Annotated in this window: 54 protein-coding genes and 1 tRNA gene; 26 read left to right on the forward strand and 29 right to left on the reverse strand. The window is 66.6% G+C overall.

Annotated features, from left to right (window positions below):
• Window positions 1–2090, forward strand: a 2090-nt coding sequence (locus ACODRX_RS20570) for an NfrA family protein (RefSeq protein ID WP_488873400.1), incomplete at its 5' end; no start/stop codon positions are given.
• 13 nt (window positions 2091–2103) lie between these two features.
• Here ACODRX_RS20570 and sbcB read toward each other — a convergent pair.
• The 7 genes from sbcB to dnaE all read right to left on the reverse strand — a co-directional run bounded on the left by sbcB (window position 2104) and on the right by dnaE (window position 12129).
• Entirely contained in the window at window positions 2104–3549 is a 1446-nt protein-coding gene (sbcB, locus tag ACODRX_RS20575; protein WP_488873401.1) for an exodeoxyribonuclease I, read from the reverse strand.
• A 61-nt stretch (window positions 3550–3610) separates the two neighbouring features.
• The gene (locus ACODRX_RS20580) at window positions 3611–3904 is read right to left on the reverse strand and encodes a HepT-like ribonuclease domain-containing protein (protein ID WP_488873402.1); all 294 of its coding nucleotides are present in this window, start codon (window positions 3902–3904) and stop codon (window positions 3611–3613) included.
• Entirely contained in the window at window positions 3801–4091 is a 291-nt protein-coding gene (locus tag ACODRX_RS20585) for a nucleotidyltransferase family protein (protein WP_488873403.1), read from the reverse strand. The genes ACODRX_RS20580 and ACODRX_RS20585 overlap by 104 nt, the downstream gene beginning before the upstream one ends.
• Window positions 4092–4169: 78 nt before the next feature.
• Window positions 4170–5627, reverse strand: a complete 1458-nt coding sequence (gene cls / locus ACODRX_RS20590) for a cardiolipin synthase (protein ID WP_488873404.1) — start codon at window positions 5625–5627, stop codon at window positions 4170–4172.
• A 104-nt stretch (window positions 5628–5731) separates the two neighbouring features.
• Window positions 5732–8074, reverse strand: a complete 2343-nt coding sequence (gene clpA / locus ACODRX_RS20595) for an ATP-dependent Clp protease ATP-binding subunit ClpA (protein WP_488873405.1) — start codon at window positions 8072–8074, stop codon at window positions 5732–5734.
• A gap of 62 nt (window positions 8075–8136) precedes the next feature.
• On the reverse strand, window positions 8137–8493 hold the full coding sequence (clpS, locus tag ACODRX_RS20600) for an ATP-dependent Clp protease adapter ClpS (RefSeq protein WP_488873406.1): 357 nt from the start codon (window positions 8491–8493) through the stop codon (window positions 8137–8139).
• 78 nt (window positions 8494–8571) lie between these two features.
• Window positions 8572–12129, reverse strand: coding sequence for a DNA polymerase III subunit alpha (gene dnaE / locus ACODRX_RS20605; RefSeq protein WP_488873407.1), 3558 nt, complete (start codon window positions 12127–12129; stop codon window positions 8572–8574).
• A gap of 100 nt (window positions 12130–12229) precedes the next feature.
• Here dnaE and ACODRX_RS20610 point away from each other — a divergent pair, with 100 nt between their 5' ends.
• Window positions 12230–13057: an outer membrane protein assembly factor BamD gene (locus ACODRX_RS20610; protein WP_488873408.1), complete on the forward strand. Its 828-nt coding sequence runs from the start codon at window positions 12230–12232 to the stop codon at window positions 13055–13057.
• A 108-nt stretch (window positions 13058–13165) separates the two neighbouring features.
• On the opposite strand, the gene ACODRX_RS20615 is transcribed toward ACODRX_RS20610, so the two are convergent.
• The 3 genes from ACODRX_RS20615 to ACODRX_RS20625 form a co-directional block, all read right to left on the reverse strand.
• Window positions 13166–15118 carry an ATP-dependent DNA helicase gene (locus ACODRX_RS20615; RefSeq protein WP_488873409.1) on the reverse strand — a complete coding sequence of 651 codons (1953 nt, stop codon included), beginning with the start codon at window positions 15116–15118 and terminating at the stop codon, window positions 13166–13168.
• Window positions 15119–15156: 38 nt separating this feature from the next.
• The gene (locus ACODRX_RS20620; RefSeq protein WP_488873410.1) at window positions 15157–15966 is read right to left on the reverse strand and encodes a MetQ/NlpA family ABC transporter substrate-binding protein; all 810 of its coding nucleotides are present in this window, start codon (window positions 15964–15966) and stop codon (window positions 15157–15159) included.
• A gap of 99 nt (window positions 15967–16065) precedes the next feature.
• On the reverse strand, window positions 16066–16389 hold the full coding sequence (locus ACODRX_RS20625) for a tetratricopeptide repeat protein (protein WP_488873411.1): 324 nt from the start codon (window positions 16387–16389) through the stop codon (window positions 16066–16068).
• A 248-nt stretch (window positions 16390–16637) separates the two neighbouring features.
• Here ACODRX_RS20625 and ACODRX_RS20630 point away from each other — a divergent pair, with 248 nt between their 5' ends.
• On the forward strand, window positions 16638–17840 hold the full coding sequence (locus tag ACODRX_RS20630) for a multidrug effflux MFS transporter (RefSeq protein ID WP_488873412.1): 1203 nt from the start codon (window positions 16638–16640) through the stop codon (window positions 17838–17840).
• Here ACODRX_RS20630 and ACODRX_RS20635 read toward each other — a convergent pair.
• The 3 genes from ACODRX_RS20635 to ACODRX_RS20645 are packed head-to-tail and all read right to left on the reverse strand — an operon-like array spanning window position 17837 to window position 20854.
• Complete coding sequence (locus ACODRX_RS20635) at window positions 17837–18658, reverse strand: sulfite exporter TauE/SafE family protein (protein ID WP_488873413.1); 822 nt, start codon at window positions 18656–18658, stop codon at window positions 17837–17839. The two genes, ACODRX_RS20630 and ACODRX_RS20635, sit on opposite strands and share 4 nt — an antisense overlap.
• Window positions 18655–20040, reverse strand: coding sequence for an NAD(P)/FAD-dependent oxidoreductase (locus ACODRX_RS20640; protein WP_488873451.1), 1386 nt, complete (start codon window positions 20038–20040; stop codon window positions 18655–18657). The genes ACODRX_RS20635 and ACODRX_RS20640 overlap by 4 nt, the downstream gene beginning before the upstream one ends.
• Entirely contained in the window at window positions 19979–20854 is an 876-nt protein-coding gene (locus ACODRX_RS20645) for an MBL fold metallo-hydrolase (RefSeq protein ID WP_488873414.1), read from the reverse strand. The genes ACODRX_RS20640 and ACODRX_RS20645 overlap by 62 nt, the downstream gene beginning before the upstream one ends.
• A gap of 198 nt (window positions 20855–21052) precedes the next feature.
• On the opposite strand from ACODRX_RS20645, the gene ACODRX_RS20650 reads away from it, so the two are divergent.
• The 5 genes from ACODRX_RS20650 to ACODRX_RS20670 all read left to right on the forward strand — a co-directional run bounded on the left by ACODRX_RS20650 (window position 21053) and on the right by ACODRX_RS20670 (window position 25579).
• Window positions 21053–22405, forward strand: coding sequence for a sigma-54 interaction domain-containing protein (locus tag ACODRX_RS20650; protein WP_488873415.1), 1353 nt, complete (start codon window positions 21053–21055; stop codon window positions 22403–22405).
• 519 nt (window positions 22406–22924) lie between these two features.
• On the forward strand, window positions 22925–23473 hold the full coding sequence (locus ACODRX_RS20655) for a DUF2325 domain-containing protein (protein WP_488873416.1): 549 nt from the start codon (window positions 22925–22927) through the stop codon (window positions 23471–23473).
• Window positions 23470–23934 carry a DUF2753 family protein gene (locus ACODRX_RS20660; RefSeq protein WP_488873417.1) on the forward strand — a complete coding sequence of 155 codons (465 nt, stop codon included), beginning with the start codon at window positions 23470–23472 and terminating at the stop codon, window positions 23932–23934. Before ACODRX_RS20655 ends, ACODRX_RS20660 begins: the two co-directional genes overlap by 4 nt.
• A 47-nt stretch (window positions 23935–23981) precedes the next feature.
• Window positions 23982–24605: a superoxide dismutase gene (locus ACODRX_RS20665; protein ID WP_488873418.1), complete on the forward strand. Its 624-nt coding sequence runs from the start codon at window positions 23982–23984 to the stop codon at window positions 24603–24605.
• Between the two features lie 50 nt (window positions 24606–24655).
• Complete coding sequence (locus ACODRX_RS20670) at window positions 24656–25579, forward strand: ZIP family metal transporter (RefSeq protein ID WP_488873419.1); 924 nt, start codon at window positions 24656–24658, stop codon at window positions 25577–25579.
• 69 nt (window positions 25580–25648) lie between these two features.
• Here ACODRX_RS20670 and ACODRX_RS20675 read toward each other — a convergent pair whose 3' ends face one another.
• The 4 genes from ACODRX_RS20675 to yghU all read right to left on the reverse strand — a co-directional run bounded on the left by ACODRX_RS20675 (window position 25649) and on the right by yghU (window position 29571).
• A complete protein-coding gene (locus tag ACODRX_RS20675; protein ID WP_488873420.1) occupies window positions 25649–26539 on the reverse strand; it encodes a transporter substrate-binding domain-containing protein in 891 nt (296 codons plus the stop codon).
• 40 nt (window positions 26540–26579) lie between these two features.
• Window positions 26580–27599 (reverse strand): D-cysteine desulfhydrase family protein, encoded by a 1020-nt coding sequence (locus ACODRX_RS20680; protein WP_488873421.1) that lies wholly within the window; start codon window positions 27597–27599, stop codon window positions 26580–26582.
• 142 nt (window positions 27600–27741) lie between these two features.
• On the reverse strand, window positions 27742–28641 hold the full coding sequence (locus tag ACODRX_RS20685; RefSeq protein WP_488873452.1) for a LysR substrate-binding domain-containing protein: 900 nt from the start codon (window positions 28639–28641) through the stop codon (window positions 27742–27744).
• Window positions 28642–28689: 48 nt separating this feature from the next.
• A complete protein-coding gene (gene yghU, locus ACODRX_RS20690; protein ID WP_488873422.1) occupies window positions 28690–29571 on the reverse strand; it encodes a glutathione-dependent disulfide-bond oxidoreductase in 882 nt (293 codons plus the stop codon).
• Window positions 29572–29597: 26 nt separating this feature from the next.
• Here yghU and ACODRX_RS20695 point away from each other — a divergent pair, with 26 nt between their 5' ends.
• Window positions 29598–30230 carry a glutathione S-transferase family protein gene (locus ACODRX_RS20695; RefSeq protein ID WP_488873423.1) on the forward strand — a complete coding sequence of 211 codons (633 nt, stop codon included), beginning with the start codon at window positions 29598–29600 and terminating at the stop codon, window positions 30228–30230.
• A gap of 6 nt (window positions 30231–30236) precedes the next feature.
• Here the strand turns inward: ACODRX_RS20695 and ACODRX_RS20700 are convergent, their stop codons facing one another.
• The gene (locus tag ACODRX_RS20700; protein ID WP_488873424.1) at window positions 30237–31151 is read right to left on the reverse strand and encodes a LysR family transcriptional regulator; all 915 of its coding nucleotides are present in this window, start codon (window positions 31149–31151) and stop codon (window positions 30237–30239) included.
• A gap of 173 nt (window positions 31152–31324) precedes the next feature.
• On the opposite strand from ACODRX_RS20700, the gene ACODRX_RS20705 reads away from it, so the two are divergent.
• The 5 genes from ACODRX_RS20705 (at window position 31325) to ACODRX_RS20725 (ending at window position 36372) form a co-directional block, all read left to right on the forward strand.
• Window positions 31325–32509 carry a CaiB/BaiF CoA transferase family protein gene (locus tag ACODRX_RS20705; protein WP_488873425.1) on the forward strand — a complete coding sequence of 395 codons (1185 nt, stop codon included), beginning with the start codon at window positions 31325–31327 and terminating at the stop codon, window positions 32507–32509.
• Window positions 32510–32537: 28 nt separating this feature from the next.
• The gene (locus ACODRX_RS20710) at window positions 32538–33554 is read left to right on the forward strand and encodes an NADPH:quinone oxidoreductase family protein (protein WP_488873426.1); all 1017 of its coding nucleotides are present in this window, start codon (window positions 32538–32540) and stop codon (window positions 33552–33554) included.
• Window positions 33551–34567 (forward strand): Bug family tripartite tricarboxylate transporter substrate binding protein, encoded by a 1017-nt coding sequence (locus ACODRX_RS20715; protein ID WP_488873427.1) that lies wholly within the window; start codon window positions 33551–33553, stop codon window positions 34565–34567. The genes ACODRX_RS20710 and ACODRX_RS20715 overlap by 4 nt, the downstream gene beginning before the upstream one ends.
• 124 nt (window positions 34568–34691) lie before the next feature.
• Complete coding sequence (locus tag ACODRX_RS20720) at window positions 34692–35177, forward strand: VOC family protein (protein ID WP_488873428.1); 486 nt, start codon at window positions 34692–34694, stop codon at window positions 35175–35177.
• Between the two features lie 322 nt (window positions 35178–35499).
• Window positions 35500–36372, forward strand: a complete 873-nt coding sequence (locus ACODRX_RS20725; protein ID WP_488873453.1) for a hypothetical protein — start codon at window positions 35500–35502, stop codon at window positions 36370–36372.
• Window positions 36373–36461: 89 nt separating this feature from the next.
• Here ACODRX_RS20725 and ACODRX_RS20730 read toward each other — a convergent pair whose 3' ends face one another.
• Together ACODRX_RS20730 and ACODRX_RS20735 are read right to left on the reverse strand one after the other, a co-directional pair.
• Entirely contained in the window at window positions 36462–37442 is a 981-nt protein-coding gene (locus ACODRX_RS20730) for a tripartite tricarboxylate transporter substrate binding protein (protein ID WP_488873429.1), read from the reverse strand.
• A 61-nt stretch (window positions 37443–37503) separates the two neighbouring features.
• Entirely contained in the window at window positions 37504–38571 is a 1068-nt protein-coding gene (locus ACODRX_RS20735) for a threonine aldolase family protein (RefSeq protein ID WP_488873430.1), read from the reverse strand.
• 51 nt (window positions 38572–38622) lie between these two features.
• On the opposite strand from ACODRX_RS20735, the gene ACODRX_RS20740 reads away from it, so the two are divergent.
• A complete protein-coding gene (locus tag ACODRX_RS20740) occupies window positions 38623–39573 on the forward strand; it encodes a LysR substrate-binding domain-containing protein (protein ID WP_488873431.1) in 951 nt (316 codons plus the stop codon).
• 372 nt (window positions 39574–39945) lie between these two features.
• Here ACODRX_RS20740 and ACODRX_RS20745 read toward each other — a convergent pair whose 3' ends face one another.
• The gene (locus tag ACODRX_RS20745; protein ID WP_488873432.1) at window positions 39946–40683 is read right to left on the reverse strand and encodes a TrmB family transcriptional regulator; all 738 of its coding nucleotides are present in this window, start codon (window positions 40681–40683) and stop codon (window positions 39946–39948) included.
• A gap of 363 nt (window positions 40684–41046) precedes the next feature.
• On the opposite strand from ACODRX_RS20745, the gene ACODRX_RS20750 reads away from it, so the two are divergent.
• Genes ACODRX_RS20750 through ACODRX_RS20775 form a run of 6 tightly spaced genes read left to right on the forward strand, consistent with a single transcriptional unit; the run spans window position 41047 to window position 46537 of the window.
• Window positions 41047–42330 (forward strand): ABC transporter substrate-binding protein, encoded by a 1284-nt coding sequence (locus tag ACODRX_RS20750; protein ID WP_488873433.1) that lies wholly within the window; start codon window positions 41047–41049, stop codon window positions 42328–42330.
• A gap of 11 nt (window positions 42331–42341) precedes the next feature.
• Window positions 42342–43241 (forward strand): branched-chain amino acid ABC transporter permease, encoded by a 900-nt coding sequence (locus ACODRX_RS20755; protein ID WP_488873434.1) that lies wholly within the window; start codon window positions 42342–42344, stop codon window positions 43239–43241.
• A gap of 2 nt (window positions 43242–43243) precedes the next feature.
• Window positions 43244–44194, forward strand: a complete 951-nt coding sequence (locus ACODRX_RS20760; protein WP_488873435.1) for a branched-chain amino acid ABC transporter permease — start codon at window positions 43244–43246, stop codon at window positions 44192–44194.
• Window positions 44191–44940, forward strand: a complete 750-nt coding sequence (locus tag ACODRX_RS20765) for an ABC transporter ATP-binding protein (RefSeq protein ID WP_488873436.1) — start codon at window positions 44191–44193, stop codon at window positions 44938–44940. The genes ACODRX_RS20760 and ACODRX_RS20765 overlap by 4 nt, the downstream gene beginning before the upstream one ends.
• On the forward strand, window positions 44937–45608 hold the full coding sequence (locus tag ACODRX_RS20770; protein ID WP_488873437.1) for an ABC transporter ATP-binding protein: 672 nt from the start codon (window positions 44937–44939) through the stop codon (window positions 45606–45608). The genes ACODRX_RS20765 and ACODRX_RS20770 overlap by 4 nt, the downstream gene beginning before the upstream one ends.
• Window positions 45605–46537, forward strand: coding sequence for a carbon-nitrogen hydrolase family protein (locus ACODRX_RS20775; RefSeq protein ID WP_488873438.1), 933 nt, complete (start codon window positions 45605–45607; stop codon window positions 46535–46537). Before ACODRX_RS20770 ends, ACODRX_RS20775 begins: the two co-directional genes overlap by 4 nt.
• Before the next feature lie 274 nt (window positions 46538–46811).
• Here ACODRX_RS20775 and ACODRX_RS20780 read toward each other — a convergent pair.
• Together ACODRX_RS20780 and infA are read right to left on the reverse strand one after the other, a co-directional pair.
• Window positions 46812–46888: transfer RNA gene (locus ACODRX_RS20780), tRNA-Pro, on the reverse strand.
• Between the two features lie 98 nt (window positions 46889–46986).
• On the reverse strand, window positions 46987–47238 hold the full coding sequence (gene infA, locus ACODRX_RS20785) for a translation initiation factor IF-1 (protein WP_488873439.1): 252 nt from the start codon (window positions 47236–47238) through the stop codon (window positions 46987–46989).
• A gap of 351 nt (window positions 47239–47589) precedes the next feature.
• Between infA and ACODRX_RS20790 the strand changes: the two genes are divergently transcribed.
• The 4 genes from ACODRX_RS20790 (at window position 47590) to ACODRX_RS20805 (ending at window position 49197) form a co-directional block, all read left to right on the forward strand.
• A complete protein-coding gene (locus tag ACODRX_RS20790; RefSeq protein ID WP_488873440.1) occupies window positions 47590–48075 on the forward strand; it encodes an EVE domain-containing protein in 486 nt (161 codons plus the stop codon).
• A gap of 75 nt (window positions 48076–48150) precedes the next feature.
• Window positions 48151–48471 (forward strand): DUF2322 family protein, encoded by a 321-nt coding sequence (locus ACODRX_RS20795; RefSeq protein ID WP_488873441.1) that lies wholly within the window; start codon window positions 48151–48153, stop codon window positions 48469–48471.
• Window positions 48472–48473: 2 nt separating this feature from the next.
• Window positions 48474–48749, forward strand: a complete 276-nt coding sequence (locus tag ACODRX_RS20800; RefSeq protein WP_488873442.1) for a DUF2164 domain-containing protein — start codon at window positions 48474–48476, stop codon at window positions 48747–48749.
• Window positions 48750–48912: 163 nt separating this feature from the next.
• Window positions 48913–49197, forward strand: coding sequence for a hypothetical protein (locus ACODRX_RS20805; protein WP_488873443.1), 285 nt, complete (start codon window positions 48913–48915; stop codon window positions 49195–49197).
• On the opposite strand, the gene mnmH is transcribed toward ACODRX_RS20805, so the two are convergent.
• The 5 genes from mnmH to ACODRX_RS20830 form a co-directional block, all read right to left on the reverse strand.
• Window positions 49146–50255, reverse strand: coding sequence for a tRNA 2-selenouridine(34) synthase MnmH (gene mnmH, locus ACODRX_RS20810; protein WP_488873444.1), 1110 nt, complete (start codon window positions 50253–50255; stop codon window positions 49146–49148). The genes ACODRX_RS20805 and mnmH overlap by 52 nt on opposite strands.
• Window positions 50256–50285: 30 nt before the next feature.
• On the reverse strand, window positions 50286–51050 hold the full coding sequence (gene loiP, locus ACODRX_RS20815) for a metalloprotease LoiP (RefSeq protein ID WP_488873445.1): 765 nt from the start codon (window positions 51048–51050) through the stop codon (window positions 50286–50288).
• Between the two features lie 84 nt (window positions 51051–51134).
• A complete protein-coding gene (locus ACODRX_RS20820) occupies window positions 51135–52064 on the reverse strand; it encodes a CysB family HTH-type transcriptional regulator (RefSeq protein ID WP_488873446.1) in 930 nt (309 codons plus the stop codon).
• A gap of 45 nt (window positions 52065–52109) precedes the next feature.
• Window positions 52110–52505, reverse strand: coding sequence for a VOC family protein (locus tag ACODRX_RS20825; RefSeq protein ID WP_488873447.1), 396 nt, complete (start codon window positions 52503–52505; stop codon window positions 52110–52112).
• A 67-nt stretch (window positions 52506–52572) separates the two neighbouring features.
• Window positions 52573–53613 (reverse strand): sulfate ABC transporter substrate-binding protein, encoded by a 1041-nt coding sequence (locus ACODRX_RS20830; RefSeq protein ID WP_488873448.1) that lies wholly within the window; start codon window positions 53611–53613, stop codon window positions 52573–52575.
• Window positions 53614–53772: 159 nt separating this feature from the next.
• Here ACODRX_RS20830 and ACODRX_RS20835 point away from each other — a divergent pair, with 159 nt between their 5' ends.
• Window positions 53773–54045, forward strand: a complete 273-nt coding sequence (locus ACODRX_RS20835; protein WP_488873449.1) for an oxidative damage protection protein — start codon at window positions 53773–53775, stop codon at window positions 54043–54045.
• A gap of 72 nt (window positions 54046–54117) precedes the next feature.
• On the opposite strand, the gene ACODRX_RS20840 is transcribed toward ACODRX_RS20835, so the two are convergent.
• Window positions 54118–54441: M20/M25/M40 family metallo-hydrolase (locus ACODRX_RS20840; protein WP_488873450.1), on the reverse strand; the 324-nt coding region annotated here is incomplete at its 5' end.

Genomic DNA, 54441 nt, shown 5'->3' on the forward strand with positions numbered 1-54441 from the left:
ATGCACCCAGGCCCCGGCGGGCGGCGGCCGGCGCGCCGCCGGCCCGGCAAGCCGCCGGGCCGCAAGCCCAGGCCGACTGGCCGGCGCTGCGCCAGCAGCTGCGCGAAAACAGCGCGCTGGAGCACTTCGAGCAGGCGCAGCAGGCCCGCGAACGGGGCGATCTGGCGCTGGCGCTGCAGCTCGCGCAGACCGGCACCGGGCTGGCCCCCGCCACCCTGGCCTACCGCCTGCAATGGCTGGGGCTGCTGCTGCAGCAGCGCCAGTATGCGCAAGCGCAGCAGGTGGCCGAGCAAGGCCTGGCCCTGGCCAGCGACGACCCATCGCTGCAGCTGCTGCTGGCCGCCGCGCTGCAGGCCCAGGGCCGCAGCGATGCGGCGGCCCGCTACTTCGATGCAGCCGTCGCCGCCCCCGGGCTGAGCGCGCTGCAGCGCCAGAACTACCGCGGCATCGCGGCCGACGCCGCCCTCGCCGCCGGCCAGCCCCGGCGCGCACGGGCGCTGCTGCAGGGCAGCGACGGCTTGGCCGAAACCGGCGGTGGCCTGGCCGCGCGGCGCGCCGAGGCCGAGGCGGCGCTGGGCCGCGCGCTCTGGCCCGCGGCTACCTATCCGGCCGCGCTGCGCATGCCGGTGGTCAACTGCTACGCCTCACCGGCCGCCGCCGGCTGCGATATCTGGCCCGGGCAGGATGCCCCCGATCCCGCCAGCGGCCTGGCCCGGCAGGCCTACGAGGCCTATGCGGCCGGCCGCCATGCCGAGGCCGCGCAGCTCGCCCGGCAGGCCATGGAGCTGAGCCCGCAGCGCCCGCCCTACCGGCTGCTGCGCCTGCAGGCGCTGGCCGCCAGCGGCGCGCGGCAGCAGGCCTTGCAGGAAGCGGATGCAGCGCTGCAGGCGCGCCCCGGCGACGCCGAGCTGCTGGCCCAGCGCAGCCGCATACAACATGCCCTGGGCCACGGCCAGCAGGCGGCGGCCGATGCCCAGGCGGCGCTGCTGGCGCCGCGGCTGTCCTTGTCCAGTGAGGTCGAGCTGCTGCTGCAGCTGGGCCAGCCCGAGGCCGCCCGCCAACGTTTTGCCGCGGCCATGGCCGAGCCCGCGCTGCAGGCCAGCACCGACCCGGACCTGGGCTACCTCGCCATCCGGGCTGGCGACGACGGCGCCGCGCTGGCCATCTTCGGCCGGGCACGCCAGGCCGGCAGCCTGCCCGCCGGCGCGCTGCGCGACGGCGCCTACACCGCCAGCCGCCAGGGCGAGAACCAGGCCGCGGTCGGCTACTTCGAGCAGGCGCTCGATGCCAACGCCGCCGGCCAGCTGGCGCTGACGCCGCAGCAGCAATTCGAGACCCGGCGCGAGGTGGAAAGCCGCGCGCGCGACTGGGGCGTGAACGCGCTGCTGGGCTACCGCGGCATGCCGCCGGGCGCCGCAGCGGCCCAGCCCACGCCCTACGGCGATGCGGCGCAAATGGTGGCCGAGGCCTACTGGCGCCCCTCGGGCTTTGGCGACGGCCGTTTCTGGGAGCTGTATGGCGGCCTGGCCCAGTCCATCTACAGCCGCAATGGCGACGCCACCGGCACCGATACCGCGCAGGCGGCGCTGGGCCTGCGGCTCAAGCCGCTGGCCAGCCAGAACCTGGTGTTCGCGGCGGAGCGGCGCCTGCGCGTGGGTTCGCTGTCCAGCAACGACTGGCTGCTGCGGCTGGGCTACTCCGGCGGCACCGGCACCGACCTGCGCCTGGACGTGCCCGATTGGACCACGGTGAACGTCTACGCCGAGGCCGGCCGCTTCTTCAGCCAGAAGCAGAGCTATGGCACCGCCGAGGCGCAGGCCGGGCGCAGCTTTCGCCTCGGCGATGCCGATGCGCGCACGGTGCTGTTCCCGCACGCGGTGCTGGGCTGGGACTACAACTCGCGGCCCGCGCCTTCGGGCCAGCGCAGCGCGGCCGGCGCCGGCCTGGGCCTGGCGCTGCGCCACTGGTTCCGCGAAGACGCCTACAACGCGCCGCGCTCCTATCTCGACCTGTCGGTGCAGTACCGCGCCCGCCTCGCCGGGGACGAACGCGGCCGCGGCTGGTTCGTGCGCGCGGCGCTGCACTATTGATCCTGGCGGACGCTCAGACTTCGGGCACGATGGCCTCGGCCCAGTCGTAGAGCGCGCCCAGGATGGCCTCGCCGCGCTCGTTAGCGCTCTCGGACAGCGCATCGATCTCGGCGAACATCTGCTCGGCGGTGCGCGCGCCGCCCTGACCTGCGATCAGCCTGGCGGCGCAGTGCTCGCGCCAGCGCTGCTGCTCCCGGGCATCGAGCGTCTGCGGGAAATTGCGCGCCCGGTAGCGCCACAGCAGCTCGGGCAGGCGCTCGTCGTCAAAGCCCGGGCGCGCCAGCGCCAGCTCCTGCGGGTGCAGTGCCGCCAGCTGCAGCAGGAGGCGGCGGTCGGCCTGGCCGATGAAGCCGCCATACAGATCCTGCTCCACATCCACCTCCTGCGCCGCCGGCCGCTGGTGGACGGCGGCCCATTGCGCGCTCATATCGGGCAACGCCTGCGCCGCCTGGGCGTGGCGCAGGCACCGCTCCATGTCTATGCCCCAGCGCGCGGCCTGCGCGTCGCTGAGCGTGCGCAGATTGCCCACCACCATCGGCGACTTGTTCAGGTGCACGCTCTTGACGGGCAGGCGCTGCACGCCCTCGGGCAGCTCGGCCGCGCTGGTGAAGAGGCGCTGGCGCAGCTCGTCGGCGGGCAGCGAATCCAGGCCGCTCGGGTCGTGCGCCAGGTCCCAAGCGATGATCTCGTTCTTGTTGCTGGGGTGCTGCGCCAGCGGCCACATCACCGCCAGGCAGCCACGCTCCACCGGGAACATGCCCGAGACATGCAGGAAGGGCCGCGCGTTGGCCGCCGTGGCAGGCAGGCGCAGCTCTTGCATCACGCGATCCTTCTTGTGCAGGCTGAGGGCGAACTCGAACAGCCGCGGCTGCAGCCGCTTGATGAGCCGGGCCAGTGCGATGGTGGCGCGCACGTCGCTCAGCGCATCGTGCGCCTGCGCATGCTGCAGGCCGTTGGCGCGCGCCAGGTCTTCGAGCTTGAAGCTCACGCTGCCGTCGGCCTTCTTCGGCCACTCGATGCCCTCGGGCCGCAGCGCATAGACCATGCGCACCACGTCCAGCAGATCCCAGCGGCCGCAGCCGTTCTGCCATTCGCGCGCATAGGGGTCGCGCAGGTTGCGCCACAGCAGGTAGCGGGTCACCTCGTCGTCGAAGCGGATGGTGTTGTAGCCCACGCCTATGGTGCCGGGCTGGCCCAGCTGCTGCTCGACCGCGGCGGCGAACGCATGCTCGGCCACGCCCTGCTCCTGGCATTGCTGCGGCGTGATGCCGGTGATCAGGCAGGCCTCGGGGCTGGGCAGGTAGTCGGGCGACTGCTGGCAGTACAGCATGGCCGGCGCGCCGATCTCGTTGAGATCCATGTCGGTGCGGATGCCGGCGAACTGCGCCGGCCGGTCGCGCCGGGGCACCGCGCCAAAGGTTTCGTAGTCGTGCCAGAAAAAGGTATTGAGCTCAGCCATGGGGCGCTAGTATGCCTGCTCCGGCACCATGGTCTGCGGCGCACCAGCCTGCGGGTACCGATCAGGATGCATCATCGGCATCGGCGCGCACAGCAGACAGCTGTCGAATCAAATGCGGCAGCGCTGTCTGTATGGTGTCCCAGACCACGTCAAGATCGATATCGAAATAACCGTGCGCGATGCGGTTGCGCATACCTCGCATGCTGCGCCACGGAATCCCGGGATGCGCCTGCGCAAACTCACCATGGTGCTCATACCGGCTGCGCCTCTGCGAGTACCTTGGCCCGGAATTTCTGCGGCAGGTCGCCGGGTGTGCGTACATCGACATCAATGCCGAGCAGCGACGAAAGTTCATCCTGCAGCCCGCCCAAGTCGAACAGCGTCGCGCCGGGCAAGGCGTCCACCAGCAGGTCAAGGTCGCTGCCATCCCGGTCGGTGCCGTGCAGCACCGAGCCGAAGATGCGCGGGTTCGCGGTGCGAAAACGGCCGACCGCTTCACGCACCGCGCTTCGATTCATGTCAAGCACCACCGATGGTCGCATAGGCATCCTTTCTTGTCGCAGCTCATTGCGATGATATGCAATCCGCATCCGGGCTGCCCGCAGCGAAAACCCCAGCGGCTACAACAGCGGCGAACACAGCCGCGCCACCGAGTCGCCGAGCCGCAGCCCAAAGCGCTGCGGGCGCTGGTGGTCGACGCGCCGAGCCTTGTCCAGGTCCTTGAGGAACTGGGCCTCGATGCGCCCGGCCAGCAGAGGGCCGTAGGCCACGGCGCAGACCTCGTAGTTGAGCCGAAAGCTGCGGTTGTCGAAGTTGGCGGTGCCGACGATGGCCAGGTCGTCATCCACCAGCATGGTCTTGGAGTGCAGCATGCGCGCCTGGTATTCGTAGATCTTGACGCCGGTGGCGATCAGGTCGTCGAAGTACGAGCGCGCGGCCGCGGTCACGAAGATGGAGTCGGATTTTTCGGGCACCAGCAGGCGCACGTCCAGCCCGCGCAGCGCGGCGCCGGTGAGCGCGTAGATCGCGGCCTCGGTGGGCACGAAGTACGGCGTGGTCAGCCACACCCGCTCGGTGGCGGTGTGGATGGCGGCCAGGTGCACGCGGTGGATGGCTTCGAGCGGGTTGTCCGGCCCCGAGGTCATGAGCTGCACCAGGTGGCCGCCGTTGGGCAGCTCGGGCAGCAGGTCGTCGAGGTCGGCCGGCGCCTCCTGCGGCAGCTTGTCGAGCGCATAGGCCCAGTCTTCGAGGAAGGCGGTCTGCAGCCAGTTGACGATGGGGCCCTCCAGGCGCAGGTGGGCGTCGTGGTAGGCCTCGGCGCAGATGCGCACGTCTTCCTCGTCGGTGATATTGACGCCGCCGGTGTAGCCGATGCGCCCGTCCACCACCAGGATCTTGCGGTGGGTGCGGAAGTTGATCACCGGGCGCAGCCGCCGCCCGATGCGGGTGGGATGAAAGAAGGCGAACTCGCCGCCCGCAGCCACCAGCGGCTGCCAGAAGCTGCGGCCCATGGCCTTGGAGCCGAGCGCATCCACCAGCAGGCGCACCTGCACCCCGGCGCGGGCGCGCTCGATCAGCAGGTCGCGCAGCCGGGTGCCGGTGGCATCGGGCTCGTAGATGTAGTACTCGAGGTGCACATGCCGCTCGGCGCCGGCCACCGCTTCGAGGATGCTGTCGAAGGTGGCGGCGCCGCCGCTCAGGAAGTCGATGCGTGTGGCGGTGCTGATCGGAAAGCCGCTGGCCACTTGCACCAGCTTGGCCAGTTGCAGCAGCTTGGGCGGCGGGTTGGGCTGCACCTCGCGGATGCGCCGCACCGTCTCCTGCACCTGCGAGCGGCTGCGCGCGCGCAGCCGCTTGATGCGCTGGCGCTTGAAGCGCTGTGGTCCCAGGAAGTAGTACACCACCAGGCCCACGACCGGCAGCGCGGCCATGGACAGCAGCCAGCTCATGGTGGCCACCGGCGCGCGGCGCTGCATCAAAATCCACATCGAGACCACGACCACGTACACCGACCAGACCACGGACAGAGTGGCCTTGAGGTGCTCGTGCGAGATCAGGTGCTGCCAACTCCAGTCCACGCCTGCCGACTCCTTGCAATGCTGCTACGCCGAGAGTGTATCGGCGCGGCGTGGCTAAAAGAAAACAGCCGCTGTCGCGGCTGTTTTCTGCGTACCACACGGCCTCAGTCGGCCGCCAGTTCCTCTTCGGGTTCGGCCGGCTCCTGCCGGGCGCGTTCCTTCTTGGGCAGCGGCTGGATGTCGAGCTTGACCTCGGGCTTGGCGGCATCGCTGTCATCCCAGTCCACCGTCAGCCGGCCGCCATCGGTGAGCCGGCCAAACAGCAGCTCGTCGGCCAGCGAGCGCCGGATCGTGTCCTGGATGAGGCGCTGCATCGGCCGCGCACCCATCAGCGGATCGAAGCCGGTCTTGGCCAGGTGCTTGCGCAGCTTGTCGGTGAAGGTGACTTCCACCTTCTTCTCGGCCAGCTGCTGCTCCAGCTGCAGCAGGAACTTGTCGACCACGCGCAGGATGATCTGCTCGTCGAGCGCGCGGAAGCTGACGATGGCGTCCAGCCGATTGCGGAACTCGGGCGTGAACAAACGCTTGATGTCGCCCATCTCGTCGCCGGCCTGGCGCGGGTTGGTGAAGCCGATGGTGGCCTTGTTCATGGTCTCGGCGCCCGCGTTCGTCGTCATGATGATGATGACGTTGCGGAAGTCGGCCTTGCGCCCGTTGTTGTCGGTCAGCGTGCCATGGTCCATCACCTGCAGCAGCACGTTGAAGATGTCGGGGTGCGCCTTCTCGATCTCGTCGAGCAGCAGCACCGCGTGCGGCTTCTTGGTGATGGCCTCGGTCAGCAGGCCGCCCTGATCGAACCCCACGTAGCCCGGAGGCGCGCCGATCAGCCGGCTGACCGCATGGCGCTCCATGTACTCCGACATGTCGAAGCGGATCAGGTCGATGCCGAGGATGTAGGCGAGCTGCTTGGCGGCCTCGGTCTTGCCGACGCCGGTGGGGCCGCTGAACAGGAACGAGCCGATGGGCTTGTCCACCTTGCCCAAGCCCGAGCGCGACATCTTCACCGCCGAGGCCAGCACCTCCAGCGCCTTGTCCTGGCCGAAGACCACGCTCTTCAAGTCGCGCTCCAGCGTCTGCAGCTTGCTGCGGTCGTCGTTGCTGACGTTGGCGGGCGGGATGCGGGCGATCTTGGCGACGATCTCCTCGATCTCGGCCTTGCCGATGGTCTTCTTGCGCTTGCTCACCGGCACGATGCGCTGCGCGGCGCCGGCCTCGTCGATCACGTCGATGGCCTTGTCGGGCAAGTGGCGGTCGTTGATGAACTTGGCCGACAGCTCGGCCGCGGCCACCAGCGCCGCGGTGGCGTACTTGACGCTGTGGTGCTCCTCGAAGCGGCTCTTGAGGCCCTTGAGGATGTCCACCGTCTCGGGCACCGAGGGCTCGACCACGTCGATCTTCTGGAAGCGCCGCGACAGCGCCGCATCCTTCTCGAAGATGCCGCGGTATTCGGTGAACGTGGTCGCGCCGATGCACTTGAGCTGGCCGCTGGACAGCGCCGGCTTGAGCAGGTTGGACGCATCGAGCGTGCCGCCCGAGGCGGCGCCCGCGCCGATCAGCGTGTGGATCTCGTCGATGAACAGGATGGCGTTGGGCTTGTCCTTGAGCGCCTTGAGCACGCCCTTCAAGCGCTGCTCGAAGTCGCCGCGGTACTTGGTGCCCGCCAGCAGCGCGCCCATGTCGAGCGAGTACACCATGGCTTCGGCCAGCACCTCGGGCACGTCGCTTTGCGTGATGCGCCAGGCCAGGCCCTCGGCGATCGCGGTCTTGCCCACTCCGGCCTCGCCGACCAGCAGCGGGTTGTTCTTGCGCCGGCGGCACAGGATCTGGATGGTACGCTCCACCTCGTACTGGCGGCCGATCAGCGGATCGATCTTGCCTTCCTTGGCGGCCTGGTTCAGGTTGAGCGTGAACTGCTCCAGCGGCGAGGCCTTCTCGCTGCGCTCGCCGCCCTGCCCGGCGCCCTCTTCGGACTCCTGCGGCGCCTCGGACTTGGCGGGCTCCTGCGCGTCCGACTTCTTGATGCCGTGGGCGATGTAGTTCACCACGTCCAGGCGGGTCACGCCCTGCTGGTGCAGGTAGTACACCGCATGCGAATCCTTCTCGCCGAAGATGGCCACGAGCACGTTGGCGCCGGTGACTTCCTTCTTGCCGTTGCCGGTGGACTGCACATGCATGATGGCGCGCTGGATCACGCGCTGGAAGCCCAGCGTGGGCTGGGTGTCCACTTCGTCCTCGCCGGCCACCTGCGGCGCGTTGTCCTTGATGAAATTGGTCAGCGACACCCGCAGGTCGTCGATGTTCGCGGAGCATGCGCGCAGCACCTCCGACGCGCTGGGGTTGTCCAGCAATGCGAGCAGCAGGTGCTCCACGGTGATGAACTCGTGGCGCTGCTGCCGCGCCTCGACAAAGGCCATGTGCAAGCTGACTTCCAGTTCCTGAGCAATCATTTGAAACTCCTTTAATGCCTGCCAAATACTTTCACTGCACCCTAGATCAGGACGGAATCCGTTTATTCAACGGGCTCCGTCACCGCCTGCAGCGGATGCCCGGCTTGCTTCGCGGCATCCATCACCAACGCTACCTTCGTCTCGGCCACCTCGAATGGGTACACGCCACACACTCCTCTCCCGTCCAGATGGATCTTCAGCATGATCTGCGTCGCCGTCTCCCTGTCCTTGCCGAAAAAGTGCTGCAGCACGTCGATCACGAACTCCATGGGCGTGAAGTCGTCGTTGAGCATCAGCACCTGGTGCAGGCGCGGCGGCTCGACGCGCTGCGTGACGCGCTCCACCACCAGCGCGCCGCCGCCGTCCTCGGGCGGCGTCTTGGGTTGGATCGGTGCGGGAGGGAGAGGTTTCGTGGCCATTGGAAATCATTCTATCGGGCTTGCCGGCTGCTCTTCACAAGGTGCTGCCGCAATCACCTATTTCAAGCATAGCCATGCTCAGATCGCGCTTTCGTAAACAATACGCATGGCTTCGTGGCCGACCTCGCCGCTCCAGGCGCTCATGGCAGCGTCGCTGGGGTAGAAGCGCCAGCTGTCGCCCAGGTTGATCTCCACCGCGGCCTGCTCCACGGGCTGCGGCTGCGGCGCCTGGCAGACCAGCCCGAAGCGCAGCTTCAGGCCGTGGCGCAGCACACCCTGCTCGGTTTGCTCTTCGCGCGCGGGAAACTCGCGCAGCAGCCGGGCCACGTCGGGCTGGCGCTGCTGCACCTGCACGTACAGGTAGCGGCCGAAGCGGCTGCGCGCGGCGGCCAGATCCCACACATGCTGCACCTTGGCGCGCAGCCCGCCGCTGAAATGGTCGTTCTGCACCCGGGCGCTGACCACGATGAACTCGTCATCCTTGAGCAGCTCGCGGTGGCGATTGAGCATGGCCTCGTCGAGCGAGGCCTCGATCACGCCGGACTTGTCGTCGAGCTTGAACAGCGCCAGCTTGCCGCGCTGGCCGTTGATGATGCGCAGCTCGCTGATGATGCCGGCCACGGTCTGGGTCTCGCGGCTGTCCTTGAGGTTGCCGATGGGCGTGCGCACGAACTGGCGCACCTCGTGCTGCACCTCGTCGAACAAGTGGCCCGACAGGTAAAAGCCCACTGCGGTCTTCTCCAGCACCAGGCGCTCCTTGACGCTCCAGGGCAGCACGTTGGCCAGCTCGGGCTCCTGCGTGCTGGAGCCGTGGGCGTCCTCGCCCATCATGTCGAACAGGCCGCCCTGGTTGGCATTGGCGTGCACCGAACTGGCGAACTCGAAGGCGGTGTCCAGCGATTCGAGCAGCGCGCGGCGGTTGAGCTGCAGGCTGTCGAAGGCGCCGGCCTTGATCAGCGCCTCGACGGTGCGCTTGTTGATGCGCTGGCGGTCCACCCGCACGCAGAAGTCGAACAGGCTCTTGAACGGGCCCTTCACATGGCCCTGCGGCCCGCTGCCCTCGCCATTGCGGGCGGCGACGATGGCCTCGATCGCGGCCTGGCCCGTGCCCTTGACCGCACCCAGTCCGTAGCGCACCACCTTGTCGGTGACCGGCTCGAAGCGGTAGGTACCGCGGTTGACGTCGGGCGGCTCGAAGCTGATGCCCATCTTCAGCGCATCCTCGTACAGCACCTTGAGCTTGTCGGTGTTGTCCATTTCCACGGTCATGTTGCCGCAGTAGAACTCGGCCGTGTAGTGCACCTTGAGCCAGGCGGTGTGGTAGGCCAGCAGCGAGTAGGCGGCCGCGTGCGATTTGTTGAAGCCATAGCCGGCGAACTTCTCCATCAAATCGAAGACTTCGTCGGCCTTGGCTTCGTCGAGCCCGTTCTTGGCCGCGCCCTCACGGAAGATCAGCCGGTGCTTGGCCATTTCCTCGGGCTTTTTCTTGCCCATGGCGCGGCGCAGCAGGTCGGCGCCGCCCAGCGAGTAGCCGCCCAGCACCTGGGCGGTCTGCATCACCTGCTCCTGGTAGACCATGATGCCGTAGGTCTCGGCCAGCACGGCCTCGACCATGGGGTGGGGGTACTCCACCTTCTCGCGGCCGTGCTTGCGCTCCACGAAGCTGGGAATCAGGTCCATGGGGCCGGGGCGATACAGCGCGTTCAGCGCGATCAGGTCCTCCAGCCGCGAAGGCTTGGCCTCGCGCAGCATGCCCTGCATGCCGCGGCTTTCAAACTGGAACACGGCTTCGGTCTTGCCATCGGAGAAGAGCTTGTAGGTCGGGTAGTCGTCGAGCGGGATGTTCTCGAAGGCGAAGTTCTCCTGGCCCTTGTGGCGCTTCATGATGAATTCGCGCGCGATCTCGAGGATGGTGAGCGTGGCCAGCCCCAGGAAGTCGAACTTCACCAGGCCCACGGCCTCGACGTCGTCCTTGTCGTACATGGCCACCGCCGAGGTGCTGCCCGGCTGCTGGTACAGCGGGCAGAAGTCGGTAAGCTTGCCCGGCGCGATCACCACGCCGCCGGCGTGCATGCCGATGTTGCGGGTCATGCCCTCGAGCCGCTGCGCCATCTCGATCAGGGTCTTGACGTCTTCCTCCTTCTCGATGCGCTCGGCCAGCACCGGCTCTTCCTTGATGGCGTAGGTGTACTTGTCGCCTTCCTTGGGCGGATTGGGCGGGTACTTGAGCGTGACGTGCAGCCCCGGCTTGTTGGGGATGAGCTTGGAGATGCCGTCGCAGAAGGTGTAGCTCATGTCCAGCACCCGGCCCACGTCGCGGATGGCGGCGCGCGAGGCCATGGTGCCGAAGGTGGCGATCTGGCTCACCGCGTTCTTGCCGTAGCGCTCCTTCACATAGTCGATCACCCGGTCGCGGTTGCTCTGGCAGAAGTCCACGTCGAAGTCGGGCATGGACACGCGCTCGGGGTTCAGAAAGCGCTCGAACAGCAGGTTGTATTCCAGCGGGTCGAGGTCGGTGATCTTCAGCACATAGGCCACCAGCGAGCCCGCGCCCGAGCCCCGGCCCGGCCCCACCGGGCAGCCGTTGCTCTTGGCCCAGTTGATGAAGTCCGCCACGATCAGGAAGTAGCCCGGAAAGCCCATCTTCAGGATGGTGGCCAGCTCGAACTCCAGCCGCTCGATATAGCGCGGGCGCTCGGCCGCGCGCTTTTTCTCGTCGGGGTAGAGCAGCACCAGGCGCTCTTCCAGGCCCTTGAAGGATTCGGCGCGGAAGAAATCCGCGATCGGCATGTTGCCCGGCGTCGGAAAGTCGGGCAGCCGCGGCACGCCCAGCGTGAGCGTGAGGCTGCAGCGGCGCGCAATCTCCAGCGTGTTGGCGATGGCGGACGGCACATCGGCGAACAGCGCCTGCATCTCGGCGCTGCTCTTGAGGTACTGGTCGCGGGTGAAGCGCTTGATGCGCTTGTTGTTGCCCAGGGTCTCGCCCTCGGCGATGCACACCCGCGCCTCGTGCGCCTCGAACTCCTCGGGCTTGCCGAACTGCACCGGGTGCGTGGCCACCACCGGCAGCTTCAGCTGCGCGGCCAGCGCCACCGCGGCGCCGACATGGGTTTCGTCGTCGCCGCGCCCGGCGCGCTGCAACTCGATGTAAAAGCGGTGCGGAAACAGCGCCGCCAGCCGCAGCGCCGACGCGCGCGCGCCCGCCTCGTCGCCGCGCAGCAGCGCCTGGCCCACCGGCCCGGCCTGCGCGCCGGACAGCACGATCAGGCCACCCGACAGCTCGCTCAGCCAGGCCCAGGTGCACATCACCTGGCCCTTGATGCTGTCCGCGGTCCACATGCGGGCCAGAATCTCGGACAGGTTCAGATAGCCCTGCTCGTTCTGGATCAGCACGATGATGCGCGACGGGCTGCCGCCCGCGGCCTCGGGCTCCATCGCCAGCTCGGCGCCGAGCACGGGCTTGACGCCCTTGTCGCGGCCGCTCCTGTAGAACTTGACGCCGCCGAACAGGTTGTTCAGGTCGGTGATGGCCATGGCCGGCTGGCCGTCGCCCGCCGCATGCTTGATCAAATCGCCAATGCGGTTGGTGCCGTCGACGATGGAAAACTCGGTGTGGATGCGCAGATGGACAAACATATCCTCCCGATTGTAGAAACGCTGGGTAACAGCCGCGGCCAATCAGGGCAAAAACGGGCTTGTACAATGCGCGGCAGTTCAACGTATCTGTGGTCCCTCCATGCATCTCTCGTCGAAAATCCGGTTTACGCAGAATCCATCGGCGCTGACAGCTATTGTTCTTGCAGCAGCTGCAGCCCTGCTTGCCGGTTGCTCCACCTCCGAGGTGGACAAGACCGCGAACTGGAGCCCGAACAAGATCTATGCCGAGGCGCGCGACGAGTCTTCGTCCGGCGCCTGGGACAAGTCGGTGCCGCTGTACGAAAAGCTCGAAGGCCGCGCCGCCGGCACCGCGCTGGCCCAGCAGGCCCAGATCGAGAAGGCCTACGCGCAGTACAAGAGCGGCGAAAAGGCCCAGGCCATCGCCACGCTCGACCGCTTCATGAAGCTGCACCCCGCCAGCGAAGCCTACGACTACGCGCTGTACCTCAAGGGCCTGGTGAACTTCAACGAAAACCTGGGCCTGTTCTCGTTCATCTCGCGCCAGGACCTGTCCGAACGCGACCAGAAGGCGGCCAAGGATTCGTACGAGTCCTTCCGCGAGCTGGTGACGCGCTTTCCCGACTCCAAGTACACGCCCGATGCGCTCAAGCGCATGCAGTACATCGTGAACTCGCTGGCGCAGTACGAGGTACATGTGGCACGCTACTACTACGAGCGCGGCGCCTACGTGGCCGCCATCAGCCGCGCGCAAAGCGCCATTGCCGACTACAAGGAAGTGCCGGCGCAGGAAGACGCGCTGTACCTGCTGGTGCTGTCGTATGACAAGCTGGGCATGCCCGAGATGCGCGACGACGCCCAGCGCGTGCTGCTCGCCACCTACCCCAACACCACCTTGCTCAAGAACGGCTTCCAGCGCCAGGAGTCGCCGTGGTGGAAACTATGGTGATGGCCGCAAGCATAAAAATGTGAGCTATTAGCGCTTGCCAGCCAATGTTTTACGATAGTTTTATATCGCAAAATCAAGCCAGACAATCGCTAGCAGCTATTATTTTTACTACTCCGCCAGGCGCTCCACCGCCGCCATCCATTCCTCGTCGTCCAGCCAACGCATAGCCGGCAGCGCCGCCAGCATGGCGCTGCCGTAGGGCCGGGTGAGCAGCCGCTCGTCGGCCACCACCGCCAGGCCGCGGTCGCTGCCCGAGCGTATCAGCCGCCCCAGGCCCTGGCGCAGCAGCATCGCCGCATGGGGCACGGTGTAGCTGCTGAAGCCATCACCGCCCGCCGCATCCACCGCCGCCGCGCGCGCCGCATGCAGCGCCTCGTGCGGCGCGGGAAACGGCAGCTTGTCGATCACCAGCAGCTGCAGCGCAGCGCCCGGCAGGTCCACGCCCTCCCACAGCCCCAGAGTGCCGACCAGCACCCGCGCCTGCCCGGCCTCGCGCATGCGTGCCAGCTGCCAGGGCCTGGGCTGCTCGCCCTGCACCATCACCTGCACCCCGGGCGCCAGCAGCCGGCGCAGCGCCGTGCCGCTCAGCTCCATGGCCTGCAGCGAGGTGCACAGCACCAGGCAGCGCCCGCCCAGCGCACGGATCGCGGGCGCCAGCCAGTCGGCGAGCGCCTGCGCGCGCTGGGCCGCGTCCAGGTGTTCGCGCCGCAGCCCGGCGGGCACCAGCAGGCCGGCCTGCGCGGCCCAGTCGAAAGGGCTGGGCAGGCGCACCGTGGGCAGCGCCGCCGGCGTGCGGGCCCAGCCGTCCTGCGCCGCATCCGCGGCCAGCGTGGCCGAGGTGAAGATCCAGGTCTTCACCTCGCCCGGCGCGTCCGCTTCATCCACCATAGGCAGCCAGCTGGCGGCGCGCGCCGCCGGCCCCAGGCGCTGCAGCGCCTGCCACAGCCACAGCGGCGATTCGCGCGGGCCGGCGCGGCCCTGGCCGCCCCCGCCTCCACCCGCCTCCCACCAGCGCACCAGGCCGGGCGCGGCGGGCCGGGCCCATTGCCGCAGCGCCTGCAGCAGCGGCAGGCCGGATTGCGCCTGGGCCTTCAGGTCGGCCGCGCTCTCGGCCACCGACTGCAGGGCCGCCACCAGGGCCGACAGCGCATTGTGCAGCTGCACCAGCTCGGCGCCAGCCGGCGCGCTGGCGCCGTCGGCCTGCGCCCAGCGCTCAAGGGCGCGCAGCACCGCGGCCTGCAGCGCATCCCACGGCGCCCAGCCGCGCGCATGGTGCTGCCCCAGGCGCTGCGAACGGGCGGCGAACTGCGCCACATCGGCCAGCGAAAAGCCCTGCGCCAGGACGGCCAGGCCTATGGGCTGCAGCCGGTGGGCTTCGTCGAAGACCACCAGCGGCGCCATCGCCAGCACGCCCTGCCCGCCAGCGCCGATCTGCCGCAGCTTGAGCTCGCTGAAATACAAATGGTGGTTGATCACCAGCACCTCGGCCGCCGCGGCCCGGGCCCGCGCCCGGTTGGCAAAGCAGCGTTCGGCATGGCGGCAGGCCGGGCCCAGGCATTGCTCCTGCGTGGCGCTGACCAGCGGGCGCAGCCGCTCGGGCTGCGCCAGGCCCGGCAGGCGGCTCAGGTCGCCATCGGGCGTGGACTGCGCCCAGCGCTCCACCACGGCCAGATCAGCGGCCAAAGCCCGGTCGGTGCCAGATATGCCCGATACGCCGGATATGCCGGATATGCCCTGACGCTGCTGGGCCAGAAAATGCAGGCACAGGTAGTTCTCGCGGCCCTTGAGCACGGCCACCCGCCGCGCCAGCCCCAGGTGGCGCAGCACCGCGGGCAGGTCCTTGTCCACCAGCTGGTCTTGCAGCGCCCGGGTGGCGGTGCTGACCATGAAGCGCTCGCCGCTTTCCAGCGCGGCGATCAGGTAGGCATAGGTCTTGCCCACGCCGGTGGGCGCCTCGACCGCGATCGCGCCGCCGGCGCGCACCACCGGCCGCAGCGCATCGAGCATGGCCTGCTGCGCGGGCCGCAGCTGCAAGCCGGCTGGCGGGGAGTCGGAGTCCATGGCGGTGGCGCCAGTCAGGGGCCAAAGCCCGTCGAGGCTCAGAAACCGGGCATCACCGAGCCCTGGAACTGGGTATCGATGAAGCGGCGCACCGCGTCGCTGCGGTAGGCCTTCACCAGCTTGGCCACCCAAGGCTGGCCCTTGTCGGCCTCGCGCACCACCAGGATGTTCACATAGGGGTTGTCGGCGCTTTCCATCGCGATGGAGTCGCGCTTGGGGTTGAGGCCGGCCGAGATGGCGAAGTTGGTGTTGATCGCGGCGGCATCCAGATCGTCCAGCGAACGCGGCAGCTGGGCGGCATCGAGTTCGACGAAGCGCAGCTTCTTCGGATTCGCCACCACGTCCAGCGGCGTGGCCTTCAGCCCCGCCTGGTCCTTGAGCTTGATCAACCCCTTGGCCTGCAGCAGCAACAGCACCCGCCCGCCGTTGGTCGGGTCGTTGGGAATGCCGAAGCGCGCGCCCTCCTTCAGCGCATCCAGGCTTTTCACCTTGCGCGAATACAGGCCGATGGGGAAATTCACCGTATTGGCCGCCACCGCGAACTTGTAGCCGCGGTCCTTGATCTGCGCATCCAGATAGGGCTTGTGCTGGTAGCTGTTGGCATCGAGCTCGCCGGACTGCAGCGCGGCATTGGGCTGCACATAGTCGCTGAATTCGACGATCTTGATATGCAGGCCGTCCTTCTCGGCGACCTGCCTGACCTGCTCCATGATCTGCGCATGGGGCCCGGCCGTCACGCCCACCTTGATGGCCTTGTCCTGCGCCAGCGCATGGCCCGCCAAGCCCACCGACACTCCCGCCGCCAGCGACACCGCCAGCAGCGACTGCAACAACGAACGCTTGAGCATGTTCGCCAATTCCTCTGGTTCAAAAGCGCACTACTGTAATACCGCCGGCCGCATGCAGGAAGCGAATGGGTGGAAATGAGTGTATGAAACCGCCGTTGCCTACAGCCCCTGCTTGTCCAGCCGCCTGAGAAACACCGCCAGCTCCTTGACCACCTGGGCATCGCCGCGCTCTTCGGCGCAGGCCTGGCCCCGCAGCCAGGCCGCGCGCGCCTGCTGCGCCTCGCCCAGGGCCAGGCAGGCCTTGCCCAGGTATTTCCAGGCCACGGAATAGCGAGGGTCCATGTCGAGCGCCCGGCGCAAATGCTCCTGCCCGAGCTGCGCCATGCCTTCGTCGACATAGGCCTTGCCCAGCGTATAGCGCAGCAGGGCCGAGTCGCGGCCGCCGGCCAGCAGGCTTTCGAGTCGTGAAATGATGGCTTGCATGGCCGCAGTGTGCCCGAGACCGCTGCAAGCCACCATCAGCCGCCACGCTGCCATAATGGCGGGCTCTCGCGACAAGGCGCCGCGCAGCACCCCTGCCGGGTGCTTGCGGCGGCATCACCGCGGCATGCTATTGCGTACTGCGTATTGCGTTTTGCCGCGCCGCTTCCCTTCTCGACTTCTGTTTCCGGTTTCCGCAGCGCAACGGCACACGGCCGCATGCATGCGGCGTTCCTTTTTTCTCCTTTCGTATGCCGCCTTCGATATCCCTGCGCCTAGTGCTGATCCTGGGCCTGCTGTCGGCCATTGGGCCGTTTGCCATCGACATGTACCTGCCGGCGCTGCCGCAGATCGGCGCCAGCCTGAATGCGCCGGTGGGTGCCGTGCAGGCCAGCCTGACCGCGTTCTTTCTCGCGCTGGGCGTGGGCCAGCCGCTGTTCGGCTCGCTGTCGGACATGTGGGGCCGCAAGAAGCCGCTGTACCTCGGCCTGGCGGTCTTCGTGCTCGCCAGCATCGGCTGCGCGCTGGCGCGGGATATCCAGACCCTGGTGGCCCTGCGCTTCGTGCAGGGCCTGGGCGCGGCGGCGGGCATGGCGATTCCGCGCGCGGTGGTGCGCGACCTGCACACCGGCCACGAAGCCGCGCGCATGATGTCGCTGCTGATGCTGGTGTTCAGCGTATCGCCGATACTCGCCCCGCTGGCTGGCAGCGGCGTCATCGCGCTGGGCGGCTGGCGCTTCGTGTTCTGGGCGGTCACGCTGGCCGCGCTGCTGGGCCTGGCCGCCATGGCGCGCGGCCTGCCCGAGACCCGAGATGCCGCCGCGCGGCTGCAAAGCAGCCTGGGCGATGCGCTCAAGGCCTATGCCCTGCTGCTGCGCGACCGGCACTACCTGGGCCTGGTATTCATCGGCGCCACCGCGCTGGCTGGGTTCTTCGTCTACCTTGCCGGCTCGCCCTTCGTGCTGATCAACCACTACGGCCTGAGCACCACGCAGTACAGCCTGGCCTTTGCGATGAACGCGGTGGCCTTCATCGGCTCGGCGCAGTTCACCGGCCCGCTGGGCAAGCGCTTCGGGCTGGTGCCCGTGGTCAAGATCGCCGCCAGCGGCAGCGGCATCGTCATGGCCGGGCTGCTGGCCTACTACCTGCTGGGCGGCGATGCGCTGGCGGTGCTGCTGGCGCTGTATTTTCTGAGCAGCGCGCTGATGGGGCTGGTCATCCCGACGACCTCGGTGCTCGCGCTGGACGAGCATGGCGCGATCGCCGGCACCGCCTCCGCCCTGCTGGGCACGCTGCAGATGCTGAGCGGCGCGGTGGCCATGCAGGTGGTGGGCATCTTCTCGACGGGCAAGCCGCTGCCGATGGTGGTCGGCATGGCGGCCGGCGCCTTGTGCGGCGTGGCGCTGACCTGGATCACGCTGGGCGGCGCACGCCCACCCTCGGCCCGGCGCTAGACCCCCAGCAGCCCCGCGCCACGCAGCAGCAGCAACACCGCCACCGCGCCGGCCGTGGCCCCGAATGCCCGCTGCAGGTGCGGCCCGGCCAGGCGCTTGCCCAGCTGGCGGCCGGCGAGCAGCGCCGCCATGGCACCGGTGGCGAACGGAATCGCCACGCCCCAGTCCACCGCGCCGCGCGACACCGCCCCGGCAACGCCGCCCACGGATACCAGCGCGATCACCGCCAGCGAGGTGGCCACGATGCCTTTCATCGGCACATTGGTGAGCCAGGCCATCATCGGCACGATCACGAAACCGCCGCCCACCCCCAGCAATCCGCTGAGCAGCCCCGACAGCGCGCCCGTGCCGGCGAGCGCCAGCACGCAGGGCGCCACCAGCCTGAGGCGGCCGCAGGCCGGATCGAGCTCGCAGACGCGGCAGCCGGCGGGCCCCGGCGCGGCCGCCGCTGCGGGCACGCGCGACTGGCGCCAGCTGCGCAGCGCCACCCAGGCCAGCACCAGCGAAAAAGCGATCGTCAGCGGCGCGTTCGGCAGCGCATGCGCCAGCAGCACGCCAAGCGGCGCGACCGCCATGCCGGCCAGGCCGATGATGGCGGCGGCGCGGTAGCGCACCAGCCCTTCGCGCAGCCCGAGCAGCGCGCCCACCGCCGCGGCCAGCCCCACCGCCAGCAGCCCCACGGGCGCCGCCTGCACCAGGCTCATGTGCAGGCCGAACACCAGCAGCGGCACCGCCAGGATGCCGCCGCCCGCGCCGGTGAGCGCCAGCACCAGGCCGACCCCGCAGCCCATGAGCAGGCTGAGCAGATGCGGGCTCATGCGGCCTGCGATCCTGCCGGCAGCGCGGGCTGGGCCAGCCACTCGCGGCCCTTGAGCATGCCGCCCCAGTACAGCGGCGGCAGCACGCGCTCCTTGAGCAGCCAGGCGAGCGCCGACGGGCGGGTGCCGTCGATGAGCCAGGTCGGCAGCGAAGGCGCCAGCTTGCCGCCGTAGGCGAACTCGGCCAGCACGATCTTGCCGCGCGCCACCGTGAGCGGGCAGGCGCCATAGCCGTCGTAGCGGGCCATGCGGCCCGATCCGCTTCTGGCGGCCAGCAGGTTGTGCGCCACCACCGGCGCCTGCTTGCGCACCGCGGCCGCGGTCTTCGCATTGGCGGTGTTGGTGCAGTCGCCCAGCGCAAAGATGTCGGGGTGGCTGCGGTGGCGCAGGCTGGCCGGGTCCACGTCCACCCAGCCGGCGGCATCGGCCAGCGGGCTGGCGCGGATGAAGTCCGGCGCCTTCTGCGGCGGCACGGCGTGCAGCATGTCGAAGGGCTTGGTGATCCGCTCCTGGCTGCCATCCGCCTGCGTGCGGATGAAGCTGGCCTCGCGCGCGGGCCCGTTCACCGCGACGAGCTGGTGGCTGAACTGCAGCTGTATGCCATAGGCCTGCACATATTCCATGAGCGCGGGCACATAGTCCGCCACGCCGAACAGCACCGCGCCGGCATTGCAGAAATCGATGGCGATATTGCCGAGCACGCCCTGGCGCTTCCAGTGGTCGGCGCAGAGGTACATCGCCTTTTGCGGCGCGCCCGCGCACTTGATGGGCATGGGCGGCTGCGTGAACAGCGCCCGGCCACCCTTGAGCCGCTGCGCCAGCTCCCAGGTATAGGGCGCCAGATCATAGCGGTAGTTGGAGGTGACGCCATGGCGGCCCAGGGTTTCGGCCAGGCCTTCGACCCCGTTCCAGTCGAGCTGCAGGCCGGCGCAGACCACGAGCTGGCGGTATTTCACGAGCCGGCCGCCCGCGAGCACCACCGCATGGCGCTCGGGCTCGAACGCGGCCACGGCCGCCCGCAGCCAGTGCACGCCGCGCGGCAGCACGCCGGCCATGCCGCGCGCGGTCTGCTCCGGCGCAAACACACCCGCGCCAACCAGGGTCCAGCCGGGCTGGTAGTAGTGCGTATCGGCGGGCTCGATGATCGCGATGTCCAGGCCCGGCTGGCGCGCGAGCAGGCTGGCCGCGGCGGCGATGCCCGCCGCGCCCGCACCGACGATCACGATCTCGTGGGTGGCCTCGACCACTTGCAGTGCTGGCTTGTTCAGGTTCTGGGTATCCATGGCGAGTCTCCTGTCCTGGTAGTGTGCTGGCGCCGGCTCACAGCGCGTCGATGGGGATCTTGAGGTAGTGGATGCCATTGGCCTCGGCCGGCGGCAGATCGCCCGCGCGCATGTTCACCTGCACCGACGGCAGCAGCAGCACCGGCATGGCCAGCGTGGCATCGCGCGTCTCGCGCGTGGCCACGAACTCTTCTTCGCTGATGCCCTCGTGCACATGGATGTTGTGCCGCCGCTGCTCGGCCACCGTGGTGCGCCACTGCAGATCGCGCCCGCCGGGGCGGTAGTCGTGGCACATGTACAGCACCGTCTCGGGCGGCAGCGAGAGCACCCGGCCGATCGAGCGGAACAGCGTGCGCGCGTCGCCCCCAGGGAAATCGCAGCGCGCGGTGCCGTAGTCGGGCATGAACAGCGTGTCGCCGACGAAGGCCGCGGCCTCCTCGACCACATAGGTCATGCAGGCCGGCGTGTGGCCGGGGGTGTGCAGCGCGCGGCAGCTCAGGCTGCCGAGCATGAAGCGCTCGCCGTCTTGCAGCAGCTGGTCGAACTGGCGGCCGTCGCGCGCAAAGCCCGCCTCCGCATTGAAGAGCTTGCCGAACACGTTCTGCACGGCGCGGATGTGGGCGCCGATCGCAGTGCGGCCACCAAGCTGCGACTTCAGGTAGGGCGCGGCGCTCAGGTGGTCAGCATGCACATGCGTCTCCAGTATCCATTGCACGCTTGCGCCCAGCGCGCGCACGCGTTCGATGATGCGCTCGGCGCCGGCACGCGAGGTGCGGCCGGACTTGGGGTCGTAGCCCAGCACGCTGTCTATGAGCGCGCACTGCCGGGTCTCGCGGTCGAGCACCAGGTAACTGAAGGTGCTGCTGTCCTCGTCAAAGAAATGTTCGATCTGCAGGGTGCTGGTGGCAGGCATCGCGCCGTCTCCTCTGTCACTGGTATGGCCAACAGCAATTCAATAAGCGTGCCAGCAAGCCCTGCTGCCACGAAATGCCGCCCAAGTCCTTGCCTGGCAACAAACTTCCGCCAATTTGCAGCGGCGGCCAGGCCAGCCGGCGCAGCTGGCGGGACTGCCACCTTCTGACACATGGCAGCCCAACCGCCATCTGGCAGAATGGCGGCCATGCGCCCGCCCTTGCCAGATCCCACCCCGTTCGCGCCCCAGGTCCAGGCGCTGGTCTCGTTTCTGGAGAATGACGCGCAGCCCGCCATCGTGCTGGACTCGAACTACACCATCCTCGCGGGCAATGCAGCCTACCGGCAGCAGTTCGGCACCGATTCGCGTCCGTTCCTGGGACAGAAGTGCTTCCGTGTCTCGCATGGCTACGAGGCGCCCTGCGACCAGTCGGGCGAACACTGCCCCATGGCGCGGGCCCGCGCACAGCGCACGCCCGACCGCGTGCTGCATGTGCACCACACGCCGCGCGGCCCGGAGCATGTGGACGTCGAAATCCGCCCCATCATGGACGCGGCCGGCGCCGTGGTCGCCTTCGTCGAGCGGCTGAGCACCGTGCACCATGCCTCGCCGCGCGCCGGCCAGGCGCAGCTGGTGGGGCGCGCCCCCGCCTTCAACAAGGCGCTGGCGGCGGTGCAGCGCATGGCGCCGTCGCAGCTGCCGGTGCTGCTGCTGGGCGAATCCGGCACCGGCAAGGAGCTGTTTGCGCATGCGGTGCACGAAGCCAGCCCGCGCGCCCAGGGCCCGTTCGTGATCGTCGACTGCTCCGGCCTGCCCTACGACCTGTTCGAGAGCGAACTTTTCGGCCACGAAAAGGGCGCCTTCACCGGCGCCCACATCCGCAAGATGGGCTTGATCGAAACCGCGCGCGGCGGCACGCTGTTCCTCGACGAGATCGGCGATGTGCCGCTGCCGCTGCAAGTCAAGCTGCTGCGCCTGCTGGAGAGTGGCACCTTTCGCCGCGTGGGCAGCGTGGAAACCCGGCAGGCCGACATACGCCTGGTGGCCGCGACCCACCTGCCGCTGGACGCCATGGCGCGCGATGGCCGCTTTCGCAAGGACCTGTACTACCGCCTCAATGCCTTGCCCATCCGCCTGCCCGCGCTGCGCGAGCGGCGCGAGGACATCGCCTTGCTGGCGGAATCCTTCCTGCGCAAGTGCGGCGCGGCAGCCGCCCCGCACCCGATCGCCGAAGCCGCCATGCAGCGCATGCTGGCCTACGACTGGCCGGGCAACATCCGCGAGCTGCGCAATGTGCTCGAGCGCGCGCGGCTGTTCGCCGACGGTGGCGCGATCCGCGAAGCGCACCTGCCCGAGGAACTGCTGAATACGGCAGCCATGCCGCACGAGCCGCAGCCGCAGCAAGCCGCGCCGACGCCGCCATCGGATGCGCGGCTGCACGAGCTGGCCGCGGACCGCCGCGTCAGCCGCAAGGAGCTTGCCGCCAGCCTGGGCATGAGCGAGCGCACGCTCTACCGCCGCCTGCACGGCCGGAAACAACAAAAACCATAGCACGAACGCACCATGGTCTTCACGAGCGAAGGCTCCGCCCGCCCTCTCCCCTCTCTATCGATCTTTCTCTACCCCTTCGCCTCGGCGGATTGGCGGGTCTGTCATGTCGGTGGGCAAAAAAAGCATGGCTAGTCGGCAAGCCGATGGCTAGCAAATGCGACGTAGAGGTACTGGAACCCCCTGGTCGCCCCACGATGAAACTTCTGCCGGAAAAACCACCGCGGCGGTCTTTCCGTGCACTGGGACGCATCATACAATAAATGAGAATCAATCTCATTTAATACCATGATGGTTACAGGGCTTTGGCAACGGCAGCGTCGGGAAAACCCCAGCTGCCGCCCCCGATGGCGTGCCGCGTCATGGCTGCGCTCGCGCAAGCCGATGGCCGCACAATGACCACTCACTTGTTAATGATTATCATTTGCAATATTCTCAGCAGGCCAATCGGAAGACCTAGCTGATTGCCGCGTATTGCAGGCTGCACGCATGGCGTGCGCCAGACCGATGGAGATAAACAGCGTGCCCTACCCCGAGGATGACATCGACCACCTGGTCCAAGAGCATGGCGTACTCCTGCGCCATTGCGGGGAAGTGCAGCAGCGCTGCACGGCGCAGATCCAGACCCAGGCCAGCGAGATCACCTGGCTGCAGTCCCAAATCATGCGCATGCGGGCGCAAATCATCATGCTGCTCAGCGCGCTGAGCTGGGAGCGCGAGGATCACCAGGCCCTGCAGGCCAGCATCGCCGGGCGCACCCAGGCGGCGGGACCAGCCGTGCAGGACGGGCTTGCGTCGGCATACCAGCCGCCGGCCGGCATGCAGCAGCAGTCCGTGGAGCCGCCCTCCTGCGCCGATCTCGAATGGCTGGAATACAGCCTGCGGGCCGCCGACCTGGTGATCTGCCAGACGGGCTGCGTCAGCCACGGCTCCTTCTGGCGCGTGCAAGACCACTGCAAGCGCACCGGCAAGACCTGCGTGCTGATCGAGCAGCCGGATGCGCTGCGCATCGTGCGCATCCATCCAGCCGACCTGGCCCCGCCGCAACTCGCCACCAAGGATGTCTCATGACCTGCCACTTCTCCGACCACAGCCTCGCCGATGCCTCGCCCCTGCTTTTGCTCGGCGAATGGAAGCGGCTCACCAGCGTCGGCCTCGAAGCCAGCCGCACGCACTGCGCGGCCCATGCGCTGGCCTGGCATGTACAGGCCTTGCGCATCGGCCATCGCCTGTTGCAATGCGCCGAGGCGGATGTCGCCGCCGACGACCGGCTGGCGGCCTTCGTGGTCGCCCACCTGAATATCGCCGACTGCTATGCCAGCCTGAACCAGCCCGGCACGGCCGCCGAATGCGTGAACTGCGCCCACCGCAAGCTCGTATCCCTGCTGCAGGACGAGGCCACCGCCGAGCCCTTGCGGCAGGCGGCCTACCGGCAGCTGCACCAGACCTTTGCCGCCCAGAGCCAGTACGACGGCGCGCATGCCGCGCCACCCATGCCGCACCTGCATCCACCTGGCTCGCGGCTGCATTGACCGCCATCCGCGCCCTACCCGTTTTTTCACCCCCAGGAACTGCCTACATGCCCTACACCCTGCCCACGCTTGGCTATGCCTACGATGCGCTCGAACCCCACATCGATGCCCAGACCATGGAAATCCATTACACCCGGCATCACCAGACCTATGTGAACGGCCTCAATGCCGCGCTGGAAGGCACCGAGCATGCCGAGCTGCCGGTCGAGACCTTGATCGCCCGCATCGACGCCCTGCCCGAGGCACTGCGCACGCCCGTGCGCAACCATGGCGGCGGGCATGCCAACCACAGCCTGTTCTGGAAGGTCATGTCGCCCCAGGGCGGCGGCGTGCCCGACGGCGAGCTGGCCCGCGCGATCGACGCCGACCTGGGTGGCTTCGAGGCCTTCAAGGCCGAGTTCACCAAGGCAGCGCTGAGCCGCTTCGGCAGCGGCTGGGCCTGGCTGACCGTGACCCCGCAAGGCAAGCTGGCGGTGGAGAGCAGCGCCAACCAGGACAACCCGGTGATGCAGGGCATCGGCTCCGGCAACACAGCCATCCTCGGCCTGGACGTCTGGGAGCATGCCTACTACCTGAAGTACCAGAACCGGCGCCCCGAATACATCGCCGCGTTCTACAACGTCATCGACTGGCAGGAGGTTGCCCGCCGCTACGCCGGCGCCACTCGCTGACGCCACCACGGCAACACCTCAGCCCCCAGACCAGCCATAGGCAAATGCGCATGCAATTCCCGCAGCCCCCCGCCCCGCCCAGCCCTACGCGGCACTCCCGGCCGCTTCGCGTCCAGACCCTGATAGGACTGGCCATCTGCGCCGCGGGGCTGCCTGCGCTTTTCGCCTTGCTCTGCGACGGACTGCTGAACCAGCCCTCCGTCAGGAGCGCATTGCTTGGCGGCAGCATGGCGGCCCTGGCCACCGCGCTGGGCACCTTGCCGGTGCTGCTGGCCCAGCGGCCCTCGGAGCGCGTGCAGGACACGCTGTTCGGCTTTGGCGCCGGCGTGATGCTTGCCGCCTGCGCGTTCTCGCTGGTGATTCCAGGGCTGGAGGCCGCGCGCGCCGCCAACTTGCTGGGCGGCAGCGCCTGGGCGGCCGGCGGCGTCGTCGGCTCGGCCATCCTGCTGGGCGGCATGGCGCTGCTGACCATGGACCGGCTGCTGCCGCACGAGCATTTCATCAAGGGCCGCGAAGGCGCCACGGCCCAGCAGCTGCGCCGCACCTGGCTGTTCGTCTTCGCCATCGTGCTGCACAACCTGCCGGAGGGCCTGGCCATAGGCGTGGGATATGCCGGCAACGAAGGCCTGCGCGCCAATGCGCTGGCGCTGGGCATAGCGATCCAGGACGTGCCCGAAGGCTTCGTCGTGGCCGCGGCCTTGTTGGCAGCAGGCTATACGCGCGGCTTCTCGGTGGTGCTTGGCATGGCCTCCGGCCTGGTGGAGCCGCTGGGCGCGGTGCTGGGAGCGGCCATCATCGGCCAATCGACGCTGATGCTGCCCTGGGGGCTGGGCTTTGCCGCAGGCGCCATGCTGTTCGTGATCAGCCATGAGATCATCCCCGAATCGCACCGCAAGGGCCATGAGGCGTTCGCCACGGCCGGCCTGATGGTGGGATTCGTGCTGATGATGGTGCTGGACACGGCGCTTGGTTGAACTGCAGGCAAGGCGCACCAGCCATCCCCCGGCGCGCATGCCCGCCTCCGCCCACTTCTCGGCCGGCACTCAGTTCATATAGGCTTCCACGGGTTTGTCGTTCGGCTCCTGCAGCAGCTGCTTGAGCGCATCGCTCATTGGCAGGTTCAGGGATTTGTTGGCAGGCGGTATGGGCTGCATGAACCATTTGTCGTAGATCCTGGCGACCTCGCCGGATTTCATCATCGCCACCAGTGCGCCGTCGATTGCCCGCTTGAACTCCGGGTCATCGCGGCGAAACAGCACCGCAATGGGCTCCGACCCCAGCACCTCACCCACGATCCTGTAGCGCTCGGGCGCCTTGGAGCCGGCGATCAGGCCTGCGAGCAGGTTGTCGTCGATGACGAAGGCATCGGCGCGGCCCGACTCCAGCATCAAAAAGCTTTCGTACTGGTCCTTGCCCAGCATCGTGGCCAGATTGACGCCATGGTCACGCCCGAACTTGCGCAGCAGCTGAACCGCGGTGGTACCCGCGGATGCGACGATGCGCCTGCCGTCCAGCTGCTTGAAGGAGTTGATGCCGGAGTCCGCACGCACGGCCATGCGCACCTGGCTGACGTAGGTGGTGACGGCGAATGCGACCTCCTTCTGGCGCGCCAGATTGTTGGTCTTGGGGCCGCAGGCGATGTCGATCGCGCCGTTGCCCACCAGGGGCAAGGTGTTCTGCGGCGTCATGGCCATGTATTCCATCCTGGCCTGCGGCACGATCCTGGCCAGCGCCTTCTCGCACAGCTCGACGTGGTAGCCGATATAGCGCCGGTCCGCGCCGATGGCGTAGGACATGGGTGGCGAGCTCTCCAGCACGCCTATCACGACCTTGCCATCGGCCTGGATCTTGCCGAGCGTGCCGCCCGCGGGCTGCGCCCACGCGGCATTCGCCGCCATGCCTGCCAGCACCAGGCCGGCCCAAACGAGTTTCATACCACCTCCTGAAGAGCATCGAGAAGATTGCCGTAGCGCATCACCGCCGCCTCGATTCGCGGCAGCGGGACTGGAATTCGGGCCCGTAGGCGAACAGGGCCGGCAGGCCCCCGGTGTGGACGAAGACCACCTGGGCCTGCGCGGGCAGATGGCCCGCGTCCTTCAGGCGAGGCAGGGCGGCAAACGCCTTGCCGGTGTATACCGGATCGAGCAGGAGGCCATCCTGGCGGGCGACGTCCAGCAGGAAATCCAGCAGGCGCGGGTCCGGCAGCCCATAGCTGGTATCCAGATTGCCGTCAAACACTTCGACATCGCGCTCGGCCACCATCTGCGCCAGGCCCAGCATGCGGCTCAGGGCGCTGCAATGGGCCAGGACTCTTCGGCGCTGCGATTGCACATCCCGGCGTATGCTGACCCCGAGCACACGGGCCTGGGAGCCCAGCCACCGCAAGCCAAACAGCAGGCCGGCCTGGGTCTGCCCGCTGCCCGATGCCAGCACCGCATGCGTCATCCCGGGCTGCTGCGCCAGCAGCTCCTCGGCGGCATGCAGGTAGCCAATGCTGCCCAGCGGAGCACTGTCAGGCTTCAGCGCGATGATGTAGGGAACCTCGCCGCTCGAGCGCAACCCATGCGCCACCGCGCTGATGGCCGCATGGGCGCCCTCTTCGTCGTCCGCCTTTGCGAAATGGCTCACCGATGCGCCGTAGATATCGCTGAGCAGCACGTTCCCCGAATGGCGGTAGCAGTCCGTCTGCATGCCGGGCACGCGGTTTTCCAGCTGCACATGGCAGCGCATGCCCAGCTTGGCCGCGACGGCGGCGACCGCCCTGGTGTAGTTGGACTGGATGGCCCCCGTGACCAGCACCACCGTGGCGCCCTGCTCGCGGGCCTGGCCGAAGTAATACTCCAGCTGCCGGATCTTGTTGCCGCCAAAGGCCAGGCCAGTCAGGTCGTCCCGCTTGGCGCTCAACTGGATGTCCAGCTGCCTGCCCAGGTTCGGCAGTACTTCCAGCGGGGTTGGCGTAAGCGCCAACGCCACCCTGGGCAAGGGGATGGGCATGCGTCCTGGCATAGCGTATTCGAAGCCGAATGAAGGGATGCGGCCCATTGCATCACGGAACCTGGCGCAAATGCTGCATGAACATATGCAGCAATGCATAGCCGGCCGCTGGCGCAGCGGCCCAGCGTGGGCCGGGCGCGGATCAGCGGGCCTGCTTGCGCAGAAAGCCGGCGAAGCCGCGCAGCGCGTGGTGCGCGATCTCGTGGCGGGGAAAGATGAGATGGCAATCCCAGTGCATAGGCTCATCGAGCTGCAGGAACCGCACGCCTGCCACCGGCGCCTGCGGCAGGTATCGGGCATCGACCAGGGTGATGCCGGCGCCGCACTCGGCCATCTGAAAGGCGATGCGCTGGTTGCAGGCCTCGATGACCATTGCCGGGCTCAGGCCCAGCCGCGCAAACTGCTGGTCCACCAGCTGCCTGAATGGGCTGTCGGGCAGCAGACCGATGAAGGGGTGGCTGGCCAGCTCGCGCCAGGTGATGGTTGCGGCCTTGCCCGCCTGCAGGCCCGCCGGCACCACGGCGACCACCGATCTGCGCTCCAGCAGCGCGCTGCGAACGTCGGTGCGCCCTTGCGCGCTGGCGCCGATCCCCAGCTCGAACCGGCCCGTGCCGACCTCGTCCATCAGCCGCGCCATGCCACCCGCCTCCACCTCGAAGCGCAGGTGCGGATGGAGGACGGAGAAGCGGCCTACCGCCCTGGCCACCAGCGTGTCCAGAAAGACCGGCAGGCAGATGATGCGGATGCGCCCCAGCTGCTGGCTCCGGATCGCCATGGCGGTACGGCCCACCTCATGCAGGCCGTCGGACATTTTTTCCACGATCCCGAACAGCCGCAGCGCATCGACCGTGGGCTTCATCCGGTTCCCATCCCGGGTGAAAAGCACGAAGCCGATCTCCTGCTCCATGGCGCTGATGGAGCGGCTCACCGACGACTGCGACACATCCATTGCACGCGCTGCGGCAATGGTGGAATGCAGCAGCATCACATGCCTGAAGCATTCGACATGCCTGAAGCTGAGCTGGGGCTTGGCGTTCGTCAGAGCGGCCTCCGGCCGTGGAAGTGCTTCATCCTGTCGACTCCGATCGGGTCATCCGCGGGCCGAAGCCGCCAGCTTGTCCTGGGTCTTGGTGTCGAAATCGCTGGCCTCGTGGCGCTCGTGCAGCTGGCTGGCGGGCTGCCCCGTGATGCGGTTCACCATGCGGCCGCGGCGCACCGCCGGGCGCTGCGCGATCTCGTCGGCCCAGCGCAGCACATGGGTGTACTCCTGCACCTGCAGGAACTCGCCGGCCTCGTAGAGCTGGCCCTTGGCCAATGCTCCGTACCAGGGCCATACGGCCATGTCGGCGATGGTGTAGTCGTCGCCGCCGAGATAGCGGCTTTCGGCCAGGCGCCGGTTCAGCACATCCATCTGCCGCTTGGCCTCCATTGCGAAGCGGTCGATCGCATACTCGATCTTGGTGGGCGCATAGGCATAGAAATGGCCGAAGCCGCCGCCCAGGTAGGGCGCGCTGCCCATCTGCCAGAACAGCCATGACAGGCATTCGGCGCGCGCCGGCTGCTCGGCCGGCACGAAGGCGCCGAACTTCTCCGCCAGGTACAGCAGGATGGCGCCGGACTCGAATACCCGCACCGGCTCGGGGCCGCTGCGGTCCATCAGCGCCGGGATCTTGGAGTTGGGGTTCACCTGCACGAAGCCGCTGCCGAACTGGTCGCCGTCGCCGATGCGGATCAGCCAGGCGTCGTACTCCGCGCCACTGTGCCCCAGTGCCAACAGCTCTTCGAGCATGATCGCCACCTTGACACCGTTGGGCGTGGCCAGCGAGTACAGTTGCATGGGATGCCGCCCCACCGGCAGCTCCTTGTCGTGCGTGGGCCCGGCGATCGGCCGGTTGATGCTGGCAAAGCGGCCGCCGTTTTCCTTGTTCCAGGTCCAGACGGCGGGCGGCGTGTAGGCAGGCGAATTCGACATGCGAAACCTTCAGGAGTTCAAAGACGATGATGATTCTCTACGACTGCGCCACTGCACCGAGTCCCCGCCGCGCACGCATCCTGCTTGCCGAAAAGGGTATTGCGCACGAAACGGTGAACATCGATCTGGCGCGCGGCGAGCAGCTGAGCGACAGCTACCGCCAGGTCAACCCGCTGTGCACCGTGCCTGCGCTGCGCACCGAGGAAGGTGCCGTGCTGACCAACAATGCCGCCATCGCCGCCTACCTGGAGGCCCGCTACCCCGAGCCGCCGCTGCTGGGCGCCACGCCGCTGGAGAAGGCTGAGATCGCCAGCTGGAACTGGCGCATCGAATTCGAAGGCATGACCGCCGCGGCCGAGGCGCTGCGCAACAGCACGCCGGCGCTGGCCAACCGGGCCCTGCCCGGCCCGGTGAACTATGCCCAGATCCCCGAACTGGCGCAGCGCGGCCTGGCGCGGCTGCAGCAGTTCTTCACCATGCTCGACGAGCGCCTGGCAGGCCGTGACTACATCGCCACCGACCGCTTCAGCATCGCCGACATCACCGCCGCGGTAGTGGTGGACTTTTCGCGCGTGGTGCGCATCAAGCCCGGCGAGCAGCACCCGCACCTGGTGCGCTGGCGCGCGGCGATGGGCCAGCGGGCCTCGATGGCGCTTTGAAGCCGGCTATTTGAAATCCCAGTGGCGGGCGTATTCCACGATGGCCTGCCTCAGGAAGTCGATGAAGGCCACGGTGGCCGATGAGGGCTGGCGGTTGGGTGCCCGCACGATATAGAGCGCATCGCCCACGCCCTTCACGGTCAGCCGCGGCAGCACGCGCACCAAGGTGCCGGCCGCCACCGCCTCGGCCACCGCGTAGTGGGGCAGCAGCACCACGCCCAGATCGGCGCAGGCGGCGTTGAAGAGGAACTGGTAGTCACCGGACTGGATCGCCGCCGTGTGCTGCACCCAGATGGACTCGCCCGTGCCAGGCTGCACCAGCTCGATCCTCGGGCCTATGGCCAGCGGCGTGATGAGGCTCGCCCGCTTCAGCTCGGCCGGCGAGCGGATCGCTGCACCGGCCCGCTGCAGGTAGCCCGGCGTGCAAAACAGCCCCCATTTGATATCGCACACCCGCGTGGCCACATGGTCCTCGAAAGGCGCCGAGGTGATGTGGATCGCCAGGTCAACCTTGGAAGCCACCAGATCGTGGATCTGGTCGTTGATGACCAGCTTGAGCCGCAGCTCCGGGTAGTCGCGGCAGAACCCCAGGATCAGCGGCTTCAGATAGAAATGGCCCAGGCCGGTGGGGATGCGCACGCGGATGTCGCCACTCACCGTGCGGTGGATTTCGTCGATCCTGCTGCGCGCGGATTGCAGCTCGTTGACGGCCTGCAGGCAGTGCGCATACAGGATGCGGCCCGCCTCGGTCAGCTCCACATGGCGGGTGGTACGCCGCAGCAGCTGCGCGCCGAACTCCTTCTCCAGCAGGCCGAGGCGGCGCGAGACGTTCGAGCGCGTCATGCCCGAGCGCGCGGCGGCATCGGTCAGGTTGCGGGCTTCGGAAATCGCGATGAACAGACGCACCAGATTCAGGTCCATGGCCAGCCTCCTGGAAACAAGCGGGCATCTTATCCCTGGCAGCGGTCTTGATTGTTGACTGGCAATCACCACCGATGGCTATTTTCTGGTGGTTCCGCGTGGCTGCGGCGCGCCGTACCATGCAGCCAATACAGAAATCGGGGGCAAGTGCCCCGGTGCCAGGAGACTGATTCGTGACCGATCGATCAACATTGGGCTTTGCGCCCCTGCAAGGCTATACGGTGCTGGATCTCAGCCAGGGCGTTGCCGGCCCCTACTGCGCCGAGCTGTTGGGCCACCAGGGCGCGAAAGTCGTCAAGGTCGAGCCGCCCGAGGGCGACTGGGCCCGCCATGTCGGCGTGAGCCAGGACGGGCAAAGCACCTTGTCCACCACCTACAACGCCGGCAAGCAAAGCCTGGCCGTCGATGCCAAGCATCCGCAGGGCAAGGCCGTGATCCTGGAGCTGGCACGGCAGGCGGATATCGTGGTGCAGAACTTCCGGCCCCAGGTTGTCGAGCGCCTGGGGCTCGACTTCGGCAGCCTGAGCGCCATGGGCCTGCAACCGGTATACGTCTCGATCAGCGGCTATGGGCCCACCGGCCCGTTCTCGGAGCATCCGGCCACCGATTCGGTGATGCAGGCCGACTCGGGCCTGATGGCCACCAACCGCGATGCCGGCCATACGCCGCAGCGGGTCGGCTTCCTGCTGGCGGATATCGCCACCGGCATCTACGCGGCCCAGGCCTGCACCGCCGCCCTGCTGCAAAAAGCCCGCACCGGCCGGGGCGCACACGTTGAAATCAATCTGTTCAACGTGTGCTGCGCGCTGCAGTCCACCACATTTTCCGAACAGCTGCTGTCCAGCCAGACGCCCCGGCAAACCGTCAGCGCGCCCAATGGCGTGTTTCAGGCGGCAGACGGTTTTCTGATGATCCTGGCGCTGAACAACGACCAGTTCTCGCGCATCTGCAAGGCGCTGGCTGCTCCGCAGTGGGAGTCTGACCCGCGCTTTGCCAACAATGGGCTGCGGCTGCAGCACAAGGAAACCCTGCATGCGGAACTGGCCGCCCGGGTGCGGCTGCAGCCCATGGCCAAGCTCGAGGCTGTCTTCCAGCAGTACAACGTGCTCCATGCCCGCATCCGCAGCGCGCAAGACGTCGTGGCCCACCCCCAGGCACTGCACCTGGGCACTTTCCAGCGGCTGGAGCAGCCCCGGCTCGGGCCGGTGTACATGGCCACCCACCCCTGGCAATGCCATGGCGGCCCCACGCCACCAGCCCCCGCCATCGGCGCGCACAGCCGCGAAATCCTGAGCGGGCTGGGGCTGGCCCCGGCCGCGATCGACGCCTTGTTCGCCCAACGCATCGTGGCCGGCTGACACCGGAAAAGCAGAAAGGATCCACGCCATGCAAGCCATCGTTTGCCGCGAATTCGGCAACCCCGGCGCCGTGACTGCGGTGCAAAGCCTATCCGAGCCGCCGCCGCCCGCCCCAGGCGAAGTGCTGATCCAGGTGCGCTACGCCAGCGTGAGCCATGCCACCGGGCTGCTGATCGAAGGCCGCTACCAGAAGCATCCGCCGCTGCCTTTCGTGCCCGGCACGGAAGGCGTAGGCACCGTGCTGCGATGCGGCGCCGGCGTGTCGCACGTCAAGCCGGGCGAACTGGTGGCCTTCATCTGCGACTGGGGCGCCTACGGCGAGCGCGTGGCGGTACACGGCGCCACGGTATATCCGGTACCCGAAGGCCTTGATCCCCTGCATGCCCTGGCCATACCCATCTCGTACGGCACCGCATACACGGCCATGCATTGGCGGGCGCAGATACAGCAAGGCGATGCCATCCTGGTACTGGGCGCAGGGTCTGGCGTGGGCGCGGCGGCCGTGGAGCTGGCGCGGCAGATTCCGGGCGTGCAGGTGATCGCCTGTGCCAGCACGGCCGCCAAGCGCAGCGATGCGCTGCGGCGCGGAGCCCACCATGCGGTCGAGCCTGCGCAGCTGGTCGAGCAGGTCAAGCAGATCACCGGCGGCAAGGGGGCAAACCTGGTGTTCGATCCGGTGGGCGGCGAGCTGCTGCTCACGGCGCTGAGAGCCACCGCGCAGTACGGCAAGATCGTCAGCATCGGCTTTGCCAGCGGATCGATCCCGCAACTGCCGATGAACATCGTGCTGGTGAAGAACCTGACCGTCTACGGCTATTTCTATGGCCAGTACATCGGCTGGACACCCGCCAACGAGCGCGTGCGCTACCAGCAACCCATGCAGGCCATGATGGCCGAACTCTTCGCGCTGGCGGCCCGCAAGGCCATCCAGCCGCATATCAGCCAGGTCTTTCCGATGGCGCAGCTGTGCGAGGCGCTGCAGGCGCTCCATGGCCGCGAAGTCCTGGGAAAGATCGCGATCCGCATTGAAGGAGACCCAGCATGAAACCCAGCAACCCGTCCAACCCATCCAGGCGCCGGGCCATCCAGGCCGCGCTGTATTCGGCTGCCGCCTGGAGCTCGGCACTGCCCCCATTGGGCAACACCGCCATGGCGGCAACCGGCTACCCCAAGGCGCCGATCAAACTCGTCGTGCCCTACCCGCCCGGCGGCCCCACCGACCTGGTGGGGCGGTTGGTGGCCGTGGCCATGGGCGAGAGCCTGCAGCAGACCATCTTCATCGACAACAAGCCGGGCGCCAGCGGCATGGTGGGCGCCGCCATGGTTGCCAAGGCGCCGGCCGACGGCTACACCCTGCTGGCCAATGCATCGCTGCAGGTCATCAACCCCACGGTCTACGCCAAGGTGCCGTACGACTCGTTCAACGATTTCGCGCCGATCACCCAGATCGTCGACGTGCCCCTGGTGCTGGTGGTGAACAGCCAGATGCCGGTGTCGACCGTGCAGGAGCTGATCGCCTACCTCAAGCGCAGCAATGGCACGGTGAACTTCGGCTCGGCGGGCAACGCTTCTTCGCAGCATCTGTCGGGCGAACTCTTCAAGCTCAAGACCGGCATTGCCATGCAGCATGTGCCCTACAAGGGCAGCTCGCCGGCGCTCACCGATCTGATGGGCGGCCAGATCCAGCTGATGTTCGATTCCATGCCTTCCGCCATGCCCTTCATCACCTCGGGCAAGCTCAAGGCCCTGGCGGTCACCACCCGCAAGCGCTCCAGCACGCTGCCGCAGATTCCAACCATGGAAGAGTCCGGCATGCCGGGCTATGAAACCAGCACCTGGTATGGACTGTGGGCGCCCAGGGGCACGCCGCCGGACATCATCGACAAGCTGGCCCAGACCGCCCAGGCGGCGCTGCGGATGCCGCAAGTCGTGGCCCAATACCACCGCATGGGCGCCGAACCCGTGGGCTCTTCGCCGCAGGAATTCCTCCAATACATGAAGTCCGAGGAAAAGAAATGGGCGGACATCGTTCGCCAGTCGGGCGCCAAGGCAGACTGAGGAATCTCGCAGCCCTGTGATGGCGCGCCAGAAGGGATGCCAGCGCGGCCGCTTCAACTGTGCCGGGATAAACGCGACAATGGGGCGTCGCCCTTCCCGCCCGCAACCCCGTTGGAGAATCCCCATGGTCAGCAAAAACACGATCTGCCTCTGGTATGACGGCACTGCCCTGGAAGCCGCGCAGTTCTATGCGCAGACGTTTCCAGACAGCGCGGTACGGGCCGTCCACCACGCCCCCGGCGACTACCCCTCAGGCAAGCAGGGAGATGTGCTGACGGTCGAATTCACCGTCATCGGCATTCCGTGCCTGGGCCTCAATGGCGGCCCGGCCTTCAAGCACAGCGAGGCCTTTTCGTTCCAGGTGGCAACGGACGACCAGGCGGAGACCGACCGCCTGTGGAATGCCATCATCGGCCATGGCGGCCAGGCCAGCGCCTGCGGCTGGTGCAAGGACCAATGGGGCCTCTCATGGCAGATCACGCCCCGGGTGCTCATGCAGGCCATCGCCGACCCCGATCCCCAGGCGGCCAAACGCGCGTTCGAGGCCATGATGCAGATGACGAAGATCGATATCGCGGCCATCGAGGCCGCGCGCAGCGGCCAAGGCTAGCGCAACAGCCAGGCACAAAGCCCATTCGCTTTCGTGCGACAAGCTTGTGGCGGCCATGGGGCACTGTTACCATCGCCGCCCATGCTGCGTTTTTCCCTCCTCCCTACCTGTCAGCCCCTGCTGCCGAACAGCTTGTGCGCAGGCGCCGCGGTGCGCGAAATCTGGCCCTACAAGCCGGTCGCACATTCCCCAGCCCGGCGATAAACGTTCTCCCTCTCTCCTGCTTCTCTCGATCAGCGCAGAACACCTCCATCGCCGGGCCCCACGCTCTGCGCTGCCATCGGTGCCCTGCACCACAAAGGGGAATGACATGGAGAATTCAATGGAGTTCACCAAGCAGTTTCTTCGCGCCAAAAGCCCATGCGCGATGGGCTGGCGCTGGTTCGTACGCAATGTGGAAGACGGCGTCGGCTACCAGCAGGCGCTGGATGCGCTGGTGCATGCCGGCCGCGTGGACGATGCGGTCTGGCTGCTCAAGCAGTTCGGGCCGACCAATGCGGTGCTGCAGCTGGAGCGGCTCGAAGCCGACGCCTTCGTCTTTGCAGGCAGCATCGAGCTGCGGGCGGGTCTGGAGGTGGACGGCATCCTCCATGTAGGGCGCTCGATCCGCGCGGGCGGCGGCATCCGCGCGGGCGGCTCCATCACCGTGGGCGAGGACATGCGCGCAGGGGCCAGCATCCACAGCGGCGACCAGCTGAACGTCGGCGGCCATCTGCGCTGCGACTGGGGCATCGAGACAGAAAAATCGCTGGCCTGCGGCGGCGATCTGCGCGCGAGCTGGGATCTGGTGGCCAAAGGCCGCATCACCATCCGCGGCAGCGCAATGATCGGCCAGGACCTGATCGCCGGCTCCAGCGTGGAATGCGACAAGAACCTGCGCATCGGCGGCCATCTGCTGGGCACGGACTTCGTGCGAACCGGGCACGGCATAGCCGTTGGTGGCGCCATCGAGGGCGTGACGCACCTCGAAGCAGGCTGGGGCATACGCGCGGGCCTGCACATCCACGCCCGCGGCACCATCAAGGCCGGCGAAAGCCTGGCCGCGGGAGAGGACATTTGCGCCGGCGACGGCTACGGCGTCTTTGCGGGCCTGAACGTGCAGGAGCAGACCTGGGACGTCAGCGGCCAGGTCTGGGCCCGCCAAATGCCGGCAGGCCTGCGCAGCGGCAGATGGGCTGGACCGGCACTGGTGTGAGACGCACGCCAGAGCTCAGAGCAGGTCATGGAGGCAGCTGATGAATACCACCATCTGGGCGATGGTGGGCTGCGGCTCAGGTGCAGGCCCTAGCTGTTCTGCGTCACACCCGTTTGCCTGACCACGTCCTTGAAGCGCGCGATCTCCTCCGCCAGGAACTTCGAAAACGCTTGCGGGCCTGCCGGCATGGGATCAACGAAGGCGCCAGCAAACCTGGCCTCCACGTCTGGCAGCTTCAGCACGCCCCGAAGGCCTGAATCGAGCTCGCGCACAATCGCGGCAGGCGTGTTCGCCGGGACCAGGAAGCCATACCAGGCACTGCCCACAACGCCCGGCGCGCTTTCGGAGAAGGTCTGCACATCCGGCAACTTGGGGTGGCGCGCCGGGCTGGCGATGGCCAGCACCTTGAGGCGCCGGGCCTCGATATGCGGCATGCAGGCCGGCATGGAGTTGATGACCATCGGCAACTGCCCGCCGACGGCATCGTTCAATGCCATGGCGCCGCCTTTGTAGGGCACATGCACCATCTCCAGCCCCGTCTTGAGCTTGAGCATCTCGTAGAGCAGATGCGGCGCCGAACCCTGGCCCGGCGACCCGACCGCATATTGGCGCACCTGATTGCGTGGCAAGGCAAGCAGCTCCTTGAGGCTATTGGCCGGGAACGATGGATGCGCCACCAGCAACTGGGGCGACGAGCCCGCCAGCGTTATCGGCGCGAAATCCTTGATGGGATCAAATGGCAACTTGGCCACCACCGCGGCATTGGTGGCATGCGCCGTGTCGGCCAGCAGCAGCGTGTAGCCGTCCGCTGCGCTCTTGGCCACCGCATCGGTGCCGATCATGCTCGACGCGCCCGCCTTGTTGTCCACCACCACGCTCCAGCCCGCTTTCTCGGTCAGCTTTTGCGCGATCAACCGCCCCACGAAATCGGAGCCACCGCCCGCCGCATAAGGAACGACCAGGCGGATGGGGCGATTCGGATAGCTGCCGGAAAACGCAGGGCCGGCCATTGAACCGGCGGCCAGTGCCAGGGCGGAGGAAACCAAGTCGCGTCGCGAGAGGAAATGCATGCTCAAAGCTCCAGGGGTGATATCACAGTCAGAAGTGGCCTATCCGATTCACGCCTGCCAGCTATGTGCCAAGCAGCGTGTTCGCAGCCTGCAGGAATCCGGCTGCTGCTGCGTCTATGCAGGCCGCGTCGATATGCCTATGGGTCACCAGGCGAATCCGGCGCGCCCCCCAGGGGCGCACCCGTACGCCATGCTTTTCAAGCTCGCGCGCCCATGTGCCGCTATCTGGAATGCGCTCGGGCAACTCCACAAAGACGATATTCGTCGCCGGGCTTGTGATGCCCATGGCGCCTGGCAGCAGGGCGCGCAGCGCGGCACCCAAGCGCCGGGCCATGGCGTGATCCTGCGCCAGCCGCGCGGGCATGGTTTCCAGGGCCTCCAGGCCGGCGGCGGCCAGGACGCCGATCTGGCGCTGCGTGCCCCCCAGCATCTTGCGCAACTGCCGCGCGCGCGCCATTGTCTCGGCGGGCCCGGCCAGGACTGCGCCAGCCGGTGCGCTGAGCCCCTTGGAGAGGCATACAGACACCGTGTCGGCAAAGCCTGCCACCGCATTCGGCGCCACTTGCAAAGCCACCGCCGCATTGAAAAGGCGCGCACCATCCACGTGCACCCGCGCTCCGGCGCCATGGGCCATTTCCGAGACTGCACGCATGTGCGCCAGCGAGGGCACCGCGCCGCCGGCATTGACATGCGTGGTCTCCATGCACACCAGTTCCGTGGGCAAACCGTGGGAGCGCTGCAAGGCCTGCGCCAAGGCCGCCAGATCCATTTCGCCCGCCGTGCCGGCAATTCCCTGGTAGCTCGCAGCACTCAGCGTCGCCCCGCCACGCTCGGTCAGGAACATGTGGGCCGTGGCCTCCATTGCCACTTGGCCCTGCCGCCCCACCTGGGCCAGCACGGCCAGCAAGTTCCCCATGGTTGCGGTCGGCACATACAGGCCCGCCTCCTTGCCCAGCATGGTGGCTGCGAGCGCCTCGAGCTTGCGTGCAGTCGGGTCGCCATCGAGCCCGTCGTCGCCAAGCTCTGCGGCACGCATGCGCTCGTACATGGCAGGCGTGGGCAAGGTAACCGTATCGCTGCGCAGATCGATGAAAGGCCGCGACTTCTCGCTGGGGGACATGGCAATCATGGCGAAAGTATTGCCCCTTTCCGCTCATACGCAAAATGCGTCTCTTGATGCTTGTCATACACTTTCGGTATGACACAACGCCGCATGTCACTCAAGCACATCGAGGCCTTTCGCGTCGTCATGCAGACCGGCTCCATGACCGAGGCTGCGCGGCGGCTGCACACCTCCCAACCCCAGGTCAGCCGGCTTGTCTCGCAGCTGGAGGGCATCGTCGGCTTTGCGCTGTTTGAGCGCATAGGCACGCGGCTGGCGCCATCCATCGACGGCAAGCGCTTCTTTCAGGATGTCGAGAAGGCATTTGCAGGGCTGCAGGGGCTGGAGGCCGCGGCCCTGAACATTCGCAGCTTCGGTGGTGACCGCCTGACCGTGGCCGCCATGCCGCGCATTGCGGGCGGAATCCTGAGCAAGGCAGTCGCGCAGTTCAAGCGCAGCTTTCCAGGCACGCTGGTCACCATCCATTCGGGTGCCGCCGCCACGGTGGACTCCTGGGTCAGCTCTGGACTGTGCGAACTGGGCCTTGCCATACTCTATGGGGGCGATCCTGCTGGCATGCAGGTTGTCACGCTGGCGAGCATGGACTGCGTCTGCGTGCTGCCGAAAGCCCACCGCCTGGCTCGGCGAAAGCAAATCCACGCCACGGATCTGGAAGGCGAGGCATTTGTGTCCTTTCCGCTGGGCAGCGGCCCACGCGAGCGCATTGATCGCGTGCTGATCGCAGAAGCAGTCAGGCCGCACACGGTGCTGGAATCCGACCTCGGAGCATCGGTGTGCTCCTTGGTCGCTGCCGAATTGGGCGTCAGCGTGATCAACCCGCTCGCAGCGCTGGAGGAGCAGCGCCACCAGGCGATAGAGGTGCGCCCGTTCAAGCCCGCCATCGCCGTTCGCTTGGCCATCCTGCTGCCGCCCGGCGCGCCGCAATCACGGCTCGTGAGCACGTTTGCAGATCAGGTGCGCCAGGCCATTGCGTCAGACCTGAAGCACATGTCATCCTATCGCCAATGAGGCGCAAATGAAGTGCCTACGCGCGCAATCGCCGCACGCCCAGCACCGCGCAGGCCAGGGCCGAGCATCCATTTGCAGAGGCTGAGCACGGCGGCAGGCGCAGTGGCCGCGCCGCTGGCAAGGCAGGTGTCGGCCGTGCCAGCGTTCGAAGCGCCTATGGCAAAGCCCAGACATAGAAGATTGATGGCCGCAAAGCTGCCGCCCGAAGGAAACGCATCGATCTCATGGCGCCGGTCCCCATCAGCGTGAGGGCCCGCAGGGAGCGAGCCCGCGGCACAGGTGTTGGAGTTGCTGACATAGGTTGCTGTCCCCCGTAGCGGGGCCCAACGCACGCCAGTGATGCCCTAGCGCTGGCAGGCCGTGCGATCCAGGTCAGGCCGCCGGCAGGCATGACGCCCAGAAGGCATCGAACAGCATGCTCTGGTGCTGGGCGTATTCCGCGCTTTCGATGATAAGGCCATAGTTTTCACGCTTGGATGAAATCATTGCGACGCAATTGCCGTAGATCAGGGTGGTCATCGCCACGCTGGTCTCAGCCGGCGCCCATCGCAGCTCGCGTAGTTCGGCTTCACTCGCAGGCCAGATGTCATCGGTGTCACGGCTGCGCGAACGGATCACGCGCATGCTGATGCCCTTGGCGATGCGTGCATCGCGGTAGCGATTGATCTCTGCCAGGCCCGGAACTTCACGCAGTTCGGACATCGAGAAAGTCGCCCGCAGGGAAAGAGATGCGTTCAAGCTGTCCCACAATGCCGTGCGGATACCTTCGGCGCCTTCATAGAAGCGCGTCTTGGGCTTGCCCTTGGCCTGGTTATACATGGACCTGAGTTCCGGCATCATTTCCGTGACCATGACGCGCCTGGCTGCCACGTATTCGAGCAGCACGGAGGGGTCATGCGCCACGACGTGGCGCTTACGGTCGGCGCCTTCGATCCTCAGCAGCCCCTCCTCTTCCAGCCTCAGCACCGCGTCGTAGGTCGTGGTGCGCGCCAGGCCGGCGCTTGCTGCCAATTCGGATACCGGTACCTCACCCAACTCAATGGCGGCCCTGTACACCCGGTAGAGATTGCCGCTGATACCCAGCCGGCCGAGCTTCTCTTCCAAATCCATCCTTGACGCATCTCCCTTTGGTGGGCCGACGGGTGCGCGGCCCGTTGGCGGTATGTCTGAAGCGGCCAGACGGTATCAAACAACACCGTTGGTGTCTACGCTTTTTTATGTCGAAAATTACCGACATAAAAACCAAAAATCCAGCCAAACCCAAAAATTCAACGAAAAAAACCAATATTAATCAAATAAAAACATATAGTTATATTAAATCTAGGGTTAACCTTTATGCAAATTTTATTGACGGAAAAATCCGTCATAAATACACTTTCGCTCACTGGGATGGCCCGCGCCGGGCTGCAACATCGGCAAAGCGCGGGCCGTGCGCCCGCAAACGACATGTGTGCATGTGAACGAGGGGAAGCAATGAAATTGATAGACAAAGGATCGTTTTCAGCGGTTCTGGGTGCTGTTTTCGCCTTGGGCCAACCAGCGCAGGCAGCCGACCCGATACGCATCGGCGTGTCCACCTACCTGTCGGGCGCCGGCGCCGTGTTTGGCGTGCCGGCCCAGCAGGCAGCCCGCCTGCAGGTGGAAAAGATCAACCGCGCGGGCGGCATCAAGGGCGCGCCTATCGAGCTGACTTTCATCGACGAGAACCACGGCGTGGACAACGTCGTCGTGGAGTACCGCAGCCTGGTCGAATCGGGCAAGGTGGATGCGATGATCGTCGGCCTGTCGAGTTCAATCTGCCTGGCGGTTGCGCCGGTCGCCGAGCAGTTGAAGATGCCCACCATGCTCTGGGACTGCGGTACCGAGCGGATCTACACCGACGCCAAGTACGAGTACGTGTATCGGACGTCCGACTACACCCCGTCGAACAACGTTGCGACGGCGTTGTACCTGCTCAAGCTGATGCCCGAGGTCAAGACGATTGCCGGCATCAACCAGGACTACGCGTTTGGCCGCGACAACTGGGCCGCGTTCCGCGGGGTGGTCCAGGCCCTGCGCCCGGACGTGAAGATCGTCGCCGAAATGTTCCCCAAACTGGGCACATCGGACTACTCGACCGAGATTTCCCGCCTATCGGCCCTGCGCCCGGACGTTATCTTCACGACGCTGTGGGGCGGCGATATGAACACCTTCGTCAAGCAGGCATCGTCCCGCGCGTTGTTCCGCAATTCCCGCTTGGTGGCAGCCAACGGCGAGAGCTCCATGCAGCAGCTGGGGAAAGCCTTTCCAGAAGGAGCCATCGTAGGCATGCGCGGCGACAGCTGGGCATTCAATCCCGCCATGGCGGGCAACGCCGAGCACCAAGCCTTCGTGACGGATTTTGAGAAAAGCACGGGCGCCTATCCGAGTTTCCCGTCGTACCACATGGCGCAGGCCGTGCGCGCCGTTCAGCAAGCGCTTGAGACATCGTGGGACGGCAATCGCAAGACGCTGCAAGCCGCGCTGCTCAAGGGGTGGAGCGGATTGGAGCTGAACGATTTCACCGGTCAGCTGAAAATCCGCGCAGACCATCAGGCAATGGAAGGCCAGCTGCTGGGCGTAGCCACGGAGAAAAGCGGACAGAACTTCAAGACGCTCAAGCAGTTGCTGGTGATCCCGCCCGAGCTGACCTCACCGCCGGCGGGCATGAGGAGTGACGACTGGTTCAAGACACTCTCGCCGAAAGTTCTACAGAAAGTTGGCCCCCCTGCGGAATAAGCGCCCCCATCATGCAACAAACGCTATTGCTGGCCACGCTGGATGGATTGGCGCACGCCTCGGTGCTGTTCATGGTGGCGGTGGGCCTGAGCCTGATCTTCGGCATCATGCGCATCCTGAACGTCGCCCACGGCAGCTTCTACGCGCTGGGCGCCTATGGCGCCGTGGCCCTTGGCCTCTGGCTGGCGGGCCCCGATGGCGGCGTCTGGACCTATCCAGCCCTGTTGCTGGCGGCGGTCGCCATCGGCGTGACCCTGGGCCCGCTCATCGAGCGCTTTCTGCTGCGCCGCATCTATGGCAAGGAGCACGCGCTCCAGCTCCTGCTCACCTTCGGGATCTTCATGATCCTGGAGGACGTGCAGAAGATGATGTTCGGGGTAGAGCCGCAGTTCAATGATGCGCCGCTCGCCATGCTGGGGATGGTCGAGGTGGGCGGCATCTACTACACCGCCTACCAGCTGTTCGTGCTGCCACTGTCTGCGATCGCCGTGATGCTGGCCTTGACCTTCTATTTCAACAAGACGCGGCAAGGCAAGCTGATTGCGACGGTCATCGAGGACTACGAAGTGGCGCGCGTGCTGGGCATCAATGCCAAGCGGGTCTACACGATCACTTTCATGCTGGGCACCGCGCTGGCCGCGCTGGGCGGGGCGTTGGCATCGCCCACGACCTCGCTGGTACCGGGCATAGGCGCCGATTCCATCGTGATTTCGTTCGCCATCGTGGCCACCGCCGGCCTCGGCCATTTCCAGGGCACGGCGGTGACCGCCGTGATCATAGGGCTGGCGCAGGCCTTGTGCGTGCATCTGCTGCCCCCCTTGTCCTCCGTCGCGCCGTATCTGGTGATGACCGCGATTCTCCTGGTCAAGCCATACGGCCTGTTCGGCAAGCCCCAAGTCCGTCGGATCTGAAGATGAAAACCCATTCCAAAACGACGGCGCTCGCCTGCCTGCCATTGCTCTTGCTCGCGGCCTTGCCGCTGATCGCGCCGTCACTGCGGCCGCTGGCGACCATGGCCATGGCGATCTCGTTCTGCGCGCTGGGATTGTTGCTGCTGCTGCGCGCCGGCCAGGTTTCTTTCGGCCACGCGCTGTATTTCGCCTGCGGCGCCTATGCCACCGCCTTCGGCGCGCGCCACGTGAGCGCGGACGCGCTGGCGGTCATCGCCATGGCGGTGCTGGCCAGCGCGGCGTTGGGCGCCATCCTCGGCCTGATCCTGTCACGCTATCGCGACATCTTCTACGCCATGCTGAATCTGGCCTTTTCCATGGTGGGATTTACGCTGGCGCTCAAGCTGTATGGCCTGACCGGGGGCAGCGACGGCCTGCCGGTGCGGATACAGTCCTTGGCCGGCGTGCCTCTGGAGGTCGAGCTCTTCGGCTGGGCCTTGTTCTACACCGCCCTGGCCATGCTGGCCGCCGCGCTGCTGGTCGTGACGCGCTACCTGAATTCGGCGCCGGGCCAGGCGCTGGCGGCCATCAAGACCAACGAGACGCGCCTGGAATACCTGGGCATCTCGGGGCGCCAGGTGCTTTACGTCGGCCACGTCTTTTCCGCCGCGCTCGCGGGCCTGGGCGGCGCCATCGCGGCGATGGGAACCGGCCACGTCACGCCGGAAATGGCCTACTGGAGCCGTTCGGCCGAGTTCGTCTTCATTGCGGTGCTGGGCGGCATCGGCAACGTGCTCGGCGCCTTGCTGGGTGCCGTTTCCTTTGAGGCGGTGCGCAGCACCGCGAGCACCTACGCGGCCAATTCCTGGCAACTGATCATGGGGATGGTGCTGGTGGCGATCGTGCTGTTCGCGCCGGCGGGATTGTTCGGCCTGGGCCTGCGCCTGTTCGGCCGCAAGGAGGCCCGGCAATGAAAGACCAGGTCATCATCAGTTCGAAGGACCTGCACGTCGAGTTCGGTGGCATCAAGGCGGCCAACGGCGTGAACCTGCATATCTACCGCGGGCAGATCGCGTCCATCATCGGGCCCAATGGTTCGGGCAAGACCACGTTCCTGAATCTGTGCACGGGGTATGTGCGCCCCACCCAAGGCAGCGTGCTCTTCGGCGCGAAGGACCTGACCCGGCTCAAGCCCCGCGCCATCACGCGCCTGGGGATAGCCCGGACCTTCCAGCTGCCGCAGCTGTTTTCCGAGCAGTCCGTGCTCGCGAACCTGCTGCTGGCGCTGGCGGCCCGCGACGGCTTCTGGACGCTGTCTTCCCTGTATCGCAAGGCGGCGCGCGACGAGGCCGAAGAACTGTTGGCCATTTTCGATCTGCTCGGCCAGGCAGGGCGGCAGATCGGCACCCTGCCCGAAGGCGTGCGCAAGCTGGTGGACATCGCCGTGGCGCTGGCCCTTTCGCCGAGCCTGTTGTTGATGGACGAGCCTACCAGCGGGGTCAGCTCCCAGGAGAAGTTCGAGATCATGGACATGCTGATGCCGGTCTTGCGGCAGCGAAATATCGCGGCCTTGCTGGTCGAGCACGATATGGAATTGGTCGAGCGCTACATGGACCGTGTCATCGTCTGGAACGCCGGCCAGGTCGCCGCCGACGGCCCGCCCGCCGAGATCCTCCAGAACGAAGAAGTCTTGCGCAATGTGATCGGAGGCGTCCAATGATGCTGCAGGCAAGCAAGCTGGTCGCGTACATCGAAGGCGCGAAGGTGTTGCGCGAGGTCGATCTCGATATCCGCGCCGGGGAAACCGTGGCCCTGATCGGGCGCAACGGGGCGGGCAAGACTTCGCTGCTGCGGAGCATCATGGGCACGCTGCCCCTGGCCCAGGGCAGCCTCCTGTTTCAAGGGCAGAGCCTGGCCGCGCGCGAAGCCCATGCGCGCGCCGGCCTGGGGATCGGTTTTGCGCCGGAAGAGCGCCGCCTGATCGGCAAGTTCACCGCGATCGAGAACATGATGGTGCCTGCCTGGGCCTGCAAGCTCGGCGCGCAGCAAATCCAGGAAAGGCTGGATCTGATCTATTCCGTGGCGCCCGAGCTGGAGCCGCTCAATCATCGCCTGGGGGGCCTGCTGTCGGGCGGACAGCAGAAGATGGTGGCGCTGGGCCGCGCGCTGATGGCGGGTGAGAACCTGGTATTGCTGGACGAGCCTTTCCAGGGCCTGGCGCCGGCGCTGGCGCTGCGCTATGCCGACAGCCTGAAGACCCTGCGCGCGCGCAAGCCCGATCTTGCGGTGCTCATCACCGAATCCAATCCCAAGCTGCTGCAGCCGATGGCCGACCGTGTCGTCACCATTGAACGCGGCGAAATCATCTCTGAGGAGTCTTCGCAATGACATTCAAGGCGGCAGTCGTACAGACCGCATCAATCCCCTTCAACAAGCAGGCCACGGTGGAGAAAGTCGTCGCCAAGATCCGCGAGGCGGCCGAGCTGGGCGCCAAGCTGATCGTGTTTCCGGAAGCCACCGTCTCCGGCTATCCAAAGGGCAGCGATTTCGGCGCGCGCGTGGGCGGCCGGCTGCCGCGGGGACGCGAGGAGTTCCTGCGCTACTTCAATGGCGCGATCACGGTACCCGGCCCCGAGGTCGACGAGATCGGCGCGGCCGCGCGCGAGGCCCAGGCCTACGTCGTGGTTGGTGTCATGGAGCAGGAGATCGGTACGCTCTACTGCACCGCGCTGCATTTTTCGCCCAGCGGCGAAATGATAGGCAAGCACCGCAAGCTGATGCCGACCGCCGTGGAGCGGTTGATCTGGGGCTATGGCGACGGCTCCACCATGCCCGTGTTCGACACGCCGCTCGGCAAGATGGGCACCGTGATCTGCTGGGAAAACTACATGCCGCTGCTGCGCATGGCGATGTACGGCAAAGGCATCCAGCTCTATTGCGCGCCGACGGCGGACGACCGCGACGAGTGGATCACCAGCATGCGGCACATCGCCATGGAAGGGCGCTGTTTCGTCTTTTCGGCCTGCCAGTACATCACGCGGGGCGATTTCCCCGAGGACTACGATGCCATCCAGGGCAATTCGGCCGATACCGTGCTGATGCGCGGCGGCAGCGCCATCATCGGCCCCGCCGGGCAATTGCTGGCCGGTCCGAACCACGAAGGGGAATGCATACTCACGGCGGATATCGACCTGGACGACGTCACGCGAGGCAAGTATGACTTCGATGTGGTCGGGCACTACGCCCGCCCGGACATCTTCAAGCTGGTCGTGGACGAAACGCCCAAGCCGCCCGTGGTGACGATCACTCAAGAATGAGCGGGCGGCGGCCTGCGGCGGCCAGCGCCTGAACAGGCTGCGGATGCGCATCAGTTCGCGGTGCGCAGCCATGCAGATAGCGGCAATGCCAGCACTTCCGGGCGACAGCATGACTTGCCGCTCGCCAAAACAGGCCCTCACCTATGCGCGTGCGCCACAAAAGGGCACGGCAAGTTCGCGCCGTACGCTGAAGCCGTTAGACAGCAGGGAATCCAGCAGGGAATCGGTCAGACAAAAGGCCTTGCCGCATTACACGGCAAGGCCTTGATTTTAATGGTCGGAGCGGCGGGATTCGAACTCGCGACCCTCTGCACCCGAAGCAGATGCGCTACCAGGCTGCGCTACGCTCCGACAAGCTGCTATTGTAACCACATCATGCTGGCCATTTTAGAAAAATGCTCGATTTTTTATGTTCTGCGGAGCATCTCTCTGGCGGGCCGGCTCGCTCCTCAGGAAGAGCTGGACGGATTCGGGCCGCGGCCCGGCAAGTGGCGGAAAGTGATACGGCCCTTGCTCAGGTCGTAGGGAGACATCTCCAGCGACACCTTGTCACCCGCCAGGATGCGGATGTGGTGCTTGCGCATCTTGCCGCCGGTGTACGCGATCAGTTCGTGGCCGTTGTCCAGCGTCACGCGAAAGCGCGAATCCGGCAGCACTTCGGTCACGGAGCCTTGCATCTCGATCAGTTCTTCTTTAGCCATAAAATCCTGTTCAATCCTTTTGTTGGTTCGGCCAGGCCGCTGCCCGCCAATCCGCAATGAAGACCTTCGCAGAGGTAGCCCAAAGACGCAGCTGGATGAGTCCCCACTGCCAGTCCATCCCTCGCAATCCCGGCCCTTTCCATATCCTTGCCTACCCCTGCCGTCTGGCGGAAAAGCAAACCCGCACGAAGCCATGCGCAAACCTGTGTTTGCCCATGTTTCTGCGCATATTGCAAAAAGCTCTCTATTCTACAATGCCCTGATCATTCTTGCCAGCGGCAGTGAATCACCGCGCGGGCGCTTGCCGCGGGGCCTATGATTGCCGGCATCCCTTGCCGCAACCACTTCGCCATGACCACTTCGCAACGCTTTTGGCTGATGAAAAACGAACCCGAGGTGTGCTCCATCGACCACGCGCTCGCGGCCCCCGATGCGACCGTTCCCTGGGATGGAGTGCGCAACTACCAGGCGCGCAATTTCATGCGCGACGAGATGCAGGCCGGCGACGGCGTGCTGTACTGGCATTCCAGCTGCGCCGAACCCGGCATCTACGGCCTGGCCCGGATCGCCGGCAAGCTGCGTGTGGACGATACCCAGTTCGATCCTCAATCGCCCTACTACGACCCCAAGGCCAGCCGCGACCAGCCGCGCTGGCTGCTGCTGGATGTGCAGGCGCTGAAGAAATGTGCGCCCATCAGCGTGGCCCAGCTGCGCAGCCATCCAGAGCTGGCCGGCATGCGCGTGCTGCAAAAGGGCAATCGCCTCTCGATCACGCCGGTGGAGCGCGAGCACTGGGATTTCATCCTGCGGCTGATGGATGCGCGCGCCGCCGCTTGATCTGCCGGCGCGCCGCCGTCCCCCCCATGCACTCCATGCACAATGGCGGCCCTACCACTCATCAAGGAAAACACCATGGCCTTCGCCGACAACCTGCGCCAGCTCCCCAGCATCGCCCACATCTCCGCGCTCAGGCTCATCGATGGCGCCGGCGTCGAGGCTGCCGTGATCGAGAACAAGCCCGGCAAGGCCGGCTCGCTGGCGGTCTATCACGCGCTGGCGGCCAAGCATGGCAGCATCACCGCGGAGGCCGCGCGGGAAGGCCTGGATTTGTTTGCCGAGCATACCGACGATGCCCGCCAGCATCCCGGCAACCATCCCAATATCGACCGGCTGCTCCAAGTCATCGCCACCGGGCAAGGCTACCAGGTGGAGCTGGTGCCGGCAGCAGGCTGAGCATGGCGGTCGAGCTGAGCAAGGAGGCCCGCCAGCAGGCGATTGCCTCCATCGAGCGCTATTTCCGCACGAACATGGACGAGCCCATCGGCAATGTGGCCGCGGGCGCGCTGCTGGGTTTCTTTCTCGAAGAGATCGGCCCGGCGATCTACAACCTGGCCATCGAGCAGGCGCAGCAGCGGCTGCAGCAGCAAGTCTCGGAGCTGGACATCGACCTGCATGAAGAGGCGTTCCGCTACTGGCGCAAGTACGACGCCAAACCCTCCAAGGGCCGGTAGCGACCATCAGCGGCCGCCCGCCTCCCCGCGCCGCGATCCCGCGCCATTCGCCGATTGCGGCGCCCTGCGTTTTGTGCTGAGATAGATGGCACCAAGGGACTGCAATCTGTGGGCGGTTCCAGCCGCATGGCGCTGCACCGTTCACGGGTATACGGAGGCTGCTATGGAAATCCGCTTCGTCGTGGGGAAGATGCCGGTCACGTTCGCGCGCGAATGGCTGTCCGGCGCCATGAAACTCATCACCCCCAATGAGACCCTGTGGCTCCAGAATCCGCTGGATCCGGCCACGCACTTCAACTGGCAGCATGAGCAAAGCTGGGAAAGGCCTATTGCCGGCCACCAGGTGCGGGTGCAAAGGCGCCACACCACCCTGGTTCCCGGCGCCGGGCCACAGCACTACCAGATCTTCGTCGATGAGGTGCTGGTGGCAGACGTGACCGGCGTCTGAGCCGCGTGCCCGCCCCACGCGGCGATCTCGCCGGCCAGGGCCTCGATGCCGGCCTCGTCCAGCTTGCCGCTGCCAAAGCGGGCCCGCTGCGGCCATTGCGCGAAGTTGCGCGCCTGCGACCGGCTGTAGTGCGGATCGTAGTGCAGCGCCATCAGCTCGGCGAACAAGGGCGCCAGCGCACGCTCGCGGGCCCAGGCCTGCCAGCGTTCCACCACTTCGCGGCCCTGCAGCTCCTTCAGGAAGGCGAGCTTGGTGCACAGGGCATCGACATCGTCGCCCAGGTAGGCATAGTCGCGCAGCAGATAGTCCAGGCGCGCCTGCGCAGTGGCCTCGATCTCGGCGCACGGCGCGGCACGCAGCTGCTGCACGAGCGCGAGCGGCAGCGCAATGCGGCCGATCTTGGCGCTTTCGCCCTCGACGAAAACCGGCTGCGCCGGATCGAACTGGGCCATATGGTGCACCAGCTGGGTCTCGAACTGCTTCTGGCTCGGCTGCTCCACACCGGGCAGGCCGCCGAGCAGTGAGCCCTTGTGCCGCGCCAGGCCTTCCAGGTCGAGCACCTGCGCCCCGCGCCGCTGCAGCGCCTGCAGCAGCCGCGTCTTGGCGCTGCCGGTGGCGCCGCACAGCACGCGCAGCTGCAATGGCGGCACCAGCAGCTCCAGCTGCTGCAGTACATGGCCGCGGTAGGACTTGTAGCCGCCTTGCAGCTGCTGCGCATCCCAGCCCACCATGCGCAGCCAGGTCACCATCGAGCCGCTGCGCAGCCCGCCGCGCCAGCAATAGACCAGGGGTTTCCAATGGGGCGGCTGGTGCGCAAAGGTCTCGCGCAGGTGGCGGGCCAGATTGGCGGCCACCATGGCCGCGCCCAGGCGCTTGGCCTCGAAGGGGCCGACCTGCTTGTAGATGGTGCCGATCTGCGCGCGCTCGTCATTGTCCAGCACCGGGCAGTTGATGGCGCCCGGTATGTGGTCCAGCGCGTATTCGCCAGGCGAGCGGGCATCGATCAGCACCGCGAATCGCGGCAGGTCGGCAACGGTGACAGGTTTGCGGTGAGACATGCTGCGCCCGATTATGGCGCCGCTTCCGGCTCACTTGCCGTTGATGCGGTCCTGCATGCGCTGGGCGCGCTGCTCCGACGGCGGGTGCGAGCTCAGCATTGAGCTGCCCGAGCTGCCACCGCTGAGCTTGGCCAGCTTCTGGAAAGCCGTCACCAGGCCCTGGCGGTTCATCTTCTTGTCCGTCAGCAGGTCGAAGGAATAGTCGTCGGCAGCGGACTCCTGCGATTGCGAGAACTGGGCATTGATGAATTTCTCGCCCAGCTCGCCGGCCTGCGATTGCGACAGCGTTGCCAGCGTGGCATTGCCGCTGCTGGCCGCAGCCGAGCGCACCGCCGATGCGGCATAGGCCGTCTGCATGCTCTTCTTGCTGTGGCCCAGAGCCACGTGGCCGATCTCGTGGCCCAGCACGCCGCGCACCTCGTCGTCGTTCATCAGATCCATCAGGCCGCTATAGACGCGGATGCAGCCGTTGTCCATGGCCCAGGCGTTCACATCCTGCGTCAGGTAGACCTTGTAGACCGCCTGCTTGCCGTTGATGGTCTGCGGCATCTTGGCAACGATCTTGTTCAGGCGCAGCGTGTACTTGCTCTTGGCATTGGCCACTTTGTTCTGCGCATCCATGGCCTGGCACGACTCGTTGGACAGCTTGACCACCTCGTCGTCCGACAGCGACATTGCCTTCATCGCACTGGCGCCGGAATCCATCAGCCCGCTGATATTGCCCGAATCCATGGTCTTGCAGCCGGCCAAAGCCAGGCTGGCCGCCAAAGCAGTCCACAACAGCCTCTCACTCATTGTTTTTTCCTTGCAAAAAAGACGACATCATAGCCATCAATCATTGCGCAAGAAACTTATCTACATGGATTGTTTACATTGTTTTTACAGCGAGGAACGCAGCGCCTGCTCGACCACGCTGCGGGTAAGCGTGGGCACGAAGGTTTCGATGAAGGCAAACGCATAACCGCGCAGCCATGCGCCCTTGCGCAGGCCAATGCGGGTGGTATTGATCTCGAACAGATGCCCCGCATCAATGGCGTGCAAGCCGCGGTCGCGCTGCAGGTCCACCGCCACCGACGCCACGATGCCGATGCCCAGCTCCAGCTCCACATAGGTCTTGATGACATCGGCATCCATTGCGGTCAGCACCACATGGGGAATCAGGCCTTCGCGCGCAAACGCATCGTCGATATGGGCGCGCCCGGTGTAGCCGCGCTCATAGGTGATGACCGGGTACTCGGCAATATCGGCCAGTCCCAGCGGGCGGTCGAGCCGCTGCAGCGGATGGCCGCCGGGCACGATGACGCTGTGCGTCCAGCGGTAGCCCGGCAGGGTCAGCAGTTCGTCATAGTCCGACAGCGCCTCGGTGGCCACCCCCATGTCGGCCACCCCTTCGAGCAGCATGTCGGCCACCTGTTTGGGCGAGCCCTGGTGCAGGTGCAGCTCCACTTGTGGAAAGGCCTGGCGAAAATCCTTCACCACCGCAGGCAGGGCATAGCGCGCCTGCGAATGCGTGGCGGCGATCGTCAAGTGCCCGCGGCCGCTGTCGCGGTACTCGTCGCCGGCGTGGCGCAGGTTGTCGGCCTCCTGCAGCAGCCGGTTCACGATGGGCAGCAAGACCTCGCCAGGCGGCGTCAGGCCGGTCAGGCGTTTGCCGGCGCGATGGAATATCTCCACCCCCAGCTCTTCCTCCAACTCGCGGATCTGGCGGCTGATGCCCGGCTGCGAGGTATAGAGCGTGGCGGCCACCTCGGTCAGGTTGAAGTCTTGCCGCGTCGCCTCGCGCACGGCTCGCAATTGCTGGAAATTCATGGCATGCAGCTGGGCGGCCGTGCAGTCGCGCCCGGCCGCGAAAAATCATTCGACAAAGATAGCGCCTCGCTCCGGCTCCAGAAACTCCAGCTGGTTGCCCGCCGGATCCTTGGCAAAAAAGCGCAGGTAGCCAGGCAAGGCGCTGCTCTCGACCACCGCGGTCTGCGCATCCAGCAGGCGCTGGCGCAGCTCGGGCAGGCCATCCACCTCCAACGCCAGATGCGAGACCGAGCCCGCGGCGCGCCCGGTGGACGGCACCAGGTCGATGCGCTGCCCGCCGGCCACGAAGCGCAGCGCGCCATTGCCCGTCGCGCCGGCACCACCGGCATGGCCGCACGGCAGCTCGGGCAGGCCAAGCAGCTCGCCGTAGAAATGGCGGATCAAGGGCCCGGTACCCACCGGAAACGGCAGTTGCACATGGTTGATGGCCTGGACTGGCATGGCGTCACCCTCTTCGGAAACGTGGATAAAACCGCTGCAAGCGCCTGCTCGGCAAGCGCTGGCAGCATCACTTCTTGGTGTAGATCTGGTCGAAGTTGGCCCCGTCGGCAAAATGCGCCGCATCGGCCTTGCCCCAGCCGCCAAAGGCCTCGTCGATGGTGAAGAGCTTGAGCGGTGCAAACTGCTTGCCGTACTGCGCCTTGGCCTTCTCGCCGGTGGGGCGGTAGAAGTTGCGCCCGGCAATGTCCTGGCCCTCATCCGAATACAGGTAGCGCAGGTAGGCCTCGGCGATCTTGCGAGTGCCGCGCTTGTCGACCACCTTGTCCACCACGGTCACCGTGGGCTCGGCCAGGATGGAGATCGACGGCGTGACGATCTCGAACTTCTCGCTGCCGAACTCCTTGAGCGCCAGGTAGGCCTCGTTCTCCCAGGCCAGCAGCACATCGCCCAGGCCGCGCTGCACGAAAGTCACCGTGGAGCCGCGGGCGCCCGTATCGAGCACCGGCACGTTCTTGAACAGCTTGGCCACGTAGTCCTTGGCCCCGGCGTCGCCGCCATAGTGGCGCTTGCCATACTCCCAGGCTGCCAGGTAGTTCCAGCGCGCGCCGCCCGAAGTCTTGGGGTTGGGCGTGATCACCTGCACGCCGGGCTTGACCAGGTCATCCCAATCCTTGATCGCCTTGGGATTGCCCTTCTTCACCAGGAACACGATGGTCGAGGTGTAGGGCGCCGAGTTCAGCGGCAGGCGCTTTTGCCAATCGGCCGGCACCAGGTTGCCGTGCTTGTGCAGCGCATCGATATCGCCGGCCAGCGCCAGCGTGGCCACGTCGGCGTCAATGCCATCGATGATCGAGCGCGCCTGCTTGCCCGAGCCGCCATGCGACTGCTTGACGGTCACATCCTGGCCCGTGGTGGCCTTCCAGTGCTTGGAGAACGCCTGGTTGAACTGCGCGTACAGCTCGCGCGTCGGGTCGTACGACACATTCAGCAAGGTCACAGGCGCCTGCGCCTGCTGGGCCTGTGCGAACTGCACCGGAGCCAGCGCCGAAAGAGACGCGATCAGGCCTGCGGCCATAGGAAACTTGATAAAGTGGCGGCGACGTTGCATAGAGGCTTTCCAATGTCTGTCAAAGAAGTTGCAGGCATTCTGGAAGCAGTTCTACGAAACTCAAAACAATATATATTTGGTTTTTTATCACCAAAATTCATATCAAACCTGTGTAGCGCGCCTTTTGGGGCCGCGCACCTGCAACCACGGAATCACACAATGGCACGCATGGTCCACTGCATCAAACTGAACAAGGAAGCCGAGGGGCTGGATTTTCCGCCCTACCCTGGCGATCTGGGCAAGCGCATCTATGAAAACGTGAGCAAGGAAGCCTGGGCGGCCTGGCTCAAGCACCAGACCATGCTGGTCAACGAAAACCGCCTGAACCTCGCCGACGCCCGCGCCCGCCAATACCTGGCCCGCCAGATGGAAAACCATTTTTTTGGCGGCGGCGCAGACGCCGCGGCGGGCTACGTCCCGCCCAGCGCGTAACGTAGTGCAGCGCTGCAAAAAATGGTTTCGTGAAAACCACTTCTTCGGCGGCGGCGCAGACGCCGCGGCGGGCTACGTCCCGCCCAGCGAGTCCTGATCTTTGCCGACCGGTGCCGCACGCCGGCCCGGCTCTGGCGCGTGCGACAGCTCCATCACCATCCGCGCCACCAGATACAGACGCGGCACGATGCTGGACACCTGCAGGTACTCCGCATGGATAGAGTGAGCCCCATAGCCCGGTATGCCGCAGCCCTCGACCACGCCGCCACGCGCCTTCAGGCCCGCGAACGCGGCATCGGTACCGCCGCCGTGGGCAGAATCGAGCACCGCCAGCGCTTGCCCCAGTTCATCCTGCGCAATGCGCTGCGCCCCGGCCGCGGGGCGGCGCGCCGCAGC

It is taken from the genome of Comamonas sp. FG99, from assembly GCF_057808605.1.

Bases quoted from the DNA above. Each gene is read 5' to 3' on its own strand.
- ACODRX_RS20835 (WP_488873449.1), top strand. From the start codon at position 53,773: ATGGCACGCATGGTCCACTGCATCAAACTGAACAAGGAAGCCGAGGGG.
- ACODRX_RS20700 (WP_488873424.1), bottom strand. From the start codon at position 31,151: ATGGACCTGAATCTGGTGCGTCTGTTCATCGCGATTTCCGAAGCCCGC.
- ACODRX_RS20820 (WP_488873446.1), bottom strand. From the start codon at position 52,064: ATGAATTTCCAGCAATTGCGAGCCGTGCGCGAGGCGACGCGGCAAGAC.
- ACODRX_RS20730 (WP_488873429.1), bottom strand. From the start codon at position 37,442: ATGCATTTCCTCTCGCGACGCGACTTGGTTTCCTCCGCCCTGGCACTG.
- ACODRX_RS20650 (WP_488873415.1), top strand. From the start codon at position 21,053: ATGGCGGCCATGCGCCCGCCCTTGCCAGATCCCACCCCGTTCGCGCCC.
- ACODRX_RS20580 (WP_488873402.1), bottom strand. From the start codon at position 3,904: ATGAACTTTCGTCGCTGCTCGGCATTGATGTCGATGTACGCACACCCG.
- ACODRX_RS20830 (WP_488873448.1), bottom strand. From the start codon at position 53,613: ATGCAACGTCGCCGCCACTTTATCAAGTTTCCTATGGCCGCAGGCCTG.
- ACODRX_RS20670 (WP_488873419.1), top strand. From the start codon at position 24,656: ATGCAATTCCCGCAGCCCCCCGCCCCGCCCAGCCCTACGCGGCACTCC.
- ACODRX_RS20805 (WP_488873443.1), top strand. From the start codon at position 48,913: ATGGAAATCCGCTTCGTCGTGGGGAAGATGCCGGTCACGTTCGCGCGC.
- ACODRX_RS20725 (WP_488873453.1), top strand. From the start codon at position 35,500: ATGGAGTTCACCAAGCAGTTTCTTCGCGCCAAAAGCCCATGCGCGATG.
- loiP (WP_488873445.1), bottom strand. From the start codon at position 51,050: ATGAGTGAGAGGCTGTTGTGGACTGCTTTGGCGGCCAGCCTGGCTTTG.
- ACODRX_RS20760 (WP_488873435.1), top strand. From the start codon at position 43,244: ATGAAAACCCATTCCAAAACGACGGCGCTCGCCTGCCTGCCATTGCTC.
- ACODRX_RS20745 (WP_488873432.1), bottom strand. From the start codon at position 40,683: ATGGATTTGGAAGAGAAGCTCGGCCGGCTGGGTATCAGCGGCAATCTC.
- ACODRX_RS20620 (WP_488873410.1), bottom strand. From the start codon at position 15,966: ATGCTCAAGCGTTCGTTGTTGCAGTCGCTGCTGGCGGTGTCGCTGGCG.
- mnmH (WP_488873444.1), bottom strand. From the start codon at position 50,255: ATGTCTCACCGCAAACCTGTCACCGTTGCCGACCTGCCGCGATTCGCG.
- ACODRX_RS20715 (WP_488873427.1), top strand. From the start codon at position 33,551: ATGAAACCCAGCAACCCGTCCAACCCATCCAGGCGCCGGGCCATCCAG.
- dnaE (WP_488873407.1), bottom strand. From the start codon at position 12,129: ATGTTTGTCCATCTGCGCATCCACACCGAGTTTTCCATCGTCGACGGC.
- ACODRX_RS20800 (WP_488873442.1), top strand. From the start codon at position 48,474: ATGGCGGTCGAGCTGAGCAAGGAGGCCCGCCAGCAGGCGATTGCCTCC.
- ACODRX_RS20765 (WP_488873436.1), top strand. From the start codon at position 44,191: ATGAAAGACCAGGTCATCATCAGTTCGAAGGACCTGCACGTCGAGTTC.
- ACODRX_RS20790 (WP_488873440.1), top strand. From the start codon at position 47,590: ATGACCACTTCGCAACGCTTTTGGCTGATGAAAAACGAACCCGAGGTG.
- yghU (WP_488873422.1), bottom strand. From the start codon at position 29,571: ATGTCGAATTCGCCTGCCTACACGCCGCCCGCCGTCTGGACCTGGAAC.
- clpA (WP_488873405.1), bottom strand. From the start codon at position 8,074: ATGATTGCTCAGGAACTGGAAGTCAGCTTGCACATGGCCTTTGTCGAG.
- ACODRX_RS20585 (WP_488873403.1), bottom strand. From the start codon at position 4,091: ATGCGACCATCGGTGGTGCTTGACATGAATCGAAGCGCGGTGCGTGAA.
- ACODRX_RS20770 (WP_488873437.1), top strand. From the start codon at position 44,937: ATGATGCTGCAGGCAAGCAAGCTGGTCGCGTACATCGAAGGCGCGAAG.
- clpS (WP_488873406.1), bottom strand. From the start codon at position 8,493: ATGGCCACGAAACCTCTCCCTCCCGCACCGATCCAACCCAAGACGCCG.
- ACODRX_RS20660 (WP_488873417.1), top strand. From the start codon at position 23,470: ATGACCTGCCACTTCTCCGACCACAGCCTCGCCGATGCCTCGCCCCTG.
- ACODRX_RS20750 (WP_488873433.1), top strand. From the start codon at position 41,047: ATGAAATTGATAGACAAAGGATCGTTTTCAGCGGTTCTGGGTGCTGTT.
- ACODRX_RS20720 (WP_488873428.1), top strand. From the start codon at position 34,692: ATGGTCAGCAAAAACACGATCTGCCTCTGGTATGACGGCACTGCCCTG.
- ACODRX_RS20675 (WP_488873420.1), bottom strand. From the start codon at position 26,539: ATGAAACTCGTTTGGGCCGGCCTGGTGCTGGCAGGCATGGCGGCGAAT.
- sbcB (WP_488873401.1), bottom strand. From the start codon at position 3,549: ATGGCTGAGCTCAATACCTTTTTCTGGCACGACTACGAAACCTTTGGC.
- ACODRX_RS20645 (WP_488873414.1), bottom strand. From the start codon at position 20,854: ATGCCTGCCACCAGCACCCTGCAGATCGAACATTTCTTTGACGAGGAC.
- infA (WP_488873439.1), bottom strand. From the start codon at position 47,238: ATGGCTAAAGAAGAACTGATCGAGATGCAAGGCTCCGTGACCGAAGTG.
- ACODRX_RS20635 (WP_488873413.1), bottom strand. From the start codon at position 18,658: ATGAGCCCGCATCTGCTCAGCCTGCTCATGGGCTGCGGGGTCGGCCTG.
- ACODRX_RS20695 (WP_488873423.1), top strand. From the start codon at position 29,598: ATGATGATTCTCTACGACTGCGCCACTGCACCGAGTCCCCGCCGCGCA.
- ACODRX_RS20825 (WP_488873447.1), bottom strand. From the start codon at position 52,505: ATGCCAGTCCAGGCCATCAACCATGTGCAACTGCCGTTTCCGGTGGGT.
- ACODRX_RS20625 (WP_488873411.1), bottom strand. From the start codon at position 16,389: ATGCAAGCCATCATTTCACGACTCGAAAGCCTGCTGGCCGGCGGCCGC.
- ACODRX_RS20615 (WP_488873409.1), bottom strand. From the start codon at position 15,118: ATGGACTCCGACTCCCCGCCAGCCGGCTTGCAGCTGCGGCCCGCGCAG.
- ACODRX_RS20710 (WP_488873426.1), top strand. From the start codon at position 32,538: ATGCAAGCCATCGTTTGCCGCGAATTCGGCAACCCCGGCGCCGTGACT.
- ACODRX_RS20775 (WP_488873438.1), top strand. From the start codon at position 45,605: ATGACATTCAAGGCGGCAGTCGTACAGACCGCATCAATCCCCTTCAAC.
- ACODRX_RS20735 (WP_488873430.1), bottom strand. From the start codon at position 38,571: ATGATTGCCATGTCCCCCAGCGAGAAGTCGCGGCCTTTCATCGATCTG.
- ACODRX_RS20795 (WP_488873441.1), top strand. From the start codon at position 48,151: ATGGCCTTCGCCGACAACCTGCGCCAGCTCCCCAGCATCGCCCACATC.
- ACODRX_RS20630 (WP_488873412.1), top strand. From the start codon at position 16,638: ATGCCGCCTTCGATATCCCTGCGCCTAGTGCTGATCCTGGGCCTGCTG.
- ACODRX_RS20755 (WP_488873434.1), top strand. From the start codon at position 42,342: ATGCAACAAACGCTATTGCTGGCCACGCTGGATGGATTGGCGCACGCC.
- ACODRX_RS20680 (WP_488873421.1), bottom strand. From the start codon at position 27,599: ATGCCCATCCCCTTGCCCAGGGTGGCGTTGGCGCTTACGCCAACCCCG.
- ACODRX_RS20665 (WP_488873418.1), top strand. From the start codon at position 23,982: ATGCCCTACACCCTGCCCACGCTTGGCTATGCCTACGATGCGCTCGAA.
- ACODRX_RS20610 (WP_488873408.1), top strand. From the start codon at position 12,230: ATGCATCTCTCGTCGAAAATCCGGTTTACGCAGAATCCATCGGCGCTG.